59 protein-coding genes, 1 other RNA gene and 1 pseudogene (1 of these 61 cut by a window edge) are annotated in these 56,878 nt (G+C 50.6%); 19 read left to right on the top strand and 42 right to left on the bottom strand.

What is annotated here, in order from left to right; all coding sequences use genetic code 11:
• Positions 1-972 (top strand): annotated as a pseudogene (locus MPL1_RS05590) (ABC-F family ATPase) (it extends 625 nt beyond the left edge of the window).
• 78 nt (positions 973-1,050) lie between these two features.
• Positions 1,051-1,596: a BPSL1445 family SYLF domain-containing lipoprotein gene (locus tag MPL1_RS05585; protein WP_009726152.1), complete on the top strand. Its 546-nt coding sequence runs from the start codon at positions 1,051-1,053 to the stop codon at positions 1,594-1,596.
• A 101-nt stretch (positions 1,597-1,697) separates the two neighbouring features.
• Here the strand turns inward: MPL1_RS05585 and MPL1_RS05580 are convergent, their stop codons facing one another.
• Positions 1,698-1,907 carry a dodecin gene (locus MPL1_RS05580; protein WP_009726151.1) on the bottom strand — a complete coding sequence of 70 codons (210 nt, stop codon included), beginning with the start codon at positions 1,905-1,907 and terminating at the stop codon, positions 1,698-1,700.
• Positions 1,908-1,917: 10 nt separating this feature from the next.
• Complete coding sequence (locus MPL1_RS05575; protein WP_009726150.1) at positions 1,918-2,748, bottom strand: formate/nitrite transporter family protein; 831 nt, start codon at positions 2,746-2,748, stop codon at positions 1,918-1,920.
• A 174-nt stretch (positions 2,749-2,922) separates the two neighbouring features.
• On the opposite strand from MPL1_RS05575, the gene MPL1_RS05570 reads away from it, so the two are divergent.
• From MPL1_RS05570 to MPL1_RS05545, 6 genes are all read left to right on the top strand, one after another.
• On the top strand, positions 2,923-4,734 hold the full coding sequence (locus MPL1_RS05570; RefSeq protein ID WP_051057012.1) for a DEAD/DEAH box helicase: 1,812 nt from the start codon (positions 2,923-2,925) through the stop codon (positions 4,732-4,734).
• 102 nt (positions 4,735-4,836) lie between these two features.
• Positions 4,837-6,066: a nucleoside recognition domain-containing protein gene (locus MPL1_RS05565; protein ID WP_009726148.1), complete on the top strand. Its 1,230-nt coding sequence runs from the start codon at positions 4,837-4,839 to the stop codon at positions 6,064-6,066.
• 155 nt (positions 6,067-6,221) lie between these two features.
• Positions 6,222-6,872, top strand: coding sequence for a 2OG-Fe(II) oxygenase (locus tag MPL1_RS05560; protein ID WP_009726147.1), 651 nt, complete (start codon positions 6,222-6,224; stop codon positions 6,870-6,872).
• On the top strand, positions 6,869-7,441 hold the full coding sequence (def, locus tag MPL1_RS05555) for a peptide deformylase (protein WP_009726146.1): 573 nt from the start codon (positions 6,869-6,871) through the stop codon (positions 7,439-7,441). Before MPL1_RS05560 ends, def begins: the two co-directional genes overlap by 4 nt.
• Complete coding sequence (locus tag MPL1_RS05550) at positions 7,383-7,976, top strand: pyridoxamine 5'-phosphate oxidase family protein (protein ID WP_235045539.1); 594 nt, start codon at positions 7,383-7,385, stop codon at positions 7,974-7,976. The genes def and MPL1_RS05550 overlap by 59 nt, the downstream gene beginning before the upstream one ends.
• Positions 7,977-7,978: 2 nt before the next feature.
• Positions 7,979-8,608, top strand: coding sequence for an NAAT family transporter (locus MPL1_RS05545; RefSeq protein ID WP_009726144.1), 630 nt, complete (start codon positions 7,979-7,981; stop codon positions 8,606-8,608).
• Here MPL1_RS05545 and MPL1_RS05540 read toward each other — a convergent pair.
• From MPL1_RS05540 to MPL1_RS05525, 4 genes are all read right to left on the bottom strand, one after another.
• Positions 8,600-9,661, bottom strand: coding sequence for a DUF3549 family protein (locus tag MPL1_RS05540; RefSeq protein WP_009726143.1), 1,062 nt, complete (start codon positions 9,659-9,661; stop codon positions 8,600-8,602). The genes MPL1_RS05545 and MPL1_RS05540 overlap by 9 nt on opposite strands.
• 7 nt (positions 9,662-9,668) lie before the next feature.
• On the bottom strand, positions 9,669-10,895 hold the full coding sequence (gene argJ, locus MPL1_RS05535) for a bifunctional glutamate N-acetyltransferase/amino-acid acetyltransferase ArgJ (protein WP_009726142.1): 1,227 nt from the start codon (positions 10,893-10,895) through the stop codon (positions 9,669-9,671).
• The gene (secA, locus tag MPL1_RS05530; protein WP_009726141.1) at positions 10,895-13,615 is read right to left on the bottom strand and encodes a preprotein translocase subunit SecA; all 2,721 of its coding nucleotides are present in this window, start codon (positions 13,613-13,615) and stop codon (positions 10,895-10,897) included. The genes argJ and secA overlap by 1 nt, the downstream gene beginning before the upstream one ends.
• A 146-nt stretch (positions 13,616-13,761) precedes the next feature.
• Positions 13,762-14,673, bottom strand: coding sequence for a M23 family metallopeptidase (locus MPL1_RS05525; protein ID WP_009726140.1), 912 nt, complete (start codon positions 14,671-14,673; stop codon positions 13,762-13,764).
• A gap of 28 nt (positions 14,674-14,701) precedes the next feature.
• Between MPL1_RS05525 and MPL1_RS05520 the strand changes: the two genes are divergently transcribed.
• Positions 14,702-15,145, top strand: coding sequence for a DUF721 domain-containing protein (locus MPL1_RS05520; protein ID WP_009726139.1), 444 nt, complete (start codon positions 14,702-14,704; stop codon positions 15,143-15,145).
• Positions 15,146-15,148: 3 nt separating this feature from the next.
• Here the strand turns inward: MPL1_RS05520 and lpxC are convergent, their stop codons facing one another.
• From lpxC to rsmI, 19 genes are all read right to left on the bottom strand, one after another.
• The gene (gene lpxC, locus MPL1_RS05515) at positions 15,149-16,066 is read right to left on the bottom strand and encodes a UDP-3-O-acyl-N-acetylglucosamine deacetylase (protein WP_009726138.1); all 918 of its coding nucleotides are present in this window, start codon (positions 16,064-16,066) and stop codon (positions 15,149-15,151) included.
• Between the two features lie 82 nt (positions 16,067-16,148).
• Positions 16,149-17,306, bottom strand: coding sequence for a cell division protein FtsZ (gene ftsZ / locus MPL1_RS05510; RefSeq protein WP_009726137.1), 1,158 nt, complete (start codon positions 17,304-17,306; stop codon positions 16,149-16,151).
• 34 nt (positions 17,307-17,340) lie between these two features.
• A complete protein-coding gene (gene ftsA / locus MPL1_RS05505; protein WP_009726136.1) occupies positions 17,341-18,591 on the bottom strand; it encodes a cell division protein FtsA in 1,251 nt (416 codons plus the stop codon).
• Positions 18,591-19,361 (bottom strand): cell division protein FtsQ/DivIB, encoded by a 771-nt coding sequence (locus tag MPL1_RS05500; protein WP_009726135.1) that lies wholly within the window; start codon positions 19,359-19,361, stop codon positions 18,591-18,593. Before MPL1_RS05500 ends, ftsA begins: the two co-directional genes overlap by 1 nt.
• Positions 19,361-20,293, bottom strand: a complete 933-nt coding sequence (locus MPL1_RS05495) for a D-alanine--D-alanine ligase (protein WP_009726134.1) — start codon at positions 20,291-20,293, stop codon at positions 19,361-19,363. Before MPL1_RS05495 ends, MPL1_RS05500 begins: the two co-directional genes overlap by 1 nt.
• Entirely contained in the window at positions 20,290-21,183 is an 894-nt protein-coding gene (gene murB, locus MPL1_RS05490) for a UDP-N-acetylmuramate dehydrogenase (RefSeq protein ID WP_009726133.1), read from the bottom strand. The genes MPL1_RS05495 and murB overlap by 4 nt, the downstream gene beginning before the upstream one ends.
• Entirely contained in the window at positions 21,180-22,598 is a 1,419-nt protein-coding gene (gene murC / locus MPL1_RS05485; RefSeq protein WP_009726132.1) for a UDP-N-acetylmuramate--L-alanine ligase, read from the bottom strand. Before murC ends, murB begins: the two co-directional genes overlap by 4 nt.
• Positions 22,591-23,670, bottom strand: coding sequence for an undecaprenyldiphospho-muramoylpentapeptide beta-N-acetylglucosaminyltransferase (gene murG, locus MPL1_RS05480; RefSeq protein WP_009726131.1), 1,080 nt, complete (start codon positions 23,668-23,670; stop codon positions 22,591-22,593). The genes murC and murG overlap by 8 nt, the downstream gene beginning before the upstream one ends.
• Entirely contained in the window at positions 23,667-24,806 is a 1,140-nt protein-coding gene (gene ftsW, locus MPL1_RS05475; RefSeq protein ID WP_009726130.1) for a putative lipid II flippase FtsW, read from the bottom strand. The genes murG and ftsW overlap by 4 nt, the downstream gene beginning before the upstream one ends.
• On the bottom strand, positions 24,806-26,158 hold the full coding sequence (murD, locus tag MPL1_RS05470) for a UDP-N-acetylmuramoyl-L-alanine--D-glutamate ligase (RefSeq protein ID WP_009726129.1): 1,353 nt from the start codon (positions 26,156-26,158) through the stop codon (positions 24,806-24,808). The genes ftsW and murD overlap by 1 nt, the downstream gene beginning before the upstream one ends.
• Positions 26,155-27,237: a phospho-N-acetylmuramoyl-pentapeptide-transferase gene (gene mraY / locus MPL1_RS05465; RefSeq protein ID WP_009726128.1), complete on the bottom strand. Its 1,083-nt coding sequence runs from the start codon at positions 27,235-27,237 to the stop codon at positions 26,155-26,157. The genes murD and mraY overlap by 4 nt, the downstream gene beginning before the upstream one ends.
• The gene (locus MPL1_RS05460; protein WP_009726127.1) at positions 27,237-28,592 is read right to left on the bottom strand and encodes a UDP-N-acetylmuramoyl-tripeptide--D-alanyl-D-alanine ligase; all 1,356 of its coding nucleotides are present in this window, start codon (positions 28,590-28,592) and stop codon (positions 27,237-27,239) included. Before MPL1_RS05460 ends, mraY begins: the two co-directional genes overlap by 1 nt.
• Positions 28,589-30,094, bottom strand: a complete 1,506-nt coding sequence (locus MPL1_RS05455) for a UDP-N-acetylmuramoyl-L-alanyl-D-glutamate--2,6-diaminopimelate ligase (protein ID WP_009726126.1) — start codon at positions 30,092-30,094, stop codon at positions 28,589-28,591. The genes MPL1_RS05460 and MPL1_RS05455 overlap by 4 nt, the downstream gene beginning before the upstream one ends.
• Entirely contained in the window at positions 30,091-31,800 is a 1,710-nt protein-coding gene (locus tag MPL1_RS05450; protein ID WP_009726125.1) for a peptidoglycan D,D-transpeptidase FtsI family protein, read from the bottom strand. Before MPL1_RS05450 ends, MPL1_RS05455 begins: the two co-directional genes overlap by 4 nt.
• A complete protein-coding gene (ftsL, locus tag MPL1_RS05445) occupies positions 31,797-32,093 on the bottom strand; it encodes a cell division protein FtsL (RefSeq protein ID WP_009726124.1) in 297 nt (98 codons plus the stop codon). Before ftsL ends, MPL1_RS05450 begins: the two co-directional genes overlap by 4 nt.
• Positions 32,090-33,028: a 16S rRNA (cytosine(1402)-N(4))-methyltransferase RsmH gene (gene rsmH, locus MPL1_RS05440; RefSeq protein ID WP_009726123.1), complete on the bottom strand. Its 939-nt coding sequence runs from the start codon at positions 33,026-33,028 to the stop codon at positions 32,090-32,092. Before rsmH ends, ftsL begins: the two co-directional genes overlap by 4 nt.
• A 9-nt stretch (positions 33,029-33,037) precedes the next feature.
• A complete protein-coding gene (gene mraZ, locus MPL1_RS05435; protein ID WP_040576907.1) occupies positions 33,038-33,490 on the bottom strand; it encodes a division/cell wall cluster transcriptional repressor MraZ in 453 nt (150 codons plus the stop codon).
• A gap of 301 nt (positions 33,491-33,791) precedes the next feature.
• Positions 33,792-34,150: RNase P RNA component class A (gene rnpB, locus MPL1_RS13230), an RNA gene on the bottom strand.
• 24 nt (positions 34,151-34,174) lie between these two features.
• On the bottom strand, positions 34,175-35,023 hold the full coding sequence (gene rsmI, locus MPL1_RS05430) for a 16S rRNA (cytidine(1402)-2'-O)-methyltransferase (protein ID WP_009726120.1): 849 nt from the start codon (positions 35,021-35,023) through the stop codon (positions 34,175-34,177).
• A gap of 65 nt (positions 35,024-35,088) precedes the next feature.
• On the opposite strand from rsmI, the gene MPL1_RS05425 reads away from it, so the two are divergent.
• From MPL1_RS05425 to MPL1_RS05415, 3 genes are read left to right on the top strand one after another with little or no spacing between them, the layout of a single operon-like run.
• On the top strand, positions 35,089-36,972 hold the full coding sequence (locus tag MPL1_RS05425) for a penicillin-binding protein activator (protein WP_009726119.1): 1,884 nt from the start codon (positions 35,089-35,091) through the stop codon (positions 36,970-36,972).
• The gene (locus tag MPL1_RS05420) at positions 36,969-37,325 is read left to right on the top strand and encodes a YraN family protein (protein WP_009726118.1); all 357 of its coding nucleotides are present in this window, start codon (positions 36,969-36,971) and stop codon (positions 37,323-37,325) included. The genes MPL1_RS05425 and MPL1_RS05420 overlap by 4 nt, the downstream gene beginning before the upstream one ends.
• A gap of 20 nt (positions 37,326-37,345) precedes the next feature.
• Positions 37,346-37,927, top strand: coding sequence for a BON domain-containing protein (locus MPL1_RS05415; protein ID WP_009726117.1), 582 nt, complete (start codon positions 37,346-37,348; stop codon positions 37,925-37,927).
• Positions 37,928-37,981: 54 nt separating this feature from the next.
• Here the strand turns inward: MPL1_RS05415 and hemJ are convergent, their stop codons facing one another.
• Entirely contained in the window at positions 37,982-38,407 is a 426-nt protein-coding gene (gene hemJ, locus MPL1_RS05410) for a protoporphyrinogen oxidase HemJ (protein ID WP_009726116.1), read from the bottom strand.
• A 62-nt stretch (positions 38,408-38,469) separates the two neighbouring features.
• Between hemJ and MPL1_RS05405 the strand changes: the two genes are divergently transcribed.
• Positions 38,470-38,850, top strand: coding sequence for a PilZ domain-containing protein (locus tag MPL1_RS05405; protein WP_009726115.1), 381 nt, complete (start codon positions 38,470-38,472; stop codon positions 38,848-38,850).
• Between the two features lies 1 nt (position 38,851).
• On the opposite strand, the gene radA is transcribed toward MPL1_RS05405, so the two are convergent.
• The 9 genes from radA to MPL1_RS05360 form a co-directional block, all read right to left on the bottom strand.
• Positions 38,852-40,246, bottom strand: a complete 1,395-nt coding sequence (gene radA, locus MPL1_RS05400; RefSeq protein ID WP_009726114.1) for a DNA repair protein RadA — start codon at positions 40,244-40,246, stop codon at positions 38,852-38,854.
• Positions 40,233-41,318: an alanine racemase gene (gene alr, locus MPL1_RS05395; protein ID WP_009726113.1), complete on the bottom strand. Its 1,086-nt coding sequence runs from the start codon at positions 41,316-41,318 to the stop codon at positions 40,233-40,235. Before alr ends, radA begins: the two co-directional genes overlap by 14 nt.
• Entirely contained in the window at positions 41,318-42,724 is a 1,407-nt protein-coding gene (dnaB, locus tag MPL1_RS05390; RefSeq protein ID WP_009726112.1) for a replicative DNA helicase, read from the bottom strand. Before dnaB ends, alr begins: the two co-directional genes overlap by 1 nt.
• A gap of 116 nt (positions 42,725-42,840) precedes the next feature.
• Positions 42,841-43,389 (bottom strand): 50S ribosomal protein L9, encoded by a 549-nt coding sequence (rplI, locus tag MPL1_RS05385; RefSeq protein ID WP_009726111.1) that lies wholly within the window; start codon positions 43,387-43,389, stop codon positions 42,841-42,843.
• Between the two features lie 40 nt (positions 43,390-43,429).
• Positions 43,430-44,350, bottom strand: a complete 921-nt coding sequence (locus MPL1_RS05380) for a hypothetical protein (RefSeq protein ID WP_009726110.1) — start codon at positions 44,348-44,350, stop codon at positions 43,430-43,432.
• A 41-nt stretch (positions 44,351-44,391) separates the two neighbouring features.
• Positions 44,392-44,619, bottom strand: a complete 228-nt coding sequence (gene rpsR / locus MPL1_RS05375; RefSeq protein ID WP_009726109.1) for a 30S ribosomal protein S18 — start codon at positions 44,617-44,619, stop codon at positions 44,392-44,394.
• Positions 44,620-44,636: 17 nt separating this feature from the next.
• A complete protein-coding gene (gene rpsF / locus MPL1_RS05370; protein WP_009726108.1) occupies positions 44,637-44,984 on the bottom strand; it encodes a 30S ribosomal protein S6 in 348 nt (115 codons plus the stop codon).
• Between the two features lie 107 nt (positions 44,985-45,091).
• Entirely contained in the window at positions 45,092-45,895 is an 804-nt protein-coding gene (gene rlmB / locus MPL1_RS05365; RefSeq protein WP_083859206.1) for a 23S rRNA (guanosine(2251)-2'-O)-methyltransferase RlmB, read from the bottom strand.
• On the bottom strand, positions 45,831-46,517 hold the full coding sequence (locus MPL1_RS05360; protein ID WP_009726106.1) for an OmpA family protein: 687 nt from the start codon (positions 46,515-46,517) through the stop codon (positions 45,831-45,833). Before MPL1_RS05360 ends, rlmB begins: the two co-directional genes overlap by 65 nt.
• Before the next feature lie 89 nt (positions 46,518-46,606).
• Here MPL1_RS05360 and moaB point away from each other — a divergent pair, with 89 nt between their 5' ends.
• The 5 genes from moaB to MPL1_RS05335 all read left to right on the top strand — a co-directional run bounded on the left by moaB (position 46,607) and on the right by MPL1_RS05335 (position 50,551).
• Positions 46,607-47,122, top strand: coding sequence for a molybdenum cofactor biosynthesis protein B (moaB, locus tag MPL1_RS05355; RefSeq protein ID WP_009726105.1), 516 nt, complete (start codon positions 46,607-46,609; stop codon positions 47,120-47,122).
• The gene (locus MPL1_RS05350) at positions 47,119-47,367 is read left to right on the top strand and encodes a glutaredoxin family protein (RefSeq protein WP_009726104.1); all 249 of its coding nucleotides are present in this window, start codon (positions 47,119-47,121) and stop codon (positions 47,365-47,367) included. Before moaB ends, MPL1_RS05350 begins: the two co-directional genes overlap by 4 nt.
• Before the next feature lie 111 nt (positions 47,368-47,478).
• Positions 47,479-48,378, top strand: coding sequence for an alpha/beta fold hydrolase (locus MPL1_RS05345; RefSeq protein ID WP_009726103.1), 900 nt, complete (start codon positions 47,479-47,481; stop codon positions 48,376-48,378).
• Positions 48,379-48,474: 96 nt separating this feature from the next.
• Positions 48,475-49,623 (top strand): ribonuclease D, encoded by a 1,149-nt coding sequence (rnd, locus tag MPL1_RS05340; RefSeq protein WP_009726102.1) that lies wholly within the window; start codon positions 48,475-48,477, stop codon positions 49,621-49,623.
• 4 nt (positions 49,624-49,627) lie between these two features.
• Complete coding sequence (locus tag MPL1_RS05335; RefSeq protein ID WP_009726101.1) at positions 49,628-50,551, top strand: carbohydrate kinase family protein; 924 nt, start codon at positions 49,628-49,630, stop codon at positions 50,549-50,551.
• Here MPL1_RS05335 and MPL1_RS05330 read toward each other — a convergent pair whose 3' ends face one another.
• From MPL1_RS05330 to MPL1_RS05300, 7 genes are all read right to left on the bottom strand, one after another.
• Complete coding sequence (locus tag MPL1_RS05330) at positions 50,552-51,040, bottom strand: phosphatidylglycerophosphatase A family protein (RefSeq protein ID WP_009726100.1); 489 nt, start codon at positions 51,038-51,040, stop codon at positions 50,552-50,554. It abuts the gene before it with no gap.
• The gene (gene thiL, locus MPL1_RS05325) at positions 51,024-51,992 is read right to left on the bottom strand and encodes a thiamine-phosphate kinase (protein WP_009726099.1); all 969 of its coding nucleotides are present in this window, start codon (positions 51,990-51,992) and stop codon (positions 51,024-51,026) included. The genes MPL1_RS05330 and thiL overlap by 17 nt, the downstream gene beginning before the upstream one ends.
• An 82-nt stretch (positions 51,993-52,074) precedes the next feature.
• Positions 52,075-52,527 carry a transcription antitermination factor NusB gene (gene nusB, locus MPL1_RS05320; protein ID WP_009726098.1) on the bottom strand — a complete coding sequence of 151 codons (453 nt, stop codon included), beginning with the start codon at positions 52,525-52,527 and terminating at the stop codon, positions 52,075-52,077.
• A gap of 2 nt (positions 52,528-52,529) precedes the next feature.
• Positions 52,530-53,012 (bottom strand): 6,7-dimethyl-8-ribityllumazine synthase, encoded by a 483-nt coding sequence (ribH, locus tag MPL1_RS05315; protein ID WP_009726097.1) that lies wholly within the window; start codon positions 53,010-53,012, stop codon positions 52,530-52,532.
• Positions 53,013-53,085: 73 nt separating this feature from the next.
• On the bottom strand, positions 53,086-53,952 hold the full coding sequence (locus MPL1_RS05310) for a symmetrical bis(5'-nucleosyl)-tetraphosphatase (RefSeq protein ID WP_009726096.1): 867 nt from the start codon (positions 53,950-53,952) through the stop codon (positions 53,086-53,088).
• Positions 53,953-53,963: 11 nt separating this feature from the next.
• Complete coding sequence (locus MPL1_RS05305) at positions 53,964-54,443, bottom strand: DUF934 domain-containing protein (protein WP_009726095.1); 480 nt, start codon at positions 54,441-54,443, stop codon at positions 53,964-53,966.
• Positions 54,430-56,082 carry a nitrite/sulfite reductase gene (locus MPL1_RS05300; RefSeq protein ID WP_009726094.1) on the bottom strand — a complete coding sequence of 551 codons (1,653 nt, stop codon included), beginning with the start codon at positions 56,080-56,082 and terminating at the stop codon, positions 54,430-54,432. Before MPL1_RS05300 ends, MPL1_RS05305 begins: the two co-directional genes overlap by 14 nt.
• A gap of 337 nt (positions 56,083-56,419) precedes the next feature.
• Here MPL1_RS05300 and MPL1_RS05295 point away from each other — a divergent pair, with 337 nt between their 5' ends.
• A complete protein-coding gene (locus tag MPL1_RS05295) occupies positions 56,420-56,830 on the top strand; it encodes a DUF3465 domain-containing protein (RefSeq protein WP_009726093.1) in 411 nt (136 codons plus the stop codon).
• Positions 56,831-56,878 lie beyond the last annotated feature (48 nt).

The following is a 56,878-nucleotide window of genomic DNA, read 5'->3' as shown; positions in this document are numbered from 1 at the left end:
CCCATGATCGCCATTTTCTGAACAGTGTCTGTACTCACATGGCCGATATGGATTACGGTGAACTGCGTGTCTATCCTGGCAATTATGATGACTACATGCTGGCATCCACTCAGGCCCGTGAACGTCAACTGGCTGACAATGCCAAGAAAAAAGCCCAGATCAAGGAACTGCAGGAATTTGTTTCAAGGTTTTCTGCAAACGCTTCCAAAGCCAAGCAAGCAACATCACGGCAAAAACAAATCGAAAAAATTCAAGCTCGATGACATTAAGCCATCCAGCCGGGTCAATCCTTATATCCGTTTCAGCCAGGACAAAAAACTGTTCCGTAATGCGCTTGAAGTGAGCAAACTCAGTCAAGGCTACGAAACAGAACACCCTCTGTTTACCAATTTTAGTTTCATGGCCGAAGTCGGTGAGCGAATTGCGGTTATTGGACCTAACGGTATTGGTAAAACCACACTGGTCAAAACACTGGTGGGAGAGTTGCCGGCCACTAGCGGTGAAGTCAAATGGTCAGAAAATGCCAACATTGGTTATTACGCACAGGACCATGACCATCTGTTCAAGAATGAAATGACATTGTTGGAGTGGATGTCCCAATGGGGTGGCCCGGAAGATGATGAACAAGTGATTCGTGGCACTCTCGGTCGCCTCTTGTTCTCCGGCAATATGATCGACAAGAAAGTCCATGTGCTGTCGGGTGGTGAAAAAGGCCGTATGTTGTTTGGCAAGCTGATTTTGCAACGGCCCAATATTCTGGTGATGGATGAACCGACCAATCACATGGATATGGAGTCTATCGAGTCACTGAATATGGCGCTGGAGCAATATGACGGCACGTTGATCTTCGTCTCGCATGACCGTGAATTTGTCTCTTCGCTGGCAACTCGAATCTTCGATATGCAGGCCAGTGGCATTACCGATTTCAGTGGCAGCTATGATGATTATCTGAAAAGCCAGGGCATTAACTGAACAGAACTCAAGCGAGTTTCGCCTGTCACAATTTCGTGCTAATTTGGCCCTTCAACCACTTAAAACAGGTAATTTCTCATGCTCAGAAACCTATCGTTGTTCAGTGCGTTAATGCTCAGTCTGATGATTTTCAGCATCCCGGCTCAGGCCGACACCGCAACTGAGATAGATATCGGTGTCGATGAAACCCTCGCCGAATTCAAAAAGCAGGTCAACGGTGGTGAGCGCTTTCTGGAAAAAGCCAAAGGTGTGCTGGTGTTTCCAAAAGTCATCAAAGCGGGCTTTGGCATTGGTGGTGAATACGGTGAAGGCGCACTACGTGTCGGCGGTCAAACCGTTGATTACTACAACACTGCTGGCGCCTCGATTGGTTTTCAGCTGGGCGCACAAATGAAATCCATCGTCGTTGTGTTTCTGACCGATGACGCCTTGAATAATTTTCGCAACAGCAGCGGCTGGAAAGCAGGTGTCGATGGTTCGGTTGCAGTCGTTGAATGGGGGGTCGGTGAAGACATCAATACCGTCGATATTCAATCACCCATTGCAGGCTTTGTTTTCAACAACAAAGGGCTGATGTACAACCTGACCCTGGAAGGCTCCAAGTTCACCAAAATCAATCGTTAAGCGGATCTGGGTCGCTGGGGCTTGTTGACCTTTGCCAGCCGTTTCTGCTGACGACTGTTTTTGTGTCCAACAAGCCCCCTGTTCATTGGTGACCCAATAGCTCAATCCTCAATCCGAAAACCGATTTTCAGAGTGACCTGCCAGTATTTGACCTTACCCTCCTCAATGTAGCCACGGGTATCGGTCACCTGAAACCAGTGTATGTGCTTGATGGTTTCGGCCGCCTTGGCAATCGCTAACTCAATCGCATGATCGGAACTGGTAGCAGAGCTACCGGTTACTTCGATATGTTTGTACACATGCTCAGTCATCACACTCTCCTTATTTACGCAGATAAATAAACCAGTAAAACAAGCCAACAAACACACTGCCACCGACGATATTGCCCAAGGTGACCGGGATCAGGTTGTGCCATAAAAAGCCGCTGACAGACAGCTGGGATGAGACTTGATTAACCAATGCCGAACTCACCAGCGGGTCGGTCTGTGCCAACAAACCGGCTGGAATAAAAAACATATTGGCCACAGAGTGCTCAAATCCCAGAGCCACAAAGGCGGTAATTGGAAACAGTACTGCCAGAATCTTGTCCGTGACACTGCGTCCGGCATAACACAGCCATACCGCAAGACAGACCAGGATGTTGCACAAAACGCCACGGGTAAATGCCTCCATCCAGGTCAGGTTGACCTTGGCATCAGCAATCATCACCGCATGTGCGCCAACGGCGCCCTGAGCCCCCTGCCAGTGGCCGCTGAAATAAATCAGCAGTGCAATACCTATCGCACCGACAAAATTACCCAAATAGACCAGGCCCCAATTATTCAGCAATTGCCTGAGCGTCACCTGACCATCCACATAAGCCATGACAATCAGATTATTACCGGTAAATAATTCCGCGCCAGCTACCACCACCAGAATCAGGCCAAGACAAAAAGCCAAGCCTCCCAGCAGTCGCAACACACCTGCCGCCAGGCCACCCGCATCAAAGGTCACAACTGTAAACAAGGCAGCGCCGAAAGCAATGAAGGCGCCTGCCAATAGCGACAAGGCCACAACCCGCAGTGGATCACCTTTGCTCTTAACGACGCCCAACTGCTGAATTCGTCCAGCAATCTCTTTTGGGCTATAGGCATCTATCGAAAATGGGTCCATGAGATACTCCTGAGGTTTCTCTTTGCATGATGAACCATGACCAGGCAACTGACCAGCCATGTGGAATAAATAAATGATTTCTCTGTCTTTTATTCAAAAGAGCACGTACAATACCCGGTGGTATTTCTCCCGCCTTCAGTTTTGATTGCAAAACTGACTTTCACAGGTTATTTCATGTCCACAGAACAACTCGATCAATTGCCCTCATTTGCTGAGTCAGGGCTGGCTCCTGCTATTTTACGTGCTGTCAGCGAAGCGGGTTACGAAACCCCCTCGCCGATTCAGGCACAAAGTATTCCCCCTTTACTCGAAGGTCGTGACCTGCTCGGTCAAGCGCAAACCGGTACCGGCAAAACAGCAGCATTTTCGCTGCCTCTGCTGAGTCGACTGGATGTGCGCAAATCAGGTACACAACTGTTAGTGCTTGCACCGACTCGTGAACTGGCAATTCAAGTCTCGGAAGCGATGCAAACTTATGCGCGCCATCTGAAAGAATTCCACATTCTGCCGATCTACGGCGGTCAAAGTATGAGCATTCAATTACGCGCGCTGAAACGCCAGCCTCAAGTGGTTGTCGGAACTCCGGGCCGTATCCTCGATCATATCCGCCGTGGCACGCTCAAACTGGATCAGCTCAGTGCGCTGGTACTTGATGAAGCAGATGAAATGCTGCGCATGGGCTTTATCGACGATGTTGAAACCATCTTGCAGGAAACACCTGAAACACGTCAGGTGGCACTGTTTTCGGCCACGATGCCAGGACCGATTCATCGCGTTGCCCAGCGCTACCTCAAAGATCCGGTAGAAGTTCGCATCAAGAGCAAGACATCCACCGTAGACACTATCAACCAGCGATACTGGCAAGTGACCGGTGTGCACAAGCTTGATGCATTGACACGCATTCTCGAAATCGAAGATTTCGATGGCATGATCATTTTCGTTCGCACCAAAAACGCAACTGTCGAACTGGCTGAAAAGCTGGAAGCACGTGGCTATGCAAGTGCTGCACTCAATGGTGACATGAACCAGGCACTACGTGAAAAAACCATCGAGCGCATGAAGAAAGGTCAGATTGATATTCTGATCGCCACCGACGTGGCCGCCCGTGGTCTTGATATCGAACGTATGAGTCATGTGGTGAATTACGATATTCCCTACGATACAGAGTCCTACGTGCATCGTATCGGCCGCACAGGTCGCGCCGGCCGTAAAGGTGAAGCCATCTTGTTTGTCTCACCACGCGAAAAACGTATGTTGATGGCCATCGAAAAAGCAACCCGTCAAACCATCAATAAAATGCAACTGCCCAGCAGCGAAGAAGTGGCAGACCGCCGGGTGATGCAATTCAAGGAACAACTCAGTGAAACCATTGAGTCACAGGATCTGAGTTTCTTCGAAACCCTGATCACTCAATATCAGCAGGAACACAACGCTGATCCGATTGAAGTGGCCGCCGCCATGGCGTTCCTGCTGCAAAAGAGTCGACCGTTGCTGCCCGTCAAACATGTTCGTGAAAGACCCGAGCGGCCTGAACGTGACCATGACAGACATTCAGCTTCAGACAGTCGCGGTAAAAAAGCACGTGAGCCACGAGCACCACGTGCAGCCCGACCTCATGTCACTGAAACCGGCATGCAGACTTATCGGGTTGAAGTGGGCCGTGAACAGCAGATCGAACCCAAGCATCTGGTCGGCGCTATCGCCAATGAAGCCGGAATCGACAGTCAGTTTATCGGGCGCATCACTATCAACGATGATCACAGCCTGATTGATCTGCCAGAAGGCATGCCGCGCGACGTGTTCCAGCACCTGCGTAAAACATGGGTGAATAACCATCAGATGAACATCAGTCTGATTGAAGATCTGGAATCTGCCGTGCCAACTGAAGATTCAGCTCGAAGCTTCAAACGTAAATCCGGCAGTGGCCCGAAAAGTTTCGACAAAAGTAAGTCACGCAAGAAATCAACACAAGATCGCTCAAAATAGTCCTTTGACTAGGTGGGCGGGTGTCGCAACCCGCCCATTCTCTTTGCCAGACCAACGCAAGGCAACTTCCTCAAACAGATCCGGCATGCCACAATAAACGCCATGCTGAATCTTATCTGGATCGCTTTTTTCCTTATCGCCTTTTGCGTCGCGTTGTTCCGGCTTATTTATCTTGGTGACACCGAGGTATTTGGCGAGTTAATGGACGCGATGTTCAGCTTGTCTCGCACCGCTTTTGAAATTTCCATTGGCCTGACCGGTATTCTGGCCCTCTGGCTGGGCATCATGAAGATTGGTGAACGCAGCGGCTTTGTCGAGTTGTTAACCCGTGGTCTAAGCCCGCTGTTTGTGCGCTTAATGCCCGAAGTTCCCAAAAACCATCCGGCACTGGGTGCCATGGTGATGAATATTTCGGCCAATGCACTGGGCCTGGATAATGCTGCGACACCGCTCGGTATCAAGGCAATGAAAGAGCTGCAAACACTTAATCCCAGCAAAACAACCGCCAGCAATGCCCAGATTCTGTTTCTGGTGATCAACACCTCGGCAGTTACCTTGTTTCCGGTCACCATATTCACTTACCGGGCTCAGATGGGCGCCGCTAACCCGACTGATGTGTTCATTCCAATCTTGCTGGCGACTTATTGTTCAACCATGGTGGGCTTATTGACGGTTGCCTGGGTGCAGCGTATCAATTTGCTGGACCGTGTCATTGCTGCCTATCTGGGTGGTTTTACGCTATTGATAGCTGCACTGCTGTTCTATTTCGTCAGCCTGCCACAAGCTGAGATGCTGACCCAATCGGCTTTAATCAGTAACGTCATTTTGTTTGCACTGGTGATCATGTTTATCGGTGCTGCGGCTATCCGCAAAATCAATGCCTACGAAGCCTTTATTGAAGGCGCCAAGGAAGGCTTTGAAACCGCCGTTCGAATCATTCCCTATCTGGTTGCCATGCTGGTTGCCATTGGCGTGTTCCGTGCCAGTGGTGCATTGGATATCTTGTTTGATCTGCTACGCAGTCTGGTATTGAGCCTTGGCATGGATGATCGCTTTATTGACGCGATGCCAACCGCATTTATGAAGCCCTTCAGCGGCAGCGGTGCCAGAGCCATGATGGTTGATACCATGCAAACGCATGGTGCTGACTCCTTTGCTGGCAGACTGGCGTCCATGGTGCAAGGCAGCACGGAAACCACCTTCTATGTGTTGGCGGTTTATTTTGGTGCTGTGGGTATCCGTAATATCCGTCATGCAGTGGGCTGTGGCCTGGCAGCAGATATTGCCGGCATTACTGCAGCCATCATAATCGCCTATTGGTTCTTCGGCTGAATCTGATGAAACCGGTCTGCAATATCCTGCCGCTGGTCTGAAAACATGCTCCGCAGAAATAGATATACAGCGCTATTCATTTTCTGTTAAATTTCAGCGCCTGCCGAACGGCTTGACCGCTCTGTGCACTGACTTTTAAGCACTCAGGAGTGCCTATGTCTGCGACTCCCCCGCCCCCAGCCGAATCTGAATTGTATGATCTGATTGCCAATGATCTGTTCGAACAAGGCTACTCTATCGTACCGGATGCCTTTTCTCATGCTCTGACACATGATCTATACCGTCGGGTCGCCAGACTTGATGAACACAATGATCTGCAATTAGCCGGGGTAGGCAGAGAGACTGACTTTCAAATCAACACAGCCATTCGCGGCGATGAAACTCGCTGGCTGAGCGATACCCATAAAGTTGACGCCGCCTATTTGCAGCAAATGGCTGATTTTCGCCTGGCAATTAATCGCCGATTGTTTCTGGGATTATTCGACTATGAAGCCCATTATGCACACTACGCCCCAAGTGCTTTCTATAAGCGGCATATGGATGCATTCAAAGGCGGCGACTCCAGACGCGTACTGACCACCGTGTTATATTTGAATCAGGACTGGCAAGCGACTGATGGCGGTCAACTGGTGATTTATGACAAGGACAGCGACCAGATTATCAGCACAGTCATGCCAGAAATGGGCACTTTGGTTGTTTTTCTCAGTGAGGACTTTCCGCATGAGGTTCTTGCCTGCAAGCGTGACCGTTACAGTATTGCTGGCTGGTTTCGCATTCAGGATCCCATGCAAGCACCGGCAATATGAGTGAACTGGAATTACTGCAATTAGGGCAGCCCTTGCTGCGTCGCAAAGCCAAACCGGTCAGTGATATTCACTCCGACCGGTGTCGGCAGATTATCGAATTGCTCACAGAGCAGGTCATACAACGACAAGGCATGGGCATCGCGGCAACCCAGCTGGGATTTGATCAGCAAATATTCATTATGTGCAGTCACCCCAATGACCGTTATCCCGACGCCCCAGAAATGCCCATCACCACCGTGATCAATCCTCAGATTTTAAGCAGCTCTGAACATCAAATCAGTGACTGGGAGGGCTGCCTGAGCATCCCCGGACTTCGCGCCAAAGTCTCGCGCCCTCAATCCATTGAAGTAGCCTACACGCTGCAAGACGGGACTAAAGTGCAAACCCGCTATGATGGATTTTTAGCCAGATTATTCCAACACGAATATGATCATCTTCAGGGTCTATTGTTTATTGACCGGGTGTCGTCTACTGACGATATGATGACCGAAAAAGTCTGGCAACAGCAGTATGCCAGTCGATCTCGAAACACAGCCATTGAAGGTACTCAGCATGGGGCAGCGCTTTGATGAACTCTCGGATAGATTAATCAGCTTTATCCAGCAACAACATTTGTTTTTTGTCGGTACAGCGACCTCGGACAGTCGGGTCAATATTTCCCCCAAAGGGATGGATTCTCTGCGAGTGCTTAATTCCAAGCGCGTACTCTGGCTGAATGTGACGGGCAGTGGCAATGAAACTGCCGCGCATATTCAACAACAAAATCGAATGACACTGATGTTTGCCGCCTTTGAGGGCAAGCCCTTGATTCTGCGTATCTACGGCACAGCGCGGGTGATTCACCATAATGATGCCGAGTGGTTACAGTTATATACATTATTTGACCCACTGCCCGGCGCACGACAGATTTTTGACCTCAAGGTTGAACTGGTGCAAACCTCGTGCGGCATGGCAGTGCCGTTATTTCAATATGCAGGTGAACGTGAACAACTGAATCAATGGGCCGAAAAGAAAGGTGAAACCGGCATACGGCAATACTGGCAGGAAAAGAATCGTCACAGTATTGATGGGCTCAGCACTGACATTGAGAAAAATCTGGACTGACCATGCTGGAACTCACTGAGTACAGCAAATTTGTCATCGCCTTGCTGGCCGTGGTCGACCCGTTGAGCATTATTCCCATATTTATCGGCCTGACGGCCACACTGTCTGTGGAAAACCGCGCCAGAGCCGCCAGACTGGCAGTGCTGACCACGATGGTCATTCTATTGATTGCAGTGGTTGCAGGTGAAATGATTCTGGCGTTTTTTGGTATCAGCATTCACTCGTTCCGGGTCGCTGGAGGGCTGTTGCTGTTACTGATGTCGATTGCCATGCTCAAATCTGGTCCAGATGCTGAACGCCAATCAACCGCCACTGAGTTTATTCATTCTGGACATTCCATCGGCGCAGTGCCACTGGCAATGCCGCTACTGGCTGGCCCAGGCGCCATCAGTCTGGTCATCATCAATGCCCACAAAGGTGATGGCATTGCTCACTACGGCTTACTCAGCGCCGGAATTTTGCTGCTCGGAGTAGTGCTCTGGCTGACCTTTAAAATGGTACCCTGGATTGCCAGTCGAATGGGTGCGATGAGTATCAATATCTCAACCCGGATCATGGGGCTGATTGTTGCCGCCATTGCCATTGAGTTTATTGCCAGCGGCTTGAGAGGTCTGTTTCCGGCCTTAAGCTGAGTGACCAAACATCTGACCGACTGCAACCGTCAATGCTGCAGACCGTTGAGGATTTCTCAGAGCCTGCATTACCGGTTCACGCATATCCGGCAGGAACATCAAATCTGCCAGCAAATGACTGAATCCGGCCTGACCGGCTGAATTGACGGCCAATTGTTCTACATAGAGCTGACACAGATCCGGCAGTTTAAGTATCGGCCAGAGTCGACCGCTGATCACCGCCAATATTTCAACGTCAACACTGCATGGGTGCTTAAGCACTGCCTGCACGGCATGTTCAATCAAGCCCATCGCATCACTGTTGGATATCGCTCTCAAGAAGGCCGTGAGCCGTGTGATCTCCGGTGCTGATTGCTGCAACTCCAAATCGATCAATTGCGCTAGCTGCTCAACCAGTCGTACAGGCGGTCGCGCATGCTCTAAAAAGCTGCAAAGCATTTGCAGTGGCTGCATTGGTAGGCTGGGCAATCGTTTGATTAGCCCCTGACAGTGCTTATCATCATCGAGCCTTATCGCAACATCAGCCACGCCTTGCATCGCCAGGTTTTGCCATTCCAGCGTAGTGTCTTGAGTCGTGAAGTATTGAAGTGCGGTGGTGTAATGGCTGGAGGCAGGCAGTTTTAGCGTGGCTCGGGCCTGGGCATGAAACGCCGCCATTTTGTCATCGCGCGGTGAAAACACAAACGGGCTGTCCTGCAACACACCTTCAAGTTTTCCGCCCTGAGCAGCGGCCAGCATTGAAGCTCCGACCCGCTCCAATAGCATGACCAAAAACTCATCACGACTGGCTTGAATCAACAAGCCCTGCTCATCCAGTGGGAAACGCAAAAACCAGACATATTGCCGCTCAGTATCGGCGGGCAACCAGAAAATCAGACCCAACAGCGCCTGGCGCTGAAAGGGATAGGGATAAGCCTGATTTGCCAGTTCAAATTGCTGGAACTGCTCGGTAGATAGTTTGCTGACACGACGGCCGAGATCAAAAACTCGATATTTCGCGCCAATCTGGTTCAGAAGTTCTGCCAGTGTGGTAACGGATTCCAAAGTACTCATCTGACAATCAGGTACGGTATTCTGCGTTGATTTTCACGTAATCATAAGAGAAGTCACAGGTCCAGACCGTTTCTGAAGCCGCGCCACGTCCCAGCAATACGCGAATGCTGATTTCGGCATTGTTCATGACTTGTTGGCCCTTGTCTTCGGTATAGTCCAGTGCCGGCTGGCCCGCTTCAATCACGCAAACATCATCGAGAAAAATGGAAATCTTCGATAGGTCCAGTTCAACCAGACCGCTGCGGCCAACGCAGGCGAGGATTCTGCCCCAGTTAGGATCAGAGGCAAACAAGGCCGTTTTCACCAGCGGCGAATGCGCAATGGTGTAAGCCACCTGACAGCACTCATCTGAAGTTTTACCTTGTTCAACCACGATACTGATGAATTTGGTTGCACCTTCACCATCACGCACAATGGCTTGAGCAAGATAGCGACAAACCTTGGCTACGGCATCAGCTAACTGCTGATATTGAGCACTGTGACTATTGTCGATCAGTGTATTGGCCGCCTGTCCGGTAGCCATTAATACACAGGCATCATTGGTCGAAGTATCACCATCCACCGAGATTCGGTTGAACGATTCATTCATGACGTCATTGAGCAGCGGTTGCAACAACTCTGGAGCAATAGCCGCGTCTGTCGCTATGTAGGCCAGCATCGTTGCCATATCCGGGCGAATCATGCCAGCACCTTTGCTGATACCAGTCACCGTAACTTCACGTCCGTCTATCAGAACGTGCTCAGAGGTCGCCTTGGCAACGGTATCAGTGGTCATGATGCCGTAGGCAGCATCAAACCAACCATCGGCGGAAAGATTGTCAAAAGCTGAAGGCAATGCCTGCTCGATTTTTGCTACCGGCAATTGCTGACCGATAACTCCGGTAGAAAAAGGCAGAACCTGCTGCGGTAATACGTGACCATGAGTGGCCACGGCACCACAACATTGCCTGGCTGCAGCCAGACCCTGATCGCCGGTTCCTGCATTGGCATTACCTGAGTTGACCAACAAAAAGCGCGGTGTTGCCTGTTGTTGATGTTCCCGAGCAACGATGACTGGCGCAGCACAAAAAGCGTTTCGTGTGTATACCGCGGCACAATGACTACCTTCAGCCATTTCAATCAACACCACATCTTTTCTGCCCGGTGTTTTGATGCCGGCACTGGCAACCGCCAGACGAATGCCCGCGACTGGCAATAGTGCGTGTTTGTCGGGAGGTGAAAGATTCACCGCCATTATTTCAACGCCCCGTGACAGTGCTTGTATTTTTTGCCTGAACCACAGGGGCAAGGATCATTACGTCCAACCTTTTCACCTTCACGGGTAAAAGGTTGTGCCTGTCTAGGCTCTTCTTCCTGTGCATCTGATTGGCCTGTCAGGGCTTCAGGCTCAGCATGCTGGTACTGCACGCTTGCCGATTGCCGACGCTGCTCTTCAACCGCTTCTACATCCTCGGGTGCACGCACCTTAACTTTGGAAAGCAGCATCACCACATCACGTTTGATCGACACCAGCATGCTGGAAAACAGCTGGAAGGCTTCACGCTTGTATTCCTGTTTAGGATCTTTCTGGGCATAGCCGCGCAGGTTAATGCCCTGACGCAGATAATCCATCTGTGCAAGGTGCTCTTTCCATTGGCTATCCAGCGTCTGCAGCATGATGGCTTTTTCAAAATGACGCATCAGTTCTGAACCGACAGTATTTTCTTTTTCCTGATAGGTCTGTTCTGCAGATTCAACAATCTTGTCACGCAGTGATTCTTCATGCAGCGTGTCATCTTCTTCAAGCCATTTGCTCAGTGGCAAGTCGAGACCAAAGTCTTCCTGCAGGGCCTGCTCAAGTCCCGGCACATTCCACTGCTCGTCAATACTGTTTGGTGGAATGTAGAGACTAATCACGTCATTGATAACGGTTCGGCGCATTGACTTAACCGTTTCAGAAACATCATCCGCAGACATCAGCTCATTGCGTTGCTCATAAACCACTTTACGCTGGTCGTTGGCGACATCATCAAATTCAAGCAATTGTTTACGGATATCGAAGTTATGACCTTCTACCTTGCGTTGCGCGTTTTCAATCGCACGGCTGACCCAGGGATGCTCGATGGCTTCGCCGTCTTCCATGCCCAGTTTTTGCATCAAACCGGCCATGCGGTCAGAAGCAAAGATGCGCATTAGATTATCTTCCAGTGACAGATAGAATCTGGTCGAACCCGGGTCACCCTGGCGTCCAGAACGTCCACGCAACTGATTATCAATGCGTCGTGACTCATGACGTTCAGTACCGATGATATGCAGGCCACCGGCAGCTAATACAGCATCATGACGCGCCTGCCATTCTGCCTTGATGTTGGCTTTTTCAGCCGGGTCCGGATTCTCGCCCAGTTTCTCGAGCTCAACTTCCAGGCTGCCGCCAAGCACAATGTCCGTGCCTCGACCCGCCATATTGGTTGCGATAGTAACTGCGCCAGGGCGGCCTGCCTGAGCAATGATGTGCGCTTCCTTTTCATGAAACTTGGCGTTGAGCACTTCATGAGGAATTTTGGCTTTTTTCAGCAGATTATTCAGGTACTCAGAACTCTCAATTGAGGCTGTACCCACCAGAACAGGCTGTTTACGGGCGACGCATTCCTTGATGTCTTCAAGGATGGCATCATATTTTTCACGTGCTGTCAGATAAATGCGATCCGCTTCATCCTTACGCAACATTTCCCTGTGAGTGGGAATCACGATGACCTCAAGTCCGTAGATCGATTGCAGCTCAAATGCCTCGGTATCTGCGGTACCGGTCATGCCGGAGAGTTTTTCGTAGAGTCGGAAATAATTCTGGAAAGTAATTGAAGCCAGTGTCTGGTTTTCGTTCTGAACTGAGACACCTTCCTTGGCTTCAATCGCTTGATGCAAACCCTCTGACCAGCGTCTGCCCGGCATGGTTCTGCCGGTGAACTCATCGACGATGACCACCTGGTCATTTTGGACAATATAGTCAACATCCCGGTGAAACAGCACATGTGCTCGTAACGCGGCGTTGACATGATGCATCAAGCCAATATTGGCGGCATCGTAAAGACTGGCATCCTCTTCCAGCAAACCGGCTTCTGTGAGCAGTTGCTCAATCTTCTCGTGGCCCGCTTCTGTGAAAAATACCTGTTTGTTTTTCTCGTCAACCGTGTAGTCGCCAGGAACGGTAACATCGTCGCCCTCACCTTCCTGCTTGGAAAGATTCGGAATCAGCACATTGATTTGCTGATAACGCTCTGAGCTGTCTTCGGCCGGTCCGGAGATAATCAGTGGTGTTCTGGCTTCGTCAATCAGAATCGAGTCAACCTCATCCACTACGGCAAAATGCAGTTTGCGTTGAACCTTGTCTTCAATACGAAACGCCATATTGTCGCGAAGGTAGTCAAAGCCAAATTCATTATTGGTGCCGTAGGTAATATCGGCAGCATAAGCCTCACGACGCTCTTCATTACTCAAGCCGGAAACGATGACTCCAGTGGTCAGGCCAAGAAAGCCATAGAGTCGACTCATCCAGGCCGAGTCACGTCGGGCCAGGTAATCATTCACAGTGATGACGTGAACGCCTTCACCTTTCAACGCGTTGAGATATACCGCCAGCGTAGCGACCAGTGTTTTACCTTCACCGGTTTTCATTTCGGCAATTTTGCCTTGATGCAGCACCATACCGCCGATCATTTGCACGTCAAAGTGACGCATTTCCAGCACACGCCTACCGGCTTCACGCACCACAGCAAATGCTTCAGGCAAGATATCATCCAGCGTTTTTCCCTCAGCAAGTTGCTGCTTGAACTCAGCTGTTTTAGCCTGCAAGGCTGCATCATCAAGCTGTTCTATGATGGGTTCTAGCGCATTGATCTCGTCGACAACTTTCTGAAGTTTTTTGACTACACGTTCATTACGACTGCCAAAAATTTTGCTGAAAAACTTGCTAACCATGTGTTTACCTGTTGTTGGAATACGGCGAAACCCGACCAATTTGTCTCAAATCGGCTGATTATAGCGCTTACGTCTGGATATATCGAACGGCCAATGTCTGAATGTGGCGATGCATACCCTGAATTACAAGGGTATGCCTGACAGAATCAGTTCAGATAGTTGTATGGATTGACTGGCTTTCCATCCCTGATCACTTCATAGTGCACATGCGGTGCTGTGGAACGACCGGTCGAACCCATCAGTGCAATGACCTGTCCTCTGCTGACACGCTCACCTGGCTCGACCTTGAGGGTCTTATTATGGGCGTAACGGGTGACATATCCATTGCCATGATCAATTTCAATCAGGCCGCCATAATCACCTCGCATACCCGACCAGCTGACAATGCCATCGGCGACAGCATGGACGGTAGTGCCTTCCCTTCCAGCGAAATCCAGTCCGCGATGAAAAGCCTTACGACCACTGAAGGGATCAACACGCTGACCATAGAAAGAAGAAAGCCAGGTTTTATCTTCGGGAACCGGTTTACCAAAAGGGATTGCAGAAGTGATGTTATCGTTGGTGATCAAGAAATCCTGAAGGCTGCTTAACCGAGTACCTTGCGCTGAGAAAGCGGCTGACAGCCAGTCCAGTCCTTGTTCGAATTCGTGACTGCTGAGCCAGTCACCAGAAAATTCGATGCCGCCAACACCCGCAGGCTCATCCAGCATGAATTCGCTGATATCAAGCCCTGCAACCTCGGCCAAGCGTTCGCTGAGCACCTTCAAGCGAATTGCTTCAGCCTGCAGTCCGCCCAGCTGCTTTGCGTAAAAGCCGTGAATGCTGTCTTGCTCAGATAATCTGGGTGCCGGTTGAGATAGTCGAGGTGTGTATGTGAAAGTGGGCAGGTAATCTGGTGATGAAGCTGGCAGCGAACGCTGTTGAGACCAATGATGCAGGGAAATCGCGCTTAAGCCCAACAATGTCAGTAGGGTTAGCGCAATCAGCGTCAGGCGGAGTGGCGTAAGATGCCAATGCCTGTGCCCGGTTTTGTTTGCGGATATGATTATTACTTGCACTGTATCTCAAACCTGTTATTAATGAGCCATGAGCAAATCACCCGAACCTCTCAGCCGAATCTTTGTTAATAACAATCGCTTGGCAGCACTGAGCCAGCGTAGCCGACAATTGAGCCAGCTGAATCATATTCTGCACAATATCCTGCCATCAAGATTCAGCGAACACTGCCAACTGGCCAACTTGAATGAAACCACGGTGGTCATACTTTGTGACCAGTCAAGTTATGCCAGTATGTTGCGCTTCCAGTCAGCACAGATCTGCAAGGCACTCAGCGAACAAACAGGCTTGAATGTACAGCAACTTGAACTAAAAGTCAGGCCATTCGTTAAAACCAGCCGTATCACGGGCCGCAACCAGCTGGAATTATCGAAAAACAGCGCCAAGAGTATTGAACAAACAGCGTCTGGAATTGAGGATGGTGCATTAAAAACAGCGCTTAACCAGTTGGCCAAGCGCTGTCGTCAAGATTAGTGATTAATTGCTGAGAGAGGCCGCAGGACGACTGAAAAGGATGGGGGCATCCTTGTCTTCCTCAAAGCTCACCAACTCCCATGCATCCTCCTGCGCCAGTAACTTACGCAACAGCTTGTTATTCACTTCATGGCCAGACTTGTGACCGCTGAAAGCACCGATCAGACTGTGTCCTAACAGATAGAGATCGCCAATCGCATCCAACACCTTGTGTCGTACAAACTCGTCTTCGTAGCGCAGGCCATCTTCGTTAAGTACTCGGAAATCGTCGACAACGATAGCATTATCCATGCTGCCGCCCAGGGCTAGGTTCATCTCACGCAACTTCTCGATATCTTTCATAAAGCCAAAGGTCCGGGCACGACTGACTTCGCGAACAAATGAGGTCGAGGAAAAATCAACTTCAACCTGTTGCGGTCTTCCAGTAAAAGCCGGATGTTCGAAGTCAATGGTGAACGAAACTTTGAACCCCTCAAACGGCTCAAATCGAGCCCATTTGTCACCGTCTTCAAGCATGATTGGCTTTTTGATACGAATGAACTTCTTGGCTGCTGCCTGCTCTTCAATACCCGCCGATTGCACCAGGAATACAAACGGTCCGGCACTGCCATCCATGATGGGCACCTCAGGCGCGTTGAGCTCGATATAAGCGTTATCAATCCCAAGACCGGCAAAGGCTGACAGCAAGTGCTCAACTGTCGATACTTTCTGTCCATTCTGGATCAGTGTTGTCGACAGCGCAGTTTCACCGACATTTTCTGCCTTGGCCTCAATCTCTACCACCGGGTCCAGGTCAACCCTGCGGAAGATAATTCCCGTATTGGGGGCGGCCGGACGCAAAGTCAGATAGACCATTTCGCCGCTATGCAAACCGACACCGGTCGCACGAATCATGTTTTTTAATGTTCGTTGCTTGATCACGGTGTAATCCCCCTTCTACGTTACAGATCGAATAATAGTACCATGTACTTATATTGCCCAACCAGCCCTGCTTCTACAAATTTTAATCAGCCTGACGTCTGAGAAAAGCCGGAATGTCCAGATAATCCATATTGACATCGCCATTGGCCACTTGTTTCTGCTGGCTGACTTTTTCCTTGCGAATAACTGTTGGTTCATCATAGTCAATTTCTACCGGCTTTTTGACAATTTCAATCTGCGGCGCACTGGCAACAGGTACTGGTTTCGCAGCCATTACCTTATTTGCACCCAGACCGGTTGCCACCACAGTAACACGCAGTTCATCTGTCATTTCAGGATCAATCACAGTACCGACAACCACTGTAGCGTCTTCTGAAGCAAATTCCTTAATGGTGTTACCAACATCTTCAAACTCGCCGATGCTCATATCCAGGCCTGCAGTGATGTTGACCAAAACACCTCTGGCACCGGCCAAATCAACGTCTTCCAACAGCGGACTGGACACTGCCAGTCGTGCAGCTTCTACGGCGCGTTGTTCGCCCGAAGCACGACCGGTGCCCATCATTGCCATGCCCATTTCTGACATTACCGTGCGAACATCAGCAAAGTCCACATTGATCATGCCTTCACGAGTAATAAGTTCAGCAATACCCTGAACAGCGCCCAACAATACGTCGTTGGCTGATTTGAACGCATTCAGCAAACTCATTTCCTTGCCGAGTACTTTAAGCAGTTTTTCATTAGGAATGGTAATCAGTGAATCAACATGCTGACCCAGTTCTTCAATGCCAGCGCCCGCAATTTTCATCCGCTTGCCGCCTTCAAACGGAAATGGCTTGGTCACAACTGCAACCGTCAAAATACCCATCTCCTTAGCAACCTGGGCAACCACTGGCGCTGCACCTGTTCCAGTGCCGCCACCCATACCAGCTGTGATAAACACCATATCCGCACCACTAATAACTTCCATGATGCGCTCGCGGTCTTCCAGGGCAGCCTGACGGCCAACATCCGGATTCGCGCCTGCACCCAGGCCTTTTGTGATATCGGTACCTAATTGCAAATGCGTGGTTGCCGAGCTTTTACGCAATGCCTGAGCATCGGTATTGGCGCAGATGAAGTCCACACCTTCAATCTGATTTGCCACCATGTGCTCAAGTGCATTGCCGCCACCACCGCCGACACCGATCACTTTGATCACTGCATTTGCCGTGTATGTGTCAATTAATTCAAAAGTCATAACATTTCTCCCCCAATTTTCAAAAAACAGCTTGCTAGAAATTGCCCTGGAACCAACTCTTCATTCTGGCAAGCATTCCTTTAAATCCATCATTTACCCGAGCTTCCTGATGCCCGGAAAAATGCTGTTCGTTTCCAAACAACAGCAAACCTACCCCTGTTGCATGAATCGGATTTTTCACTACATCCACCAGTCCACCGACATGTTGTGGTACCCCAAGACGAACCGGCAGGTGAAACACCTCTTCCGCCAACTCGATTACGCCTTCCATCTTTGCGCTGCCGCCGGTGAGTACTACACCGGCAGCCAACATTTCTTCATAACCACTGCGCCGCAATTCCGCCTGTACCAGCATCAACAGCTCTTCATAACGTGGTTCCACTACTTCGGCCAGTGTCTGTCTGGCCAGTTGACGCGGCGCTCTTTCGCCGACACTTGGGACTTCGATTGTTTCGTCCTCACGTGCCAGTTGCGTCAGCGCACATGCGTATTTGATCTTGATTTCTTCTGCATGCTGAGTAGGTGTTCGCAATGCCACGGCAATATCGTTGGTCACCTGATCGCCAGCAATCGGAATGACTGCCGTATGCCTAATCGCGCCATCGACAAATACGGCGATATCCGTTGTACCGCCTCCGATGTCGACCAGGCAGACACCCAGTTCTTTCTCATCTTGCTCAAGCACTGAATAACTGGACGCCATTTGTTCCAGAATGATGCCGTCAACCGCAAGACCACAACGCTCAATACATTTGACGATATTCTGCGCAGCACTCACGGCACCAGTAATCAGATGAACCTTGGCTTCAAGTCGAACACCTGACATGCCAATCGGCTCGCGAATACCTTCCTGGTTATCGATGATGTATTCCTGTGGCAACACATGCAGTAACTGCTGATCGCCAGGAAAATGCACGGCTCTGGCAGCATCCAGCACCCTGTCCACATCGCCTTGGGTGACTTCCTTATCACGAATCGCCACAGTGCCATGTGAGTTCAAGCTTCTGATATGGCTGCCGGCAATTCCGGCAAACACTGAGTAGATTTGGCAGCCTGCCATCAGCTCAGCTTCTTCGACTGCTCGCTGAATCGACTGCACAGTAGACTCGATATTGACCACCACCCCTTTTTTCATCCCTCTGGCGGGATGCGAACCGATACCGATAATTTCCAGTGCCGCTTCGTTGGGACCAGCATCAATCACCGGTGCCGCCACAATGGCTACCACCTTGGATGTGCCAATATCCAGGCCTACAATCAATTCTCTTTCACTGCGTTTTGACATCATACTGTCCCGTTAAAATCAGGTTGTTGACCGCTGCGCCAGACCACTGCCAGACCATTGGTATAGCGCATATCAACCACTTCGATATCGGCTTGATAGCGACCAAGTTCGTTGGCAAATACCTTGACAAAGCGTTCCAATCTTGCCTGTCCATTAGCCCGTCCCAACAACAACTTCATATCATCTGTAAAAGTCACTTCCCATGAGCGTCTTGCATCGACACTCAAGGCACTGATCCGCAGCCCCAGCATTGAAACCTGTTGCTGAATCTCCACCAGCCGTCTTGCGACCATGACGTTAGTGCCTTCTGGCCCATGCAGCTGCACCAGTCCTTGCGGAAAGGTATCCGGATTTGGAAAAAACACCTCACCGCGAATATTGACCAAACCATCGTCGTTCCACAGCGCAATGGCTCTTTGTTCTTCAACAATTAAGTGCAGGGTGTCTGGCCAGACACGACGCACCCTGACCTGATATACCCATGGCAATGCCTCTCCAGCCGCCCGAATTCCAGCGACATTGACGTTCAAAAAGCTGCCAGAAACAAAAGGCATGACGGCTTGAATCAGATCATTACGGTCGGTTTGACGCATTTCGCCTTCCACCGTGACATGCAGAATCGGTAATGTTTCTTCCCGTTGCAGGTAAACAATCAAGACAACAAACGCCAGCAACACAAACACGGCGGCGGCATCACGCATGTAATGCAGTTCACGCCCCTTCTCACGAGGCTGATTTCTGCTGGCGCCCACTGGACGACGTGCTGCCATCAGCCATCCCCCTCTAAGGTGGTTTGCAGAATGCTCAGACACAAGGCGCCAAAATCGAGTCCTGCAGCTTTTGCCGCCATTGGCACCAAACTGTGATCGGTCATGCCGGGAACGCTATTTGCCTCGAGCAAATAAAACTGTCCGTTATGGTGTCTCATCACGTCCACACGTCCCCAGCCTTCCATACCCAGGGCAGAGAACGCCTGCAGCGCCAGACGCTTACACTCGACTTCAGCCTGTGCATCAAGGCCACAGGGACAAAGGTATTCTGTAGTATTGGCCTGATACTTGGCCTCAAAATCATAAAACTCTCGTGGTGTTTGCAGCCGGATCACCGGTAAGGCTTCATTTGCAAGTATCGAAACGGTGTACTCGGCGCCATCAACCCATTGCTCGGCGATGAGATCAGCATCAAAACGAGCTGCTTCAGCAATAGCATCCTGTAAATCAGCAACATTGTTGACCTTGCTCATGCCAATACTGGAACCTTCATTGACAGGCTTGATCACTAACGGCAGACCCAGTTTTTCAACGAGTTGCTCTGGATCTGTATCCGCAACGATTCGTTCAAAATTCGGTGTGGGCAAGCCTTGTTGCAGCCAAACGTACTTGCTGAGTCGCTTGTTCATCGAGAGCACAGCAGCACTGATGTCACTGCCGGTAAAGGGGATACCAAGGCTTCGCAACAAGCCCTGAATCTCACCATCCTCACCACCACGACCATGTAAAACAATAAATGCCCGATCAAAACGGCCGGTCAACAATTGCTGGGCAATATCAGCAGCAACATCAACACCATGGGCGTCAACGGCTTGTTCTCTAAGCGCATGCAATACGGCTTGTCCGCTGCGCAGGGAGATTTCACGCTCTGCAGAGCGTCCCCCCATCAAAACGGCGACTCGGCCAAACCTTGTAACATCCTGCTGCATCATGCGCGCTCCCCCACAATATGCACTTCAGGCACCAGTTTTACTCCGTGCTGCATTTCCACTTTTTGCTGTACCAAATGAATCAGGGTTTCAATGTCTTCGGCACTAGCATTCACATCACTCACAATAAAATTCGCGTGTTTTTCTGAAACACTGGCACCACCAACTCTGAGTCCTTTGAGGCCACTGACCTCTATCAAACGTCCGGCATAATCACCCGGTGGATTGCGAAACACAGAACCCGCACACGGCTGATTGGTCGGCTGGCTGGCATTGCGTTTTTTCAGCAAATCCCGAATTAACGCTTGCTCTTGTTGGCTGTCACCTTGAGTGAAAAGCAGTTTTGCAGCGACAAACCACTCGCCTTCAGGTGCTTGCACATGGCGATAGCTGACCTTGAAATCTGTTTTCGGGCGCTGTCGTAGAGTGCCTGAGCGATCCACGGTGGTGAGTTCATACACAAAATCCCAGGTCTCAGAACCATGTGCTCCGGCATTCATAGCCAGTGCACCACCAAGGGTTCCGGGAATGCCAGCCAGAAAAGCACCACCCGCCAGACCCGCTTTGGCGGCCTGCTTGGCCAGCTTGCCACAGTAAACACCCACTTCCGCGCTGACTTGATTGCCCTCGATTTCAATTGCTTGCAAGGTGCCAGCGCTAGCGATTACCGTTCCGGCAAAACCGCCATCTCTGACCAGCAGATTACTGCCCAGTCCTAACCACATCAGTGCTTCGTTTTCAGGCAGTTGAGATAAAAACGTAGCCAGATCTTCAGCATCTGCAGGTTGATAAAAACGCTGGGCAATACCACCTACTCGCCAAGAGGTGTGTTTTGCCAATGGCTCATTGAGTTTTAATTCACCACGAAGGTCATGATGCAATGCACAACTCATTGCTGGCCTCCCAATTGTTCATCAAGCTCTCTCGCCACCGCTCCGATATCACCTGCACCCAATGTCAGCAGCAGATCATTGTCTGCCAGCAAGGTCGGCAGCAATTCATAAAGGGCCTCTCTGGTTTCTACAAAGACCGGCTCAACCTGACCACGCAGTCGAATGGCTCGACACAGACTGCGAGCATCAGCGCCGGCAATACGGTGCTCACCAGCAGAATAAACTTCGAGCATCACCAGGACATCTGCATTCGACAGCACCTGAGCGAAGTCTTCAAACAAATCCCTTGTTCGGGTATATCGATGCGGTTGAAATACCACCACTAATCGACGTTCCGACCAGCCAGCCCGAGCTGCCGCCAGTGTGGCTGCGATCTCTGTCGGGTGATGTCCGTAGTCGTCCACCAGTAGTACGCTGCCTTGGGGCAGTTGCTTATCACCCAGCACATTAAAGCGACGACCGATGCCAGCAAACTTGAGCAGCGCCTGCTGACAGGCCTCAATGGAAACACCCAGATTTCTGGCTACCAACATTGCCGCTGCAGCATTTAACGCGTTGTGCATACCCGGCATGTTCAATGTGACCGGATACTGCAGTCCGGTCAGTTTTTCGTGAATGATGAACTGACTTTGACCTTGATTTTGAGTCAAGTCGCTGAGGCGGAAATCAGCATCCTCGCTCGAGCCATAGGTCATCACAGGGCGAGTGACTTCTGACAACAATTCATTGACCACCGGGTCGTCAATACACATCACCGCCAAGCCATAAAATGGCAGGTGGTGAAGAAACTCGATAAATGTCGCTTTGAGCTTGTCAAAGTCGCCATCGTAGGTCGCCATGTGATCATCATCTACATTGGTGACCACTGCGATCATGGGCTGCAGATACAGGAATGAAGCATCACTCTCGTCGGCTTCTGCCACCAGATAACGTCCGGTTCCCAGCCGGGCATTACTGCCAGCACTGTTCAATCTTCCGCCGATCACAAAAGTAGGATCCAGCTCACCTTCACTGAGTAATGCCGCGATCAGACTGGTTGTTGTTGTTTTACCGTGGGTGCCTGCAACAGCGATTCCATAGCTGAAGCGCATCAGTTCGGCTAACATTTCAGCACGCGGAACAACCGGGATACGCTGCTCCCGAGCTGCATGCAGTTCAACGTTATCCTCGGACACGGCGGTGGTCACTACCACGACATCGGCACCAGCGAGATAATCGGGCGAATGACCAATCCAGACGGTCGCGCCCAATGTTCGCAAATGCTTGATCAGGCTGTTTTCGGCGATGTCACTTCCAGTGACCTGATAGCCAAGGTTAAGCAAAACCTCAGCGATCCCGCCCATACCGACACCACCAATCCCGATGAAATGGACATGTCTGACACGACTTTGCATTGCAGAGGTCAGCTTAGCCATTGGTGACCTCCAGACAACGGTTGGCGATCATCTGGGCGCTTCCGGTTTTGGCGACAGTGCGCGCGGCTATTGCCATATCGATCAATGACTGCCTGTTTTCGGCATAGTGTTTTAACAGTTCGGCTACTTTGTCCGCATCAAGCTGATTATCAGCAATTAATCTTGCAGCGCCGGCTTCGACCAGCATTGCCGCGTTATGAGTTTGATGATCGTCAACAGCGTATGGATACGGTACCAGTATCGCGCCAAGGCCCGCCGCAGCCACTTCGGCGACCGTCAGTGCGCCGGACCGACAAATCACCAGATCTGCCCAGGCATAGGCTTCTGCCATGTCATCTATAAATGCACTGACTCTGGCACTGACACCTGCTTGTGTGTATGCCTGCTGGCAATCTTCCAGGTGTTTTTCGCCGCATTGATGTCTGACTTCTACATGGGTATTGGCATCTAATTTAGACAACGCTTCCGGCAATACCGTGTTCAGCGAGCGGGCACCAAGACTGCCGCCCAGTATCAGCAAACGCATCGCTCCATCTCGGTTGGCAAAGCGCTGCTCTGGTGCGGCAATCTGTTCTATCTCAGCCCGGACAGGATTTCCCACCCACTCAGCACGAACTTTGGCTGAGAAACTGTTGGGAAAGCCTTCCATTACGATGTTGGCCAAGCGTGCCAGCAAGCGATTAGTCAGTCCTGGAATAGCATTTTGTTCATGGATCAGCAGCGGAATGCCTGATAGTTTTGCTGCCAGACCGCCGGGGCCAGAAGCAAAGCCACCCAGTCCGATTACCGCATCTGGGCTTATCTTGCGCAGTACAGATCTGGCTTCAAGTACTGCTTTGATCACGCGCCATGGCGCCAATAACCAGCCCAGCACACCATTACCACGCAGTCCCCGGACACTGATTTCATGCAATGGATATCCTGCCGCCGGCACCAGTCTGGCCTCAATACCGCGGCTGGTACCCATCCAATCCACATCGATATTCATTTGTCTAAACTGTTGTGCCACAGCAAGCGCTGGGAAAACATGCCCACCGGTTCCGCCTGCCATGATAAGAATCCGCTGGGTCATCGTCGTACCCTCGCTGCGGCTTTTTCTGGTTGACGGGTTTCCATATCGACCCTCAACAGCAAAGCAATTGCCACGCAGGCAATGACCAGACTACTGCCGCCATAACTCATCAAAGGCAGCGTCAGACCTTTAGTCGGCAGCGCGCCCATGTTGACGCCGATGTTGACGCAGGCCTGAATACCGAGCCAGATACCAATGCCATAGGCCACTTGTGCACCAAATATTTGACCGCTCAGCTCTGCTGCCCGGCCAATCGCCAATGCACGCCAGATCAATATGCAAAACAGAATCAACACGGCAGAGGCACCCAGCAGTCCAAGTTCCTCAGCGACAATCGAGTAAAGAAAGTCGGTATGTGCCTCAGGTAGATAAAACAATTTCTGCATACTGCTGCCGAGACCCACACCAAACCAATCACCCCGACCAAAAGCAATCAGCGCCTGAGTTAACTGAAAACCACTGCCAAATGGATCTGCCCATGGATCCATAAAGCTTTGCAAACGTTGTAAACGGTAGGGTGCTATCCACACCAATAATGCGAACAAGCCTGCAAAGACACTGATCAAGGCTCCAAACACATCCAGCCTTGCACCGCCCAAAAACAGCATCGCCAACACCGTGGCCATGATCACAACGATTGAACCCATATCAGGCTGCATCAGTAGTAACAGTGCTGCGACGCCCAGCAACATCAACGGTGCCATGACTTTGAGAAACGAGTTATGGAGCTGACCATGATGACGCTGTAGAAAATCTGCAATGTAGAGCACTGCAAACAATTTAATCAGTTCAGCAACCTGCACATTCACTGGACCCAGCGGCAACCATCGAGCACTGCCATTGACTTCACGCCCAACACCTGGAATCAGGATCAATACCAGTAAAAACACACCGCCCATCAATAACTGAGGCGCCATTCGCTGCCAGACAGACAAACGGGTGGAGATGACGACCCAGGCTGCCATGATGCCAATGACTGCAAACACCAACTGACGGATGAAGAAGTACAGTGGCTGACCGGTGCTGCTGTCGGCGATAGTGACCGATGCTGATGCCACCATCACAAGGCCAAGGCCCAGCAAACTCAGGGTTGCCGTTAGAATTTTTCGATCAAACTGCACTGTCGACTCGCTCATTACGCCAGCTCCCGCACCGCTTGTTCAAATTGCGTTCCCCGGTCTTCATAGCCTTTGAACATGTCAAAGCTGGCACATGCGGGCGATAGCAATACAACATCACCCTGGTGAGCCACACTCGCAGCTTTTTCCACTGCATCCTGCATATTGGCTGCATAGTGAATGGCAACTGATGCAGGCGTCACCGCGGCAATTTTGGCTGCATCGACGCCGAACAACACCAAAGCCCTCAGGCTTTGACTGAACACTTCAGTTAATGGGCTGAAATCCTGATCCTTTGCCATGCCACCGGCAATGAGCACCACATTGCCGTCTTCAGCCAATCCCTCAATCGCTGCAATACAAGCGCCGACATTGGTGGCTTTGGAATCGTTGAACCAGCGAACATCGTTCCGGATGCGTACCAGTCGGCATCGATGTGCTAATCCTTTGAAAGATTTCAAACACTGCAACATTGCATCAATCGGCAAGGCCATGGCAGAACCCAGTGCCAGTGCTGCCAATGCGTTGGCAATATTGTGTCTGCCAGCAATTCCGAGCTCATTCACCGGCATCAGCGGTGTTTGCCCTTCTGCCAGCCACAGTGTTTCATCCTGCTCAATCAGGCCAAAATCTACGCCCGCTGTTTGCTGCAAACTGAAGCCTATGACATTTCGATCTGGCTGCATCATCTGCTGAACTATCGGGTCATCTCGATTGATCACCATGACACCATCACCGTTGTAAATTCGTGCCTTGGCCTGCTGGTAGTCGTGAATCGAATCGTACCGATCCAGATGATCTGCACTGAGGTTCAACACCACTGACGCAAACGCGTTCAATGAGCTGACCGTTTCGAGCTGAAAACTGGAGAGTTCGAGGATGTAGAAATCTGGAGGCGTATCGCTCAGCAGGTCTAGTGCCGGTGTGCCGAGATTTCCCCCAGTCACGACATTTTTACCTGACAGTGATGCCATTTCACTGATCAGGGTTGTAACCGTGCTTTTGCCATTGGAACCCGTCACAGCAATCACCGGTGCATTGACGTGTCGTGCAAACAGCTCAATATCACCAATGACATCAACGCCCGCTTCTTTGGCGGCAACAATTTCTGGCAATCTTGGATCGACACCGGGGCTTAACAGCACTTTGTCAGCTCTGAGCAACCAGTCTTGATCCAGTTGTCCAGTTCTCACCACCACCTGTGGCCAGCTTTGCTGCAGTTCTGGCAGGCACGGCGGATTGTCACGTGTATCCATGACCACCACATCCATCCCTTGCGCCAATAAAAAGCGTGCACACGACAAACCGGTTTTTCCCAATCCTACGATCAGGCAGTTTTCGATATGTGCGGCTTTGTTTTGTATTTTCATCGTATTTTCAGCGTCGCCAGTCCAACCAGAACCAAAAACACCGTGATGATCCAGAATCGGACAATAATTCTGGGTTCCGGCCAACCTTTAAGCTCGTAGTGATGATGAATAGGCGCCATCAGAAACACCCGTTTGCCGCGCAGTTTGTATGAGGCCACCTGAATCATGACTGACAGGGTCTCAATGACAAACACGCCGCCCATGATCAACAACACCAGTTCTTGTCTCACCATCACTGCAACACAGCCAAGTGCAGCGCCTAAAGCCAGCGCGCCGACATCGCCCATGAACACTTGTGCCGGATAGGTGTTGAACCAGAGAAAGCCCAGACCTGCGCCAACCATCGCTGCACAGAAAACTGTCAATTCACCAGCACCGGGAATATGTGGAATTTGCAGATATCTGGCGAACTCAAAGTGACCTGCGGCATAGGCAAAGATTGCCAGCGCAGCAGCCACCATGACTGTTGGCATAATCGCCAGGCCATCAAGTCCATCCGTCAGGTTGACCGCATTACTGCTTCCTACAATGACAAAATAGGCCAGCAGCATGTACCACGCACCGAGTGGAATCACGATGTCTTTGAAAAAGGGCACGATCAGTTCGGTTTCGGCAGGCACAACCGCTGTGTAATACAACAAAATAGCTGCCAGAACACCGACGACTGATTGCCAAAAATATTTGTAGCGACTTAACAGTCCTTTGGGATCCTGCTTGACCAGCTTGATGTAATCGTCAACAAAACCAATCAAACCAAACGACAGCGTCACCAGCAGTGCCACCCAGACATAACGATTGGCCAAATCGGCCCACAGCAAAGTACTGACAGCTATCGCCACCAGAATTAATGAGCCACCCATCGTGGGTGTGCCGCTCTTGCTGAAATGTGATTCAGGACCATCGTTGCGAACCACCTGCCCGATTTGTCTGAAACTGAGGTGACGGATCATGGTCGGGCCCACCAGCAAGGCAATACCCAAGGCTGTCATGACCCCCAGAATCGCTCTCAATGTCAGATACTGAAACACGGAAAAGCCACTGTAGTACTGGCTCAAATATTCGCTCAGCATTAATAGCATCAGTTGCTCCCCTCTACAGCGATGGCATCCGCCAGCTGATCCAGCTTCATGAATCGTGATCCCTTGATCAGGCAAACAACCTCAGCGTGCAAATTGGATTGCAGATGCAGTTGTAACTCTGTTTTCTCTGTGAAATGTTCAGCGCCTTCACCAAAGGCTTGTGCCGCTTCGATACTCATATTGCCGACGGTAAACAAGCGATGAACTCCCGCCTGTTTCGCCTGCTCTCCCAGTTGTCTGTGTATTTGCAGCGCTTGTGGACCCAGTTCGCCAAAATCACCAAGGACCAGCCAGTGTGATCCCGGAAATGATTTAAGTACCTCGACAGCACGGCTGAATGAACCGGGATTGGCGTTGTAGGTATCGTCTATCAGCAAGCCTTCTGGGCTTGCCTGTCTCAACTGCAAACGATGCGGCACTGCCTTGATATTGCTTAAACCTTTAATGATTGCCTCGGCTGCGACACCCAGACTGCTGGTCAGAGCAATTGCCGCAAGTGCATTGGCAACATTGTGGATACCGGGCAAGGGCAAATTAACAAAATGACAAACGCCATCCAGCATCACCATAAAATGGCTGCTGGTAGCGCTGATATTGAGATCAAGCGCCTTGATGTCTGCCTCTGCCTCGAGTGCAAAGCTGACACTGCTTTTACCGGCCAACAACTCACGCCACAAGCCAACATAAGGCATATCAGCATTGATCACGGCTTTGCCTGTCAGCGGCAATCCTGCATAAATCTCACCTTTGGCTTTTGCCACGCCCAGCTCTGAACCAAAACCTTCAATATGTGCCGCTGAGACGTTATTGATGATGGCAATATCCGGTACCGCAATTTGTACCAGACGACTGATTTCACCGGGATGATTGGCACCCATTTCAATAACGGCATATTGATGATGGTTTTGCAGTCGACACAGCGTTAAGGGCACACCGAGTTCGTTATTCAGGTTGCCATCTGTAGACAGCACGCTGCCTACTTCGCGCAATATCGACGCAGTCATTTCTTTTAAAGTGGTTTTGCCGTTGCTGCCCGTAATGGCCACGACTTTGGCTTGTGACTGCTGCCGCCAAAAATGTGCGATGCTCGCAAAGGCTTCGACCACATCATCGACGACTAATTGCGGCAGTTCATCTTCGACTTTCCGGCTCACCAATGCAGCACAGGCACCCGCTTGTCTTGCCGCTGTCACATAATCATGTCCATCCACATGCTGGCCTGGAAGCGCCACAAAAAGCGCTGTATCCGTCACTTTTCGACTATCAATTACCACAGCGCCAACATTGGCATTCTCTGCAGGCAGTTCGCAGCCTAGAAGCTCAGCAATTTGATGCAGTGTCAAAGGCAAGCTCACAACAAGCACTCCCTGTTTGGGCTTTGCAAAATCTGTGAAACGATTTGCATGTCGTTAAAAGGATATTTCACACCGGCAATTTCCTGAGTGGTTTCATGCCCTTTGCCAGCAATCAGCACAATGTCTTTTTGCGCTGCACGCTGAACGGCAAATTGAATGGCCTTGCCGCGATCGGCTTGCACATGAATCTGCTGTGGATCACGGCATCCACTTAAAATGTCATCAATAATCTGTTGGCTGGCTTCATAGCGCGGATTGTCATCAGTAATCACAAGATGATCCGCCTGTTGCTCTGCAATCATCCCCATCTCTGGGCGTTTACCCCGATCGCGATCACCGCCACAACCAAATACACACCATAAATCCGCCTGGTCAATCGCATGCCAGCGCAGGGCGGTCAGCACCTGTTTGAGTGCATCAGGCGTATGCGCATAATCAATTACCACAGTCGGGGCAGCTAAACCGGTGGTTGCCTGCATTCTGCCGGTGACCGAATGACAGTCACTCAGTACTTTGCTGATTTGATCCGGTGAAATCTCAAGCGCCTTGAGCACTGCCGCAGTGGCCAGCAAATTGGCAACGTTAAAGGCACCCAATAGTGCAGTCTGGATGGAGGTCTGATGTTGTTCGCTCACCAGTTCAAACTCGATACCATCGTGTTTGGGTATGACCTGTTTAGCCTGCAATACTGCATCAGCCTGTTGCTGAATTGAATAACCCAGGACTCGCATATGTGGTTGGCACTCAGACTGGATACGCCGGCCCATCTCGTCATCAAGATTGACAATCGCTGTTTGCACAGAAGGCATTTTGAACAGGCGCATTTTGCTCTCAGCATAAGCCTGCATATTGAGGTGATAATCCAGATGATCTCGGGTCAGGTTGGTGAATACAGCAATATCGATTTCAACGGCATTCAATCGACCCTGATCCAGCGCATGTGAGGATGCTTCAAGCGCCACGTAGTCAACACCTGCAGCGACACACTCAGCCAGGATAGCCTGAACACTGATTGGATCGGGTGTCGTCATGCCGTTATCCCTCAATGTCGGCAAACGCCCATGACCAAGCGTACCGATCAAAGCGCACGGAAAATTCAGCTTTTCCAGTGCCTCAGCGATATAGTGAGTCACAGAAGTCTTGCCATTGGTACCGGTGACAGCAATCACTTTCAGGGATGCAGAAGGCCGGTCATAAAATCGCGCCGCAATTTCTGACACTTGATGTTCCAGACCGGCCACAGCTATTGCTTCGACGGCGTATTCGTCGACAAGGGCTTTTTCCGTGCTTGTAAGCACTTGCTCACTGGAAAAAGCCACGGCTACAGCACCTTGTTGCAGCGCTTGCTGCAAATGTGCCTGGCGCTGTTCAGCTTGCTTTGCCAACGCGAAAAACAAACTGCCCGACACTACTTTTCGGCTGTCTAGAGTGATGTTTGCAATGTGCAAGTCTTCACTTACAGTAACAAGGCCCTCAAATAGTGTGGATAGTGACTTGTTCATTGCTGAGCCACCTTCAGATGATGATCAGGCAAATCATCAGGCGCGATATTCAACAGTCGCATTGCGCCAGTCATCACTTCTGAAAACACCGGTGCAGCTACCAGGCCACCGTAATAGTCACCACCTTTTGGATCATCGATCATGATCGCCATGGCAAGACGTGGGTTGTCTGCCGGAATAATGCCTGCAAACAAGGATTGATAACGATCTTCATGATAACCACCACCCGCTGCAGCCTTTCTGGCTGTACCCGTTTTTGATGCAACGGTGTAATTGCTCACTGCCGCACGAGTAGCCGTGCCACCGGGCTGCGAGGACAATTTCATCATGGATCTGACCTGACGCATCAGATCACTTGAAAACACGCGCTTGCCACGCACTTTACCTGAGGTTTTGACAAAGCTGACTGGCATCAAAATGCCATCATTGCCAAGCACGGTGTAAGCACGAGCCAACTGTAACGTTGACGTAGCCATGCCGTAGCCATAAGCCAGTGTGGCTCTGTCCAGTGTTCTCCAGACACTAGGATCAGGCAAGCTGCCCATTGCCTCACCGGGAAAATATGCACCGCTCTCCTGTGCGAAACCAAAGTTGGCAAAGTCCTGCCAGAGCTGGCGCGGCTCTACCTCAAGTGCAATTTTACTGGCAGCAATGTTGCTGGATTTCTGTAACAGAGTCGCCAGATCGATCATGCCGTAATCACGAAAATCACGAATGTTATGACCGCTGACCCTGAATACACCTGGGTGGGTGTTGATAATCGACTTCTCATCAAACAAACCTGATCTCAGGCCGCTGACCACTGTGAATGGTTTGACTGTTGAGCCTGGCTCAAACAAATCGATCACTGCTCGGTTACGAAAATCCGCAGAACTCAGCCCGGCACGATTATTGGGATTAAACGAAGGCTGATTCACCATGGCGAGTACCTCACCATTGCGCACATCAATGATCACAGCACTGCCGGAACTGGCGTTATGTCGTTCGACCGCTGATTTCAAAGCATGGTAGGTGAGATATTGCAGACGCAGGTCAATACTCAGTTGAATGTTTTCACCGGCTTTAGCAGGTCGAATCAACTCGCCGCCACCAACAAAATTGCCACGGCTGTCACGCACCATGCGACGTAATCCTGGCACCCCGGTCAATAATGCGTCATAGCTCAACTCGAGCCCTTCCTGACCAACGTCGTCGATATTGGTGAATCCGAGTAAGTGAGCGGTAACTTCTCCAGTTGGATAATAACGCTTGTACTCACGTTGAAGCGCCACGCCACGAATGTTCAGCGCCCGGACCTGCTCTGACAGCTCTGGTGTGATGTGCCTGCGTACATAAACAAACTCTCTTCTGGCATTACTGGCGATTCGGCTGCGCAGATTGTCGACACTGACTGCAAGTACATTAGCCAGCTCATTCAAGCGTGGTTCATCCTCGGCCACCACTTGCGGGTTCAACCATACTGAATGCACCGGCGTGCTGATCGCCAAAGGCTCACCATGACGATCCAGCAACATGCCTCTGTGAGCCACCACAGGCACTTGTCGCAAATGTCTGGCATCGCCCTGGTATCTCAAGAAATCTGGATTGAGCACTTGAAGATCAATCAAGCGCCAGCCAAGACCAATGGCAATCAAAATAAAACCTGAACGAACCAGGTTAAGCCGCCAAGCGCCTGTTTGCATGGATTTGTTCTGCTGACGACTCATGGTGTAATCACCACGGTATTACGAGTTGCCGGTGCCATCATTTGCAAACGTTCACGAGCCTGTTGCTCCACTCTGGCAGGTGTGGTCCAGGTGCTTTGCTCAAGCAGTAATCGGCCCCACTCTTCATTGAGAAGGTCCCGTCTGTTTTCCAATTGCTGCATGGCGATAAATTCACTACGCCCGACGTGTTTGGAGTAAATTACTGTCACCGCTGAAGCCAGCACAGCCAACACCATCAACAACAGACCAAGATCAATCCGCACTCTCGCCAATGTATCCATCAAGCCATTCATGCGAGCTTCTCCGCAACCCGCAGCACAGCACTTCTGGCTCTAACATTGACTGCCAGTTCAGCTTCACTTGCTTTGATAGCCTTGCCGACAATTCTCAATCGAGGATTCAGCTGATCAGCGGTGACCGGAAAATGTGCGGGCAAATCATCGCCTCGTGCTTCGTCGCGGAAAAATCGCTTGACGATCCGATCTTCCAGAGAGTGAAAACTGATCACCGCCAAACGGCCACCAACTGACAAAACATCTACCGCCTGGCTCAGCGCACTGGTCAACTCTTCCAGTTCACTATTGATAAAAATACGGATGGCTTGAAAAGTGCGGGTGGCCGGGTGCTTGTGCTTTTCTCGAAACGGGCTGGCCTTGTCGACAATTGCGGCTAACTGACTTGTCGTGGTGATGGCTTGCTGCGCTCGGCTCTCAACAATCGCATTTGCAATGCGCTTGCTGAAACGCTCTTCGCCATAGGTTTTCAGCACACCGGCAATTTCAGATGCTTCAGCAACGGCTAACCACTCGGATGCACTGATGCCCGCTTCCGGGTTCATTCGCATGTCCAGTGGTCCGTCTTTGGCAAAGCTGAATCCTCGCTCTGCATTATCCAGTTGCGGCGATGAAACGCCGATATCCATCAGAATCCCTGCAACCTTGCCTTGCCAGAGACGGCTGAAAATCACGTCAGACAGTGCAGAAAATGCACAGTGCTCAATTGAAAATCTGGCATCTTCTTTTGCCAGCAGCTGACCTGCGGCAATGGCTTCTGGATCACGATCCAGACCAAGTAACCGACCCTCAGCAGAAAGTTGATTGAGAATGGCACGGCTATGTCCGCCCCGACCGAATGTCGCATCGACGTAGAAGCCGTCCGGCTGAATAGCCAGTGCTTCGACTGTCTCGGCAAGCAAGACAGGTAAATGTTCCGGGTGACTTGCTGTCATCTGTCCGCCCTATATGGACAAGCTTTCAAGCTCAGCTGGAACGATGCCGTCGAAATCTTCTTGCAGACAGGCTTCCATCAATTCATTCCAGGTCTGTTCATCCCACAACTCAAACTTATTACCCTGGCCGATCATCACGACGTTTTTATCCAGACCCGCAAACTCACGAAGTTTGGCAGGCAATAAAACTCGACCATGGCTATCCATCTCACACTCAGTTGCGTAGCCCAGCAACATTCGTTTCAAACGTCGAACTTGGGGATTCAGGCTGGGCAGAGCAGTGAGTTTTTGCTCAACAGCTTCCCATTCAGGCATTGGATACACTTGCAGGCAGTGATCGGAGTGATCGATGGTGATGACCAGACGGCCTTCGCAACTGACGTCCAGATGCTTGCGGAAACGGGTGGGGATTGCCATCCGTCCTTTTGCATCCAGATTGAAAGTTGCGACGCCTCGAAACACGACCAGTCCCCAAAGTTGAAGGATCCACAAAGATCCACTTTTTCCCACTTAGCGACACTATAGGAGTGCTATAAGGGACTGTCAAGCAGGAAAATACACAAAATCCTCTTTTTCTGACAATGACTTAGCGCACTTTTACAAAAGTGGGGAGAAAGTGGATCAGACGCATTTGAAGGACTACTTCTGTAATCAAAAAAGTGGGCTTGGAAGTTAAAGTAAATTCTAGCTAAGCGAGGCCAGGTAAAAAAAATTTGGGGGGGGCAGCAAAAGTAATTTTTTGCATGTGTGAAGTTGTTCTAAAAAAATGAGACGACCGATAAGCCGGGTTCTGTCGTGGACAATCATTCATCTGGGACAGATGTCACCATCTGCCTCTTGCAACCTACCCAGGAACCATGCGGGCCGCATGTCATGCACAAGGCAATCGTTCCTCTATTTGGTCTTGCTCCGAGTGGGGTTTACCCTGCCACTGCTGTTACCAGCAGCGCGGTGCGCTCTTACCGCACCATTTCACCCTTACCGGCAATGACCAGCATTGCAGGCGGTATACTTTCTGTTGCACTGGCCGTAGGCTCACGCCTCCCAGGTATTACCTGGCACCCTGCCCTATGGAGCCCGGACTTTCCTCACTATTGCTAGCGCGATTGTCTGGTCGTCTCAGTCAATTATTTTACGTTAACGCGCTTATTTGTGCTGAAGTTTCAACGCTTGCTGATAAGCCTCGTTTTTACTGATCCCCAGTAAACTGCTGGCGAGGCTGGCGGCTTTTTTTACCGGCAATTCCGCAATCAGTAGTTGCAACACCCGGTCAATTTCCTGCTTGTCAGCACGCTGGCTTTCTTGGGCTCCTTCCACCAGCAACACAATTTCACCTTTTTGCTGATGCAAGTCTCGCTGAACCCAGTCTCTCAATTCAACCAGCGATGCAGTTCTGATGGTTTCGTGTAATTTGGTTAGCTCACGAGCCAGACAGGCCAGTCGTTGCTCGCCGAGCACTTCAACCATGATCTGCAAACTGGCAAGCACCCGTTTGGGACTTTCGTAAAAAATCATTGTCCTGGTTTCATGCTGAAGTGACTCAAGCTGCTGGCGTAATGCGTTGGCCTTGCTTGGCAAAAAACCTTCAAAGGTAAAACTGTCAGATCGAAGTCCAGATGCTGACAAGGCAGCAATCACGGCACAGGCGCCGGGGATAGGAACAACGCTCAGGCCATGAGATTTCAACAGACTGACCAAGCGATAACCGGGATCACTGATCAGTGGTGTGCCGGCATCACTGATCAGTGCCACTGACTCACCTTTTAACAGGCGTTGCAGCAGTACTTCACTTCGCTGCTGTTCGTTATGCTCATGCAATGAAATGCACGGGGTATCAATAGCGTGATGCTGCAGTAGATATCGGCTGTGTCGGGTGTCTTCCGCGGCAATCACATCAACTTGCCGCAAAGTTTCGATGGCGCGCATGCTCAAATCGGCCAAGTTACCGATGGGCGTTGCCACGACATAAAGTGCCCCGGGTTGCTGTTCTGACATAACTGTTCCTGAATTGCGATGCGGTTGTGGTCGTAATATACGCGAACAGGTAAGATGATGACTTTATGTTTATCAGGTTAAGTCAGACCATGTTTCGACTCACTTCCAAGCTGCTGCTGATTGTTTCCATGCTGACCTTGATGGCTTGTCAGCCTATGCAACCGCTGTTAACTCAACCAGCCGCACCTGTTGAGACTGAAATTTCCGACTATGAACGTCAAGGGTTACACGCTGAAGCTGCGGCCGAATATTTGTCGATGGCAGAAGACGCCAGCGGTGCCCTGCAGTCTCAATATTATCTGCGCGCTGCGGTGAACTTGCAGCGTATCGGCGAATCCGATTCAAGCCAGCAAGCGCTTGATGAAGTCAAACTGAATCAACTCAGCAACGCTCAGCAACGTGAGGCTCAAATTCTTCGGGCACAACTGGCCTTGGATACTGACACGCCCAGTGATGCCATTGCCTTTCTCAGTGATTTTGATCTACGGGCGGCTTCGGTCACCCAACAACGCCAGGTACTGAAAATCAGAGCCCAGGCTTATGGCACAACCGAAAACTGGTTGGAGCAGGCACTGAGCTACATCAGACTTGATGAAGTGCTGCCACAAGAACAACGTCCAGAGAATCATCAGAACATCTGGAAAGCCTTAATGGAACTGTCGCCTCAAGCGCTGGATTTGTTCAATCCAGGTGTTCCGCCTGCCGTTGATAGTGGCTGGTTTGCTCTCGCTTTTGCCATTCGTGCCTACCAGGCTAACCCTGAAGCGATGGAAGTTGCTATTGAAGACTGGAAGCGAGCCTATCCAAATCATCCAGCCACACCCGAGCTCTACGAACAAGCGATAGCAGCTGGTACCTATCTGCCAGATCAGATCATGGATATCGCAGTATTGCTGCCTCAATCCGGCCCGGTGGCAGCAGCGGCAGAAGCCGTCAAACAAGGCATTATTGCGGCTCATTTTGCCGCGGGCGGTCGAGGACAGCTTCATTTTCTTGATGTGCACACAGACAACCGAACCGGTCAAAGCAATGTCATTCAGCGTTATCGCGAGGCGGTGGGCAGAAATGCCAGTGTCGTAATAGGCCCGCTGGACAGACAATCTGTTGAAATTCTTGCTGAGTCTGGTGACTTGCCTGTTCCCGTCATCGCCTTGAATCGACTTGGCCACAATCAACGTGTCGAAAACCTGTTTCAATTCGGACTGGCCCCCGAAGACGAAGCAGTGGCAGTAGCACAACGTGCCAGAGCACAAAACTACCAGCGAGCGATGATTTTAAGCCCGGACTCCGAATGGGGGCAGCGTGTAGCTCAGGCATTTACCCAAGCCTGGCAGCAACAAGGCGGCGTAGTTATTACCAATACTCGCTACCTTGAATCTGAACATGATTTTGCCGATACCATCGTGCCCATGTTCGGTCTTAATGCCAGTCGTCAACGTGCTCAGGACTTACGCCGCACACTGGGAGTTAGCGTTGAGTTTGAACCCCGCCGCCGTCAGGATGTGGATTTTCTGTTTATGGTGGCACGCGCCAACAAAGCCGGTCAGTTATTGCCGCAGCTGCAATTTCATCGCTCTGGCACTCTGCCTGTGTATTCCACTTCGCATGCCTATACCGGTGACAATCGACCACAACGTGATATCGATCTAAACGGGCTGCAAATTCCCGATGTTCGATGGGCTATTCCTCAACTGGCAGAATCTGATCCGGCCTATCAGGCAGTCAAACAGCAGGCTGGCAGTAACTTTGGTGATGTCGTCAGGCTGGCAGCAATGGGCGCTGATGCCTACCGCCTCATTCCAGAATTGAATAGCATGAGTCGTTCACCGGATCTGACATTTTCCGGCGCCAGTGGGGATTTAACGATTAACAGCAGTGGTCAGATTATCCGTAAATCACCCTGGGCAACATTCCGTGATGGAACTATCGAGGCCATATCGAGCGAATGAGCAACAGGGACATTGGTGCGGCCAAGGAGGCCAAAGCGCTTCAATTCCTGAAAAAACAGGGCTTGAAGCTGGTGTGTCAAAATTATCATTGCCGCAATGGTGAGATCGACCTTATCATGCAGCACGAAAACAGTCTGGTATTTATCGAGGTAAGATATCGGCGTAGTGACGCCTTTGGCAGTGCCCTGGAAAGTGTCGACTGGCGTAAACAACAAAAAATCATCATGACCGCCCGACATTACCTGCAACAACGACGGCAGGAGCTTCCAGAATGTCGTTTTGACGTTGTGACGCTTCATGACAACGTTACCGAGCCAGTGTCATGGCTCAAGAATGCCTTTCAGATTAACTGATGTCATAGAGGACCAATCAGATGAAAAAATTGTGTGTAATCGGGCTGATGTTGTTACCCGTTCTGGCAAGCCAGCAGGCTTGTGTACCTGTTGTAGCTACGGGTGCAACAACGGCGGTTGCCATGGCCTACGATCGTCGAACAGCAGGCAGCATCATTGATGATCAAAACATTACCCTGCGCGGTCGCAGTGCGATCATCAATAACGATGAAATAAACAGACAGAGCAATATCAGTATCAACAGCTTCAACGGGGTTGTGTTGATTACAGGTGAAACGCCGACTGAAGAAGTCAAACAGCAGGTCACGGCGATCATCAAGGATATCCCCAAAGTGCGTGTAGTTCGCAATGAATTGGCTATAGCAGCACCAAGTGCTTTGACCTCACGCAGCAGCGATGCCTGGATTACATCAAAAGTAAAAGCCAGAATGACGGGCGATCAGAATGTTGATCCTTTGCATGTTCGGGTAGTCACTGAACGCGGCATTGTTTACCTGATGGGTATGGTGACGCGTGCCGAAGCAGAAGATGCTGTTCGGGTAGCTCGCACCACTTCAGGTGTCCAGCGAGTGATCAAGGTATTTGAATACGTCACAGAATGATAAAAGCCTGTCGTTCTGCCGGTACTGATGCTGGCAGAACGACATACCATCCGACTAAAATGGTTTGACCACCGCAAGAATGACGACCGCTATCAGTACCAGCACAGGCAATTCGTTAAACCAACGATAATAAACATGTGAATGTCGATTCTGATCATTAGCGAATCGCTTTACCAGTCGTCCGCACCAGACGTGGTAACCCAACAATAGTGCCACCAGCAACAACTTGGCATGTAACCAGCCCATCACCGCCAGCTGTTCCACCTGATAAAAACTCATCAGCCAAACACCAAACAACACTGTGAGCACCGCACTGGGTGTCATGATTCCGCGGTAAAGTTTTCGCTCCATTACTTTGAATCTGGCATTGCCTGCGGCATCTTCACAGCTGGCATGGTAGACAAATAACCTGGGCAGATAGAACAAGGCGGCAAACCAGGTCACCACGAATATCAAGTGAAAGGCTTTGACCCACAACATAGAAATGACTCTCCAAGGCAATCGGTGATAATATCAAATTGTATTGTCTGGAAGCCTGATTTATGAGTGATAACAGTTCAGATCGAAGACATTTCAGCCGCGTGCCGTTCCGGGCGGAAGCGACTCTGACGCAGCCAACACAGCAACTGAGTTGCCGTGTAAAGGATTTATCGCTGAACGGTTTGCTGACAGAAAAACCACCGGAATGGGCAGGCCAGGTAGGCGATCTCTATCAGATCGATGTTGTGCTCAATCAGGGGGAACTCTGTATCAGCATGGATGCAGAAGTCGCACATATTGATCCGGATACGCTTGGCTTTCACTGCCAGTTAATTGATCTGGACAGCATCAGTCATCTAAAGCGGTTGATGGAACTCAATCTGGGAGACTCTGGGCTGTTACAACGAGAACTGTCTCACCTCATCGAACAACATCAAGGCTAGATTAATGCCAGGCGTTTTGCAGCGCCTCAATCGCCTCTGCCAAATGCTGTACAGCAATTACTTTAATGCCGCTGATCGGCTTTCTTGGCGCATTGGCAGCCGCAACTACCGCATGACTAAAACCGTGCTTCCCCGCATCACGAACACGTTCTTCGCCACCTTGAACCGGCCTGATTTCGCCGGTAAGCCCAACTTCACCAAATAATACCCAGTCTCTTGGTAAAGCCTTGTTACGCAGGCTGGAGAGCACCGCCGCCAACACCGCCAGATCAGCCCCTGTTTCACTGAGTTTGACGCCGCCCACGACATTAATAAACACATCCTGATCGTGACAGGTAATGCCACCATGACGATGCAGGATTGCCAGCAACATTGCCAAACGATTTTGCTCAAGACCAACTGACACCCGCCTTGGGTTGCCAAGCGGACTATCGTCTACCAACGCTTGAACTTCGACCAGAAGTGGTCGGCTACCCTCGCGAACGACGGTGACCACACTGCCGGGAACCGCCTTCTCGCCGCGCGACAGAAAAATAGCTGACGGGTTACTGACTTCTTTCAGCCCGAGCTCGGTCATGCCAAACACACCCAGCTCGTTCACTGCGCCAAAACGATTCTTCACTGCCCTTAATATACGAAATCGTGTTGACGTATCACCTTCAAAATAAAGCACTGTATCGACCATGTGCTCCAGTACTCTCGGTCCAGCCAAAGCACCCTGCTTGGTGACATGACCGACCAGAATCATGGTGGTACCGGTAGATTTGGCAAAGCGTACCAACTGGGCGGCACTCTCACGCACCTGCGCAACGGTGCCCGGTGCGGATTGCAATAGTTCTGTAAACACGGTCTGAATGGAGTCAATCACCATAACCTGAGGTTGACGCTGCCTGGCTGTTGCAATCATTTGCTCGGCATGTGTCTCTGCCAAGAGATCCACAGGCGATTGTTCCAGTTGTAATCGCTCAGCTCGCAGGCGAATTTGCTGTAAGGATTCTTCACCACTGACATAAAGTGGACTCAAGCCACTACTGGCCGCCATTGAGGCCATTGCCTGCAACAACAAGGTTGATTTACCGATGCCCGGATCGCCACCAATCAGCACGACCGATCCCGTGACCAGCCCTCCGCCCAGTACCCGGTCGAGTTCGGGTAAGCCTGTGGTCCAACGCACTGCCTGTTCAGAAGTCACAGCCTGAAGTGGCAGCACTTCATTTTTTTGTTCTCCGGCATAGCCCGAATGTCGACTCACCGTCGCCTGTGCGCTGGCAGTGCTTGCCGTCAATAACTGTTCTTCCAGACTGTTCCAGGCACCGCAATCACTACAACGTCCCGCCCATTGGGGCGTCTGTGCGCCACATTCCTTGCAGACATAAATACGTTTAGCTTTGGCCATCGCAATAATCCCTATGCACTCGTTGTGTCAGCACCGACAGCAGTTCATAGGCTATCGTCCCGGCACTCATTGCCACCTGCTCAACCGGTAATTGTGTGCTCCCCCACAACAACACTTCATCACCTGGCATGGCTGCCGGGCAATGCTCAAGATCTATGCAAATGGTATCCATCGAAACCCGGCCAATGACCGGCAGCAGTCGGTCCCGAATGATCACATTACCGCGGTTGCTCAAATGCCGGTGATAGCCGTCACCATAACCACAACTGACAACGCCCATACGCGTCGCTTTGGTGGCTGTCCACTCACCACCATAGCCAACCTGATCGCCCGGTTTGAGTAATTGCGTGGCAATCAGTGTCGAGCGCAGTTGCATGACCGGTTTCAAACCAAGGTCTTTGGCAGATTGCTCGTTAAATGGAGAAACGCCATACAACATCAGTCCAGGGCGCACCCATTGATAATGAGCATCTGGCAAACTGATGATCGCTGCCGAGTTGGCCATGCAAGCTGATAAACCAGTTTCTGTGACCAGCTGACGCATCACAGAAATCTGGGCACTATTGCGACTATCGTCCAACAAGTCGGAATTGGCAAAATGGCTCATCAGACCCAATTGTTGGTCGGTATATCCGGCACTATTCAACTGTTGTTTTGCCAATCGCAACGCTTCAGCTGGCATGCCAAGCCGGTGCATGCCGGTTTCCAGCATTAACCAGCAAAAGGGAACCTGTCCATTACATTTCAACAGCAATTCGACATGCTCGGCTAAGTGCAATACCGGCGTGATCTGTTGATCAATTGCGCACTGAAACTGCTCGCGGGTATGCATCCCCTCCAGCACCACAATTGCGTGGTTAATACCCCCCTGACGAAGCAGCACCGCCTCATCCAGCCTGGCCACGGCATAGGCATCCGTCTCCAGCAGCGCGTTTGCTATCGGCAGCAAACCGTGACCATAACCATTGGCCTTGATAACGGACATGATTCGACTATTTGGAGCAAATCGTCTGGCTTGCTGCAGATTATGTTGCAGTGCAGCGGTGTCAATGGAGGCTAACGGGTAGTTCATCACTCGTTGGAATCAGCGTATTCGTCGTAATAACTGGGTGCAAAATTTTCAAAACGTGTGTATTTGCCCTGGAAGGTCAGTGCAACTGTGCCTATCGGACCGTTACGTTGCTTGCCGATAATGATTTCAGCCTTGCCTTTATCGGCAGAATCTTCGTTGTAGACTTCATCGCGATAGATAAACACAATTAAGTCAGCATCCTGCTCAATCGCACCGGACTCACGCAAATCTGACATCACCGGACGTTTATTGGGACGCTGTTCAAGACTTCGATTGAGCTGCGACAGCGCAATGACGGGTACTTCAAGCTCTTTGGCAAGCGCTTTGAGTGAGCGTGAAATTTCTGAAATTTCTGTCGCACGATTCTCGGTTGACTTGCCAGAGCCCTGCATCAATTGCAGGTAGTCGATCACAATCAGACTCAGGCCGTGCTCGCGTTTGAGCCGACGTGCACGCGCCCGTAATTCGGTCGGTGACAATGCGGGCGTGTCGTCAATAAATAGTGGTGCATCATTCAGCAAGGCAATCGCTGAAGTCAGTCTTGGCCAGTCGTCATCGTTGAGACGACCTGTCCTTAGACGATGCTGATCAATTCGACCAAGTGAGGACAGCATCCGCATCGCCAGTGAGTCAGCCGGCATTTCCATACTGAATACGGCCACCGGCTGCTTGCTGTGTATGGCTGCATTTTCGGCAAGATTCATGGCAAAGGTGGTTTTACCCATGGATGGGCGACCCGCCACAATGATCAAGTCGGCCGGCTGCAGCCCTGACGTTTGATCATCAAAATCGATAAAGCCAGTTGGCAAACCCGTGATGGCACTGTCTTGTTCAAACAGCGTGTCAATACGATCCACGACCTTGGTTAAAACATCTTTGACCTGGATGAAACCACCGCCACGTCGAGCACCTTTTTCTGCGATCTCAAAAACGTGTCGTTCAGCCTTATCCAGCATATCCTCGGTCGACAGCCCTTCCGGCTTGAACGCCATATTCGAGATACTGTTACCGACCTGAATCAGCTGACGCAGGATAGAGCGCTCACGCACGATGGATGCGTAGGCGGCAATGTTTGCAGCACTGGGCGTATTGCCAGCCAGATGACCCAGATAGGCCAGCTCACCGACTTTATCCAGTTCACCGTGCTTGTCATGCCACTCGGCCAGGGTGATTACATCAACCGGTTGCGCTTGATCCAGCAAAGTCCGGATAGCACGGAAAATAAGTTGATGATCGTGTCTGTAGAAATCCTGCTCAACCAGAATATCAGCGACTTGTTCCCAAGCACTGTTGTCGAGCATTAAACCGCCCAGCACAGATTGCTCGGCTTCGATGGAGTTTGGGGGTACTTTCAGGGCCTGCGTATCATTATCCGGATATGGGTCGGAATAGTTGATCTCTTCCACAGCAGTCACCTGAATGCTTGCAATTCACTCAACATCCAATCCCTGAACAACAATCATTCAGAGGCGTTGGACAAAAAGACAGGACGGGCGAGTTGCTCGCCCGTCCTGAGGCATACTTATTCTTGCTCTTGCGCCTTGGCAATCGCTTCAGCTTCTTCCAGAGCAGCTTCACGAGCTTTTCTGGCTTCTTCAGCTTCTGCACGCGCTTGCAGTTCTGCTTCTGATGTGACGTTAACATTGACTGCAACTACCACATCAGCATGTAGTTGAATGTCAATTTTGTACTCGCCAGTATGACGCAGTGCACCCGTTGGCAGACGCACTTCGTTGCGGTCAACATCAGCGCCAGCCGCATTCAATGCGTCAGCGATGTCAGCAGCAGTGACTGAGCCAAACAGTTTACCTTCAACGCCAGCATTAGCCATGATATTAACATCACCCGCCGCAAGCAGTTTAGTCTTGCGAGCTTCTGCTTCTGTCAGCAGTTTAGCCGCTGCCGCTTCAAGCTCGGCGCGACGTGATTCAAACACTTCGCGGTTACGCTTGGTTGCAGGCAGTGCCTTGCCTTTAGGCACCAGATAGTTGCGACCGAATCCTGATTTTACAGAAACTTCTTCGCCCAGATTGCCCAGTTTTTGAACTTTTTCCAGCAAAATTACTTGCATCGTTCTACCCTCATTCGCAGCATGTGGCTGCTCTTAAAATTTACTCCGCATTATTCTCAGAAGAATGTTTGCGGAAATTAACCCATTGTTCGATTACACCCAACATCGCCAGCAATAACACCATTTGCGGCAGCATGAATACCAGCATGACATACATCGCGATCAGCCAGAATTTTGACTTGTTGCGCTGTCTGACCAATGCATGCGCAATCGCAATACCCTGCAGGGCAAACACAACCAGCATCACCGGCAGACAGTCGACGATAAACTGCAGGCCAGCCGGCAGACTCAGTAATGTCAGCAATAACAACGCTGTTGTCAGCAAGGCCGCTGGTTTGCCGAGACGAATCTGGCAAAACTCATTACCAAAGGCGCCCGGATCATACAGTGACGCCTGCCATGCCCGACCAATCAGTAAACCAATGACCACATTGAGCATTACAGCCGCTGCCATCAGCCCGGTCATCAGTTTTGCGATTTCAGAAAACAGCGCTTGCGTCTGAGCCTGATCCAGTTGCCAGCCATCTGTGCCTTGCAACAGTTCCATCAGCGGCGTCAGCATGCCAAACCACCATGCCGCTGGTTCTGCTATGAACAGATGTATTGCCAGCACCACTGCAATGCCCAACCCCGCTGAAGCGAGAAGACTGAGCGTCATGGAGCGACTGTAGCCCAGTACCAGCGTGATGCCATAAACAGGCAACCAACTGGTCACAAACATGATTAATGCCAGGCTGTACTGCCCCAGTATCAAACTTGCCGCAATAATAGCGACCAGCAATGCGGCAGCGAGTACTTTTGCACCCTCTACCGGACCGATTCTCAATGTCGCCAGCACGATAACCCCTGAAGCGAGGTATGACAGTGGCGGCAATAACAAAGCACCGAGGGACAACAGCGCCACCACAAAGGCGGACTGCCATAATCCCTTCATCGCAAAACCGGCCATTGAGCGCAGCATTTTGGTGTTTCTTGCTTAGGCTATGTCAGGAACCGTGATTCTTACTTGTGCATATCGCAGTAAGGAATCAGCGCCAGGAACCGTGCGCGCTTGACACAGGTAGACAGTTGACGCTGGTAACGCGCCTTGGTGCCTGTGATGCGGCTGGGCACGATTTTGCCCGTTTCGGTGATGTAGTTCTTGAGCAGGTTTACATCTTTGTAATCGATTTGTTTCACACCTTCAGCGGTGAAACGGCAAAACTTTCTACGTCTGAAAAAACGTGCCATGTGAATTCTCCTAGATTTTAGTTGGCTTGCGCAGGTCTGCTGTCTTCGTCTTTGCGCATCATTGGTGATGGCTCGGTAACAGCTTCGTCAGCGTTGACAACCAGATGACGGATAACCGCATCGTTGTAGCGGAACGCAGTGGTAACTTCGTTCAGCTGGGCAACGTCACATTCAACGTTCATCAGCACGTAATGCGCTTTGTGAACCTTGTTGATAGGGTAAGCCAGTTGGCGACGACCCCAGTCTTCCAGACGGTGAATAGTGCCACCGTTGCTGGTCAGCGTTTGGGTATAACGCTCGATCATGGCAGGCACTTGTTCGCTCTGGTCAGGGTGGACCAGAAACACGATTTCGTAATGTCTCATTAGAGCTCCTCACGGTTTAATCAGCTTTCCGGGCTTCCGGAAAGCAAGGAGTTTTTGCCCAAGCTTATCTCAGGCAATCGAGCATTCTACTTTATATATACTGATCGTCACAAGAGACGCTGACGATAGGCTTCATACAAACAGACACCGGCCGCGACAGAAACATTGAGACTCTCGGTCTGTCCTTGCATTGGAATAAACACCACTTCGTCACAATGCTCTCGGGTCAGCCGGCGGATACCTTTACCTTCTGCGCCCAGTACAATTGCGACCGGTCCGGTCAATCCGGACTGGTACAGCGATTGCTCACTCTCCCCGGAAGTACCGATGATCCATATTCCACGCTGCTGAAGCTCGCGTAACACTCGGGCCAGATTGGTCACCTGAAAAAATGGCAATCGCTCGGCAGATCCACTGGATATCTTGATCGCAGTTGCCGTCAGACCTGAAGCTCTATCCTTGGGTGCAATCACTGCATGTGCACCAGCTGCTTCTGCTGTTCGCAAACAAGCGCCGAGATTGTGTGGGTCCTGAACGCCATCCAAAATCAGCAATAGCGGTTGCTGCTCAAGATCATCAAGCAACATGCCCAGCTCAATTTCTCCCAAGGCTTCGAGTGGCTTACAGCGAGCAATACAGCCCTGATGTATTTTGTCAGGCAGTAGTTCGTCCAGCTGCTCGCGTTCAACAGCATGTGTTTTTAAACCCAGTCTGTCTGCTGACTCAGCGATTGCTTTGACTCGCTGATCATGCCGCGCATCCGCCAGCCACACTTCAATGACCCGGCTGGATGGCGCATCAAGTGCGGCCTGCACTGCGTGCAGGCCGTATATCAGATTGCTGTTGTCACTGGTAACTGCGCGGCGTTTGGTAGGCTTCGCTTTCCTGTCCTTCGATGATCGGTTTGACATATATCTCCACTCGGCGATTCAGCTGACGTCCAGCCTCGGTATCGTTGCTTGCGCGCGGTTCGGTCTTGCCTCGCCCGGTCACAACCAGTCGATCCTGGGTGACGCCCTGACCTGAAAAATAATCGGCCACAGACTGAGCTCGGCGCTGCGAAAGCTGCATATTGTAACTGTCTGAGCCGATGCTGTCGGTATGTCCTACGACATGAATCACTGTTCTTGGGTAGCGCTGCAAGACACCCGCAACATTTTCCAGAGTCGGCATAAAGGCTGGCTTCAGCGCGGCGCTATCGAAATCAAAAGATATTTCGTTTGAAACGTTAATCTTCAGAGACTCATCTTCCATTCGTTGCAGTTCGATAGCATGCTGAGTTTCCTGCTCTGCCAGTATGGCTTCCATTTCACGCTGTTGGTTGTCCATATACCGACCAACCGCACCGCCGGCTAATGCTCCAACCGCTGCGCCGACAAGAGCGCCACCGGTGCCTCGATCAACGGCATATCCGGCTGCTGCACCTGCAGCGGCCCCCACGGCTGCCCCGGTTTTCATGCGTTTGTTCGGATCATCTGCGGCACAGGCTGTCAGTAAAACAGTCAACGCACTTACACTTATTATTTTTTTCATTGTCGTCTCTCCTTTCGTGACAGTATGAATTCTAGACCGACAATCCCTCGCTGACTATACTGAATGCCCGCACTTAAACGGATCCTCCGATGCAAGCTGAATTCATTCCCGTCAATATTGCAGTTTTGACAGTTTCTGACACGCGCAGCGCGGCTGACGACAAATCTGGCGCCCTGTTGCGCGAGCGCCTGCTCGCCTCCGGTCATCTTCTCGCTGAACAAGCCATCGTTCGGGATGACATATATGCCATTCGCGCCATCGTTTCGCGATGGATCGCCGACGAAAACATTCAGGCCATCATTACCACCGGTGGCACAGGCATGACCGGACGAGATGGCACACCGGAAGCTATCAGCGTCTTGTTTGATAAAACCATTGAAGGTTTTGGTGAATTGTTCAGGCAGATTTCATACTCAACGATTCGCACTTCCACCATTCAATCCAGAGCAGTGGCCGGTGTCGCCAACGGCACTTTTATTTTTTGTTTGCCTGGCTCATCTGGTGCTTGTATGACCGCATGGGATGAAATTTTGATCCATCAACTGGATGCTCGCCACAAACCCTGCAACTTTGTTGATTTGATGCCTCGATTGCGCGAAAAATGATCAAACTGCAATTATTCACCACTGCAGGTTGCCATCTCTGCGAACTGGCTGAACAGACAATACATAACGCCGGATTGAGCCCAGACTATCAGCTGGAGCTGGTTGAGATTGGTGACAACGACCAGCTGGTCGAACAATATGGAATCCGAATCCCGGTACTGCGCAGCGGTAAGGGTCATGAACTCAATTGGCCCTTTGACGAAGACGCCATATTGGCATTTCTGAATATGGACGCCAGAGTCTAATAAGCAAATTAAATTCAGAAACTTAGTTCATCAAATGCTGGCTGCAACCAACGGAACTTTGTTGCTTGCAACACAATCTCATTGGGACATCATGGGTATCGTGGAGTCGCCATGTCCTTTTCCATTAATTCTGTTTTTTTTGCTTTGGCCGTCAGCCTGTCAGGTAGCGCTTTTGCATTTCCGCCAATGCCTGGGGAACGCCATGATGTCGGTGGCTACAAACTGCATATTCATTGCAAAGGCGAAGGTGCGCCCACGGTTATCATCGACGTCGGACTGGGGGATGACTCCACAGACTGGTTACCTGTGCAGGTTGCCGCTGCCAGTACCAGCAAAGTGTGCGTGTTTGATCGGCCTGGTTATGGATGGAGTGACTTTGGCCCCCGCCCCAGAGACAGTTCCCGTATCGTCTCGGAGCTTGAGGTATTACTGAAAAATGCTGACATCCCACCTCCGTACGTAATGGTGGGCCACTCTTTTGGCGGCTATAACGTCCGTCTGTTCGCCGCCAATAATCCAGACGATATTGCAGGCATGATTCTGGTGGATTCATCACATGAGCGTCAGCATGAGCAGCTTGAAATCAAACTGCCCCAGAACCCTGGACGCGGCTCCAATGTGTTGATTCTGCAAAAAAGCAGTGAGATCGATTATCACGCAGACAAGCATGTCATGTTAAGAGAACGTGCCTACCGCGCCTCAGTGGCGGAAATCACCGCCATGCATCAAAGCGCCACACAAGTACAACAGAATGCAGTGATTCCCAGCATTCCTCTCATTGTTATCAGCCGCGGGCGATCTGATTGGATGGGTAATGAAGCTGCCGCGCAACGCGAGAAAATCTGGACCCGACTCCAGCAGGATTTGACCCGCTTGTCGCCGCTCAGCAGACACATTTTTGCGCACAAAAGCGGACATGCCATACCGCAACAGCAACCTGAGATTATTGTCGATGCCATCAGCCAGGTCATTGAACTGGCCAGAATACGAGAGACATCCGCAGTTCAGTAAGTCATTGACTAGTGAATGCTGATGGCGCATCCGAGGTATCGCCAAGCGGTGCCACCTGTGCTTTGGTTATAATGCGTTATTTTGTCGGAATCCCGAATGACCGTTTTATTTGTAGACCAGCCAGCGCAACTGGATGAGTTATGTGCACAACTCGCTGGCAGTCAATGGCTAGCCGTAGACACCGAGTTTCTCAGAGAAAAAACATACTACCCGCAGCTGTGTCTGATCCAGGTCGCCAATGAATCGGTAATTGCCTGCGTAGATCCGTTAGCACTGTCAAATCTGGATCCGCTGCTTGATCTGTTTTATCACCCGGACACAACTCTGGTGTTTCATGCCGCTCGGCAGGATCTCGAACTGCTCTATATGCTGCGAGGTGAACTGCCTCAAAAGATTTTTGATACGCAATTGGCCGCCACCATGCTTGGTTATGGTGACCAGACCGGTTATGCCAGCATGGTAAAAACGCTGCTGGACGTCGATTTAGACAAGGCTCACTCCCGGACAGACTGGAAACAACGGCCGCTGTCAGACGCTCAACTCGAGTATGCCGCTGACGATGTTCGTTACTTGCGTGACATATACCTGATAATGCTTGAGTCACTGACAAAGCAAGCCAGGCTTACCTGGCTCGAAGAAGATTTTTCCGCATTGTCACGCAGCGAAACCTATCAGTCAGATCCGGCATTTATCTGGCGTAAGATTCGAGGTGCAGGCAAGCTCAAAGGCATACAACTGGCAGTACTTGAAAAACTGGCCATCTGGCGTGAGCAACAGGCTATTCAGCGTAATCGGCCACGGCGCTGGATTATCAAAGATGAAATCATGCTCGATCTGGCGAGATTCATGCCGACCAGTATGGAGAAACTGTCACGCATCCGGGGATACGAAGCCAGAGATATCGAACGAGATGGCACAGAAATCTTGCAGCAGATTGCCAAGGCAATCGAAACTCCGGAAGCGGAGTGGCCGATAATGAAAAAACCGGTCCCGCTGACCAATCAACAAGAAGCGCTGATTGACGCACTGATGGCGCTACTGCGTAAATATTCAGACGAATGTTCGGTCACACCTTCTGCCATTGCCAGTCGCAAAGACATTGAACGTCTGGTGCGAGGTGAAGACGATTTGCCGTTACAACAAGGCTGGCGCAACGAGGTTGTCGGCCATTATCTGACTGATTTTCTCAATGGTAAGCTCAAACTCATGGCTGACCATCAACACATTCTTATCGAACAAGGATAGCGCCATGTCTGCACTCATCTGCGGCTCTTTTGCCTTCGACACCATTATGGTATTCCCCGATCACTTTAAAAATCACATTCTGCCTGACAAGGTGCATATGTTGAACGTCGCCTTTATGGTGCCGGAATTACGACGTGAGTTTGGTGGTTGTGCCGGCAATATTGCCTACAACCTCAAACTACTCGGAGACGACCCTGTACCGATGGGGACTGTTGGCCGCGACTTTGCCAGTTATGCCGAATGGATGGACAAGCATGGCATCAATCGCCGACATGTCAGAGTGATTGATGAAACATACACCGCGCAGGCATTCATCACGACCGATATCGACGATAACCAGATCACGGCCTTTCATCCAGGCGCAATGAGTCATGCCCATGAAAACACTATTGCCGATGCCGAACACATTAGCCTGGGAATCATTGCCCCTGATGGCCGCGATGGCATGATTCAGCACTCCCAGCAATTTCATCAAGCGAATATCCCTTTCATTTTCGATCCTGGTCAGGGTTTGCCGATGTTCGATGGTGATGAGCTGATGCAGTTTGTTAAACAGGCCAGTTTTATCGCGCTCAATGACTATGAAGCACAGATGTTCCAGAACAAGACTGGCCTGTCGCCCCACGATATTGCCCGCCATGTTGAGGCACTGATTATTACTCGTGGCAGCAAAGGCTCCTGTATCTATACTGAAAACAAACGTATTGACATTCCATGCGCCCAGGCTGCGGAGATCAAGGACCCGACCGGCTGTGGTGATGCTTACCGGGCCGGTTTACTGCATGGCATCATGCACGGCAAAACCTGGGAAGAAACCGGACGCATCGCTTCATTGCTCGGCGCGATAAAAATTGAGCAATATGGCACGCAGAACCACCATTTCGATCTCTCCAGCTTCCAAACAAGATTCAAGGCAGCGTTTAAATAATCAGAGCAGGAAGTAGAGTAATTGCAAACAGATTGCGGCATAGATTGCCGCAATCACATCATCAAGCATGATGCCGAAACCACCGTGAACCTGCTGATCTGCCAGTTTGACCGGCCACGGTTTCCAAATATCAAACAGCCGGAATAACACAAAACCGGCGATTACCCATTGCCAGCCCTGTGGTGCCATGATCATGGTGACCAGATAACCGACAATCTCATCCCAGACGACCGCAGATGGATCTTCTTGTTGCAACCAGTTGACCGCCTGCTGACATAACCAGATGCCAATCACAAATGCGGCAAGCGTTGCCAGTAAATACCAGAACACAGACAAAGGCTGGAGCAATAGATAAATCGGAATAGCGACCACAGTCCCGGCCGTTCCTGGTGCTTTTGGAGACAGGCCAGCCCCAAAACCCAAAGCAGCAAAACAGGCGGGACGTTTGAGCAGTTGCCGGAAGTCAGGTTTATTACTTGAAGTGGTCATATCCAATACTTGTTGACGGAGGTTCAACCACTCTACCAGTATGATCAACCAGCACCAATCCCGGCACTGAGGTAATCTCGCCGATACAGGTCACTTCAACATCGGTTTCAAGCAGTTCATGGAGTCTATCGGCAGGCACTGTGAAACAGAGTTCGTAGTCATCACCTGCAGTCAGTGCCAGGCTTATCGCGGTAGTACGCGGAAGCTGCTTTAACGCCTCTGACATCGGCAAGCTATCAATATTGAGCATTGCACCAAGTTTGCTGGCCTCAAGGATATGGCCAAGGTCAGCCAATAGACCATCTGAAATATCAATCGCAGCATGGGCACGATGTCTGAGCATTTTTCCAGTGATGTTGCGAGGTGTCGGCAATTCCAGTCGTGACCACAGGTATGCTTGTTGATCTGCGCTCAGTGCTTGCAGGCTGAGGCCTGTTAATCGGCTATTAAGTGCGGCACCGGCATCACCCAGTGTGCCCGTGACGCATATTTTGTCACCTGCTCTGGCCGTATCTCGCCGCAAGGCTGCGGCTTCAGGCACATGGCCGTGTACCTGAATGCTGATGGTCAATGGGCCGCGAGTAGTATCACCACCCACCAGCTGCACATTGTGTTTTTTTGCCAATTCAGCAAGACCGGCGGTAAATGATTCAAGCCAGGCAGTATTATTTTCTGGCAGTGTCAACGCCAGCGTAAACCAGGCCGGTTCCGCACCCATGGCGGCTAAATCACTTAGCCCAACCGCCAGACTTTTATAGCCCAGACGGAAAGGCTCAACATCGGCAAAGAAGTGTACCCCCTCCACTAGTGTATCGATAGATACCGCCAGCAGCTGTGTCGCGGGTCCTCTCAGTAAGGCACAATCATCACCGATACCTTTGACCACATCGGCACGGCCGCTGGTCAAATGTGCAAAATAGGTCTGGATGAGTGAGAACTCGTTTGCCGCCAAAGTAAAATCCGTATTTGCCGTCTATCAATGATCCGGAGAGTATTCATTATCCGGGTAACAATTTGCTGGCTTGGCGCAAGCACTATTTTCGATTGCGGGCAGCCTTGGCAGTCTGATACTCAGCTGGCCGAAGTTTTGAGCCAACCTTGTCAAGCACACCGTTGACATATTTGTGTCCCTGCTCACCACCAAATGATTTGGCGAGCTCTACCGCTTCATTAAGAACGACTCTGTATGGAATCTCCGGTTTGGCCAGAAACTCATAGACCGCAAGTCTCAGAACAGATGCTTCAACCGGATCAATAGCTGTCAATTCACGATCAACCGCAAAGGACAAGGCTTCATCAATCTTAGACATCTCATTGAGAACACCAGCTACCAAGTCATTGAAATAATTCTTGTCGATGCGATCAGCATATTCTGCAGTCACAAACTCTAATGCTGATGGTTCAGGGCGTTGATCATTCACAAGTGACTGATACAATGCCTGAACAGCTGCACGTCTGGCCTGAGTTCTGGGTAAGCCTGCCGCCATGATTATTTCGCTGTCTCAATGTGACGCAGCACGTTTACCATCTCCATGGTACCCATTGCCGCCTCAGCACCTTTATTTCCAGCTTTGGTGCCCGCACGCTCAATAGCTTGTTCGATGGTGTCGACTGTCAGCACACCAAATGAAACCGGGATATCAAGCTGCAATGTCAATTGACCCAGTCCTTTCGAACATTCACCGGCGACATAGTCAAAATGAGGAGTACCACCACGAATGACGGCTCCCAAGGCAATAATTGCGTCGTACTTGCCGGTACGGCCCATACGTTGAACAGCGAGTGGAATTTCAACCGCGCCGGGTACTCTGGCGATTTCAATATCACTCTCGCTGCCACCATGGCGCAACAGACAATCAACCGCACCAGAGATAAGACTTTCTACAACAAAGTCGTTGAAACGTCCCGCTACAATGGCGATTTTCATGTTTTTTGCAGAGTAATCACCAGAGAATGTTTTGATATTGCTCATCTTGTCAGAGATCCAGGAATACGAGAAAAGAGAATTATTGTACTTTGTTTAAATTTTATTGCCTAACAGCCTGTTACAGCCAGCGCTGAAAAAAGCGCACCGGCTGTTTAATGTCTTGTGCCTGACGCCCGGCCTCAACGGTAAACCACTGATAAGGCTGCTGATCAATTCTGACAGCCGTCAATTCATCGCCCCAGACGGCTCCGCTATCCAGTGAAAAGACATTGCCATACTGCCCAGTACCCAACATGGACCAATGACCAAAGACAATTCGGTCATTTTCGCTACGTCGATTAGGCATGGCAAACCAGGGCTTTTGTTTGGCTGGCCGATCGGCAGGTGCCCCTTTGAACCTGAGCGCCAGGCGACCATCTTCATGACAATAACGCAAGCGGGTGAAGCAGTTGGTGATGTATCTCATTCGATCCCAGCCAGCAAGATCCTCTGACCAGCGTTTGGGTTTGTTGCCATACATGTGTTTGAAGAATTCTCGCCATCGCTCTCCACGCAGCACTGTTTCAACCTCGGCAGCTCGATCCAGTGCATCCTGAATCGACCATTCCGGTGGTAATCCGGCATGCACCATGCTGAACTGTAAGTCTGCATCGTGATAAAACAATGGTTGATGACGAAGCCAGTTCAGCATCGCCTCACTATCCTCGGCGGTTAACACCGAGTTCAAGGTATCGAGGCGATGCTTCTTTTCAGTAACGCCGGCAGCGTTGGCAAGCAGATGCAGATCGTGGTTACCAAGCACCACTTTGACTGACGCTGGATAGCGCATGCAAAAGCGCAGTACATCAGCCGAATTGGGTCCGCGGTTGACCAGATCACCCGCCAGCCATATTTGATCGCTTTCTGGGCTGAAGTCGATGCGTTCCAGTAATCTGACCAGAACGTCATAACATCCCTGAACATCGCCAATGGCGAAAACAGCCACTGCCGTCTAACTCAACGTCGACGATAAAGCGGTTCTGGACGCAACACCGTCGCCTGATAACTTTCGGTGAAGTCATCAAAGGCAGACAGAGCCTGCTCAGCAGTTTCTGGCTTGGCTAGTTCAAAGCTGTTGATGCCACATTGCGACATGTTGAACAGTTGATCTCGCAACACATCACCCTGGGCACGGATTTCACCTTTGAAGTGGTAGCGATCTCTAAGCAGGCGCGCATATGAGTAACAACGACCATCGGTAAAGACCGGAAACAGCAAAACCACCAATTGAAAATGATGCAGATCCGGCACCAGCTCTTCAAGTGGATCATCGCCTGACAAACGAATACCCAGGCCGGAACCGTGTTTTGACAATATCTCGTGTTGCTCCTGCCATCGCGTCAGCGTCACCGTGATGTTGCCGTCTATCAGTGAATCGTCATCCGACAAGTGAACCCAGTTGTCTTCAACGATTTCTCTGTCTTTAATTATCAGCATATACACGCTCCTTGAATGGCTCTATCCCCACACGTCTGACAGTTGCCAGGAATGCTTCGTCCTGATGACGAAGGTCTACATAGGCATCGAGTATTTCCGTAACCGTTTTGACGACGTCTTCTTTAGGGATCGCCCGGCCAAGCCGTTCACCCAGTGAGGCATCGGCTTCAGAGCTGCCACCCAGCGTAAACTGATACCACTCCTCGCCTTTTTTATCGACGCCCAAAATGCCGATATGACCGACACTTTGATGAGCACAGCCGTTCATACAACCTGAGAATTTGATCTTGATATCGCCAAGGTCATACAGATAATCCAGATCATCAAATTTTTCTGAAATCTGCAATGAAAGCGGGATTGAGGTTGCGTTAGCCAAACCACAATAGTCCAATCCTGGGCAGCAAATGATATCTGTCAGTGTATTGATGTTGGGTGTTGCCAGCCCTTCTGCTTCCAGCCTCAACCACAAGGCATATAAATCGGCCTGCTTAACGTCAGTGAAAATCAGGTTTTGAGTATGGGTAGAACGAATTTCTGCAAAGCTGAACTCCTCAGCCAAATCAGCCAGTACTTCAAGCTGATCCGAGGTGATATCACCGGGAGGTACACCCGGCTTTTTCAGTGATACATAAACTGCCCGGTAGCCCGGCACTTTATGATCTGCAGTATTTTGCTTGGCCCAACGCGCAAATGCCGCATCCTGTCCAAGCATTTCGCTGTAGCTGGTGTCTTGCTCTGCATCCAGCTCGTAGTCAGGCTCGGTGAAATATTGCTTCACCCGATCGATTTCTTTTTGATCCAGCTTTAACTGTTCACGAATTTGCACCCACTCCGCTTCCACCAGCTCGCGGATGTGATTAATTCCATGCTCACGAACAGTGATTTTGATCCGTGCTTTGTATTTGTTGTCGCGACGACCCAGACGGTTATAGACACGTAAAATTGCTTCCAGGTAAGACAACAGATCCTGTTTTTCCAGGAAAGGACGAATTTGCACGCCGATGACCGGAGTTCGTCCCAGTCCACCGCCAACAAACACCTCAAAGCCGACCTGACCATCATGGTTTTTAACCAGGTGTAGCCCGATATCGTGCAGCTTGGTTGCCGCCCTGTCTTCAGGGCTACCAATCACTGCAATTTTGAATTTACGTGGTAAGTAAGCAAACTCGGGATGGAAGGTTGACCATTGTCTGACAATCTCTGCCCATGGACGTGGATCTTCAATCTCGTTCGCATTCACACCTGCAAGTTGATCTGATGTCACGTTACGAATGCAGTTACCACTGCTTTGAATGGCATGCATCTGAACACTGGCCAAGGCTTCAAGAATATCCGGCACATCTTCCAGCTTGGGCCAGTTCATCTGAAAATTTTGGCGGGTGGTGAAGTGGACAAAACTTTTGTCGTATTTACGTGCGACATGCGCAATCATTCTGACCTGTGTCGCGGTCATCATGCCGTAAGGAATGGCAACGCGTAACATAGGTGCATGGGTCTGAATATACAGACCATTCATCAACCGTAACGGACGGAACTGATCTTCTGTCAGCTCACCGGCCAGAAAACGACGCGTTTGATCGCGGTACTGCTTAACCCGCTGATCAATCATCGTTTGATCGTACTCATCGTATTGGTACATCGAAGCTCTCTGAAACGCTATAAATTAGACCAGCTATTATAACGGTGACTGTTAATAACATGAAATCATCAATCGCTATATAAATATACTGGTAAACAGTATCCAGCCCACCAATATCAAGCTGTTAGCGGATATTCAAGCACCTGCCAACTTTTCACAGACGGGACAATTTTTACCTGTCAGCGACTGTATGGCGCGCAAGCTGCAGCTTGACCTGCTTCAGTGTTTGTTCAGCTTAAATGTGGCATAGTCTCCCTCGCACAAATATTGGTCAGAACAAAAGCATTCAGACAAAGCAGAAACACAGAGTGGAGAAGCTCATCACAGGGCAGATAGCATGATTAAACTGACACGAAGACAAACCCAACGCATCTGGCTGATCATCGCCTTTGCATTTGTATTGCTGATCGGCAACTACTACCCGCCGCAACTTGATCAGCCACGATCACTCGATGCTCCGCTGACGGCCGAACAACTATTTGCCGATGAACAAAGTCGAGTTCAACTGCAGGTAGAAGGTACCGTCGTTCGATTACTGCCCGACAGACCCCGCCATCAGCGCTTTGTGATTGAACTGGAGAGCGGCCATACCTTGCTAATTGCTCACAATATCGAACTTGCACCGCGCATTGACTCACTCAAGACTGGCGACAGTGTGAGTATTTACGGACGTTATGAATGGAACGAGGAAGGCGGTGTGGTGCATTGGACGCATCATGATCCGGCCAATATTCACCCGCATGGCTGATCAGACATCAAGGTCAGCTGTATCAATAAGCGATGACAGAAAATCTGA

Origin of the sequence: Methylophaga lonarensis MPL, assembly GCF_000349205.1 — a bacterium.
In the GTDB taxonomy this organism is placed as follows: Bacteria; Pseudomonadota; Gammaproteobacteria; order Nitrosococcales; family Methylophagaceae; genus Methylophaga; species Methylophaga lonarensis.
Note: the sequence above shows the minus strand (reverse complement) of the source record. Positions and strands in the feature narration are given on the sequence as shown.

What these genes read in the sequence shown, in the direction of transcription:
- MPL1_RS05585 (WP_009726152.1), top strand. Translation starts at nt 1,051, where the DNA reads ATGCTCAGAAACCTATCGTTGTTCAGTGCGTTAATGCTCAGTCTGATG.
- MPL1_RS05580 (WP_009726151.1), bottom strand. Translation starts at nt 1,907, where the DNA reads ATGACTGAGCATGTGTACAAACATATCGAAGTAACCGGTAGCTCTGCT.
- MPL1_RS05575 (WP_009726150.1), bottom strand. Translation starts at nt 2,748, where the DNA reads ATGGACCCATTTTCGATAGATGCCTATAGCCCAAAAGAGATTGCTGGA.
- MPL1_RS05570 (WP_051057012.1), top strand. Translation starts at nt 2,923, where the DNA reads ATGTCCACAGAACAACTCGATCAATTGCCCTCATTTGCTGAGTCAGGG.
- MPL1_RS05565 (WP_009726148.1), top strand. Translation starts at nt 4,837, where the DNA reads ATGCTGAATCTTATCTGGATCGCTTTTTTCCTTATCGCCTTTTGCGTC.
- MPL1_RS05560 (WP_009726147.1), top strand. Translation starts at nt 6,222, where the DNA reads ATGTCTGCGACTCCCCCGCCCCCAGCCGAATCTGAATTGTATGATCTG.
- def (WP_009726146.1), top strand. Translation starts at nt 6,869, where the DNA reads ATGAGTGAACTGGAATTACTGCAATTAGGGCAGCCCTTGCTGCGTCGC.
- MPL1_RS05550 (WP_235045539.1), top strand. Translation starts at nt 7,383, where the DNA reads ATGCCAGTCGATCTCGAAACACAGCCATTGAAGGTACTCAGCATGGGG.
- MPL1_RS05545 (WP_009726144.1), top strand. Translation starts at nt 7,979, where the DNA reads ATGCTGGAACTCACTGAGTACAGCAAATTTGTCATCGCCTTGCTGGCC.
- MPL1_RS05540 (WP_009726143.1), bottom strand. Translation starts at nt 9,661, where the DNA reads ATGAGTACTTTGGAATCCGTTACCACACTGGCAGAACTTCTGAACCAG.
- argJ (WP_009726142.1), bottom strand. Translation starts at nt 10,895, where the DNA reads ATGGCGGTGAATCTTTCACCTCCCGACAAACACGCACTATTGCCAGTC.
- secA (WP_009726141.1), bottom strand. Translation starts at nt 13,615, where the DNA reads ATGGTTAGCAAGTTTTTCAGCAAAATTTTTGGCAGTCGTAATGAACGT.
- MPL1_RS05520 (WP_009726139.1), top strand. Translation starts at nt 14,702, where the DNA reads ATGAGCAAATCACCCGAACCTCTCAGCCGAATCTTTGTTAATAACAAT.
- ftsZ (WP_009726137.1), bottom strand. Translation starts at nt 17,306, where the DNA reads ATGACTTTTGAATTAATTGACACATACACGGCAAATGCAGTGATCAAA.
- ftsA (WP_009726136.1), bottom strand. Translation starts at nt 18,591, where the DNA reads ATGTCAAAACGCAGTGAAAGAGAATTGATTGTAGGCCTGGATATTGGC.
- MPL1_RS05500 (WP_009726135.1), bottom strand. Translation starts at nt 19,361, where the DNA reads ATGGCAGCACGTCGTCCAGTGGGCGCCAGCAGAAATCAGCCTCGTGAG.
- MPL1_RS05495 (WP_009726134.1), bottom strand. Translation starts at nt 20,293, where the DNA reads ATGATGCAGCAGGATGTTACAAGGTTTGGCCGAGTCGCCGTTTTGATG.
- murB (WP_009726133.1), bottom strand. Translation starts at nt 21,183, where the DNA reads ATGAGTTGTGCATTGCATCATGACCTTCGTGGTGAATTAAAACTCAAT.
- murC (WP_009726132.1), bottom strand. Translation starts at nt 22,598, where the DNA reads ATGGCTAAGCTGACCTCTGCAATGCAAAGTCGTGTCAGACATGTCCAT.
- murG (WP_009726131.1), bottom strand. Translation starts at nt 23,670, where the DNA reads ATGACCCAGCGGATTCTTATCATGGCAGGCGGAACCGGTGGGCATGTT.
- ftsW (WP_009726130.1), bottom strand. Translation starts at nt 24,806, where the DNA reads ATGAGCGAGTCGACAGTGCAGTTTGATCGAAAAATTCTAACGGCAACC.
- murD (WP_009726129.1), bottom strand. Translation starts at nt 26,158, where the DNA reads ATGAAAATACAAAACAAAGCCGCACATATCGAAAACTGCCTGATCGTA.
- mraY (WP_009726128.1), bottom strand. Translation starts at nt 27,237, where the DNA reads ATGCTATTAATGCTGAGCGAATATTTGAGCCAGTACTACAGTGGCTTT.
- MPL1_RS05455 (WP_009726126.1), bottom strand. Translation starts at nt 30,094, where the DNA reads ATGAACAAGTCACTATCCACACTATTTGAGGGCCTTGTTACTGTAAGT.
- MPL1_RS05450 (WP_009726125.1), bottom strand. Translation starts at nt 31,800, where the DNA reads ATGAGTCGTCAGCAGAACAAATCCATGCAAACAGGCGCTTGGCGGCTT.
- ftsL (WP_009726124.1), bottom strand. Translation starts at nt 32,093, where the DNA reads ATGAATGGCTTGATGGATACATTGGCGAGAGTGCGGATTGATCTTGGT.
- rsmH (WP_009726123.1), bottom strand. Translation starts at nt 33,028, where the DNA reads ATGACAGCAAGTCACCCGGAACATTTACCTGTCTTGCTTGCCGAGACA.
- rsmI (WP_009726120.1), bottom strand. Translation starts at nt 35,023, where the DNA reads ATGTCAGAACAGCAACCCGGGGCACTTTATGTCGTGGCAACGCCCATC.
- MPL1_RS05425 (WP_009726119.1), top strand. Translation starts at nt 35,089, where the DNA reads ATGTTTATCAGGTTAAGTCAGACCATGTTTCGACTCACTTCCAAGCTG.
- MPL1_RS05420 (WP_009726118.1), top strand. Translation starts at nt 36,969, where the DNA reads ATGAGCAACAGGGACATTGGTGCGGCCAAGGAGGCCAAAGCGCTTCAA.
- MPL1_RS05415 (WP_009726117.1), top strand. Translation starts at nt 37,346, where the DNA reads ATGAAAAAATTGTGTGTAATCGGGCTGATGTTGTTACCCGTTCTGGCA.
- hemJ (WP_009726116.1), bottom strand. Translation starts at nt 38,407, where the DNA reads ATGTTGTGGGTCAAAGCCTTTCACTTGATATTCGTGGTGACCTGGTTT.
- MPL1_RS05405 (WP_009726115.1), top strand. Translation starts at nt 38,470, where the DNA reads ATGAGTGATAACAGTTCAGATCGAAGACATTTCAGCCGCGTGCCGTTC.
- radA (WP_009726114.1), bottom strand. Translation starts at nt 40,246, where the DNA reads ATGGCCAAAGCTAAACGTATTTATGTCTGCAAGGAATGTGGCGCACAG.
- alr (WP_009726113.1), bottom strand. Translation starts at nt 41,318, where the DNA reads ATGAACTACCCGTTAGCCTCCATTGACACCGCTGCACTGCAACATAAT.
- rplI (WP_009726111.1), bottom strand. Translation starts at nt 43,389, where the DNA reads ATGCAAGTAATTTTGCTGGAAAAAGTTCAAAAACTGGGCAATCTGGGC.
- MPL1_RS05380 (WP_009726110.1), bottom strand. Translation starts at nt 44,350, where the DNA reads ATGCTGCGCTCAATGGCCGGTTTTGCGATGAAGGGATTATGGCAGTCC.
- rpsR (WP_009726109.1), bottom strand. Translation starts at nt 44,619, where the DNA reads ATGGCACGTTTTTTCAGACGTAGAAAGTTTTGCCGTTTCACCGCTGAA.
- rpsF (WP_009726108.1), bottom strand. Translation starts at nt 44,984, where the DNA reads ATGAGACATTACGAAATCGTGTTTCTGGTCCACCCTGACCAGAGCGAA.
- rlmB (WP_083859206.1), bottom strand. Translation starts at nt 45,895, where the DNA reads ATGTCAAACCGATCATCGAAGGACAGGAAAGCGAAGCCTACCAAACGC.
- MPL1_RS05360 (WP_009726106.1), bottom strand. Translation starts at nt 46,517, where the DNA reads ATGAAAAAAATAATAAGTGTAAGTGCGTTGACTGTTTTACTGACAGCC.
- moaB (WP_009726105.1), top strand. Translation starts at nt 46,607, where the DNA reads ATGCAAGCTGAATTCATTCCCGTCAATATTGCAGTTTTGACAGTTTCT.
- MPL1_RS05350 (WP_009726104.1), top strand. Translation starts at nt 47,119, where the DNA reads ATGATCAAACTGCAATTATTCACCACTGCAGGTTGCCATCTCTGCGAA.
- MPL1_RS05345 (WP_009726103.1), top strand. Translation starts at nt 47,479, where the DNA reads ATGTCCTTTTCCATTAATTCTGTTTTTTTTGCTTTGGCCGTCAGCCTG.
- rnd (WP_009726102.1), top strand. Translation starts at nt 48,475, where the DNA reads ATGACCGTTTTATTTGTAGACCAGCCAGCGCAACTGGATGAGTTATGT.
- MPL1_RS05335 (WP_009726101.1), top strand. Translation starts at nt 49,628, where the DNA reads ATGTCTGCACTCATCTGCGGCTCTTTTGCCTTCGACACCATTATGGTA.
- MPL1_RS05330 (WP_009726100.1), bottom strand. Translation starts at nt 51,040, where the DNA reads ATGACCACTTCAAGTAATAAACCTGACTTCCGGCAACTGCTCAAACGT.
- nusB (WP_009726098.1), bottom strand. Translation starts at nt 52,527, where the DNA reads ATGGCGGCAGGCTTACCCAGAACTCAGGCCAGACGTGCAGCTGTTCAG.
- ribH (WP_009726097.1), bottom strand. Translation starts at nt 53,012, where the DNA reads ATGAGCAATATCAAAACATTCTCTGGTGATTACTCTGCAAAAAACATG.
- MPL1_RS05305 (WP_009726095.1), bottom strand. Translation starts at nt 54,443, where the DNA reads ATGCTGATAATTAAAGACAGAGAAATCGTTGAAGACAACTGGGTTCAC.
- MPL1_RS05300 (WP_009726094.1), bottom strand. Translation starts at nt 56,082, where the DNA reads ATGTACCAATACGATGAGTACGATCAAACGATGATTGATCAGCGGGTT.
- MPL1_RS05295 (WP_009726093.1), top strand. Translation starts at nt 56,420, where the DNA reads ATGATTAAACTGACACGAAGACAAACCCAACGCATCTGGCTGATCATC.